Source organism: Bradyrhizobium sp. AUGA SZCCT0105, assembly GCF_018129565.1.
Classification (GTDB): Bacteria; Pseudomonadota; Alphaproteobacteria; order Rhizobiales; family Xanthobacteraceae; genus Bradyrhizobium.
In genome coordinates this window covers 1-53,018 of the sequence record NZ_JAFCMK010000002.1, presented here as the reverse complement: position 1 = coordinate 53,018, position 53,018 = coordinate 1, and the positions used below count along the sequence as shown (strand labels likewise).

The 53,018-nt window shown below is 64.5% G+C and carries 64 protein-coding genes and 1 pseudogene (1 of these 65 running past the window's edge); 47 read left to right on the top strand and 18 right to left on the bottom strand.

Going from position 1 to position 53,018, the window contains the following annotated elements; all coding sequences use genetic code 11:
- The 25 genes from rplB to JQ573_RS09105 all read left to right on the top strand — a co-directional run.
- Positions 1-586, top strand: partial view of a 50S ribosomal protein L2 gene (gene rplB, locus JQ573_RS09225; RefSeq protein WP_021081655.1) — the 3' portion only. It extends 248 nt beyond the left edge of the window; 586 of the gene's 834 nt are visible here — the last part of the coding sequence; its start codon lies beyond the left edge, outside the window; its stop codon occupies positions 584-586.
- Between the two features lie 12 nt (positions 587-598).
- A complete protein-coding gene (gene rpsS / locus JQ573_RS09220) occupies positions 599-877 on the top strand; it encodes a 30S ribosomal protein S19 (RefSeq protein ID WP_018272137.1) in 279 nt (92 codons plus the stop codon).
- Positions 878-887: 10 nt separating this feature from the next.
- On the top strand, positions 888-1,274 hold the full coding sequence (gene rplV / locus JQ573_RS09215; protein WP_018272136.1) for a 50S ribosomal protein L22: 387 nt from the start codon (positions 888-890) through the stop codon (positions 1,272-1,274).
- A 20-nt stretch (positions 1,275-1,294) separates the two neighbouring features.
- A complete protein-coding gene (gene rpsC, locus JQ573_RS09210; RefSeq protein ID WP_018272135.1) occupies positions 1,295-1,996 on the top strand; it encodes a 30S ribosomal protein S3 in 702 nt (233 codons plus the stop codon).
- Positions 1,997-2,026: 30 nt separating this feature from the next.
- Entirely contained in the window at positions 2,027-2,440 is a 414-nt protein-coding gene (gene rplP, locus JQ573_RS09205) for a 50S ribosomal protein L16 (protein WP_016843752.1), read from the top strand.
- Positions 2,441-2,445: 5 nt separating this feature from the next.
- Positions 2,446-2,652, top strand: coding sequence for a 50S ribosomal protein L29 (gene rpmC / locus JQ573_RS09200; RefSeq protein WP_212309665.1), 207 nt, complete (start codon positions 2,446-2,448; stop codon positions 2,650-2,652).
- A 10-nt stretch (positions 2,653-2,662) separates the two neighbouring features.
- On the top strand, positions 2,663-2,911 hold the full coding sequence (rpsQ, locus tag JQ573_RS09195; protein WP_092114991.1) for a 30S ribosomal protein S17: 249 nt from the start codon (positions 2,663-2,665) through the stop codon (positions 2,909-2,911).
- Between the two features lie 75 nt (positions 2,912-2,986).
- Positions 2,987-3,355: a 50S ribosomal protein L14 gene (rplN, locus tag JQ573_RS09190; RefSeq protein WP_011473865.1), complete on the top strand. Its 369-nt coding sequence runs from the start codon at positions 2,987-2,989 to the stop codon at positions 3,353-3,355.
- Entirely contained in the window at positions 3,355-3,669 is a 315-nt protein-coding gene (gene rplX, locus JQ573_RS09185) for a 50S ribosomal protein L24 (protein WP_050402253.1), read from the top strand. The genes rplN and rplX overlap by 1 nt, the downstream gene beginning before the upstream one ends.
- Positions 3,662-4,219 (top strand): 50S ribosomal protein L5, encoded by a 558-nt coding sequence (rplE, locus tag JQ573_RS09180; RefSeq protein WP_097675079.1) that lies wholly within the window; start codon positions 3,662-3,664, stop codon positions 4,217-4,219. Before rplX ends, rplE begins: the two co-directional genes overlap by 8 nt.
- Before the next feature lie 46 nt (positions 4,220-4,265).
- Positions 4,266-4,571 carry a 30S ribosomal protein S14 gene (rpsN, locus tag JQ573_RS09175; RefSeq protein WP_212309664.1) on the top strand — a complete coding sequence of 102 codons (306 nt, stop codon included), beginning with the start codon at positions 4,266-4,268 and terminating at the stop codon, positions 4,569-4,571.
- A 14-nt stretch (positions 4,572-4,585) separates the two neighbouring features.
- Positions 4,586-4,984 (top strand): 30S ribosomal protein S8, encoded by a 399-nt coding sequence (gene rpsH / locus JQ573_RS09170; RefSeq protein ID WP_212309663.1) that lies wholly within the window; start codon positions 4,586-4,588, stop codon positions 4,982-4,984.
- A gap of 14 nt (positions 4,985-4,998) precedes the next feature.
- Entirely contained in the window at positions 4,999-5,532 is a 534-nt protein-coding gene (gene rplF, locus JQ573_RS09165; protein ID WP_092114986.1) for a 50S ribosomal protein L6, read from the top strand.
- 11 nt (positions 5,533-5,543) lie between these two features.
- Positions 5,544-5,903 (top strand): 50S ribosomal protein L18, encoded by a 360-nt coding sequence (gene rplR / locus JQ573_RS09160; protein ID WP_029081760.1) that lies wholly within the window; start codon positions 5,544-5,546, stop codon positions 5,901-5,903.
- Between the two features lie 58 nt (positions 5,904-5,961).
- Complete coding sequence (gene rpsE, locus JQ573_RS09155) at positions 5,962-6,537, top strand: 30S ribosomal protein S5 (RefSeq protein ID WP_028349043.1); 576 nt, start codon at positions 5,962-5,964, stop codon at positions 6,535-6,537.
- 40 nt (positions 6,538-6,577) lie between these two features.
- Positions 6,578-6,769, top strand: a complete 192-nt coding sequence (gene rpmD, locus JQ573_RS09150; RefSeq protein WP_092114985.1) for a 50S ribosomal protein L30 — start codon at positions 6,578-6,580, stop codon at positions 6,767-6,769.
- Between the two features lie 21 nt (positions 6,770-6,790).
- Positions 6,791-7,276: a 50S ribosomal protein L15 gene (gene rplO, locus JQ573_RS09145; RefSeq protein ID WP_176530648.1), complete on the top strand. Its 486-nt coding sequence runs from the start codon at positions 6,791-6,793 to the stop codon at positions 7,274-7,276.
- Between the two features lie 158 nt (positions 7,277-7,434).
- On the top strand, positions 7,435-8,769 hold the full coding sequence (secY, locus tag JQ573_RS09140; RefSeq protein ID WP_021081647.1) for a preprotein translocase subunit SecY: 1,335 nt from the start codon (positions 7,435-7,437) through the stop codon (positions 8,767-8,769).
- Positions 8,770-8,840: 71 nt separating this feature from the next.
- The gene (locus tag JQ573_RS09135) at positions 8,841-9,740 is read left to right on the top strand and encodes an adenylate kinase (RefSeq protein ID WP_212309662.1); all 900 of its coding nucleotides are present in this window, start codon (positions 8,841-8,843) and stop codon (positions 9,738-9,740) included.
- A gap of 191 nt (positions 9,741-9,931) precedes the next feature.
- On the top strand, positions 9,932-10,300 hold the full coding sequence (gene rpsM, locus JQ573_RS09130; RefSeq protein WP_173637151.1) for a 30S ribosomal protein S13: 369 nt from the start codon (positions 9,932-9,934) through the stop codon (positions 10,298-10,300).
- 115 nt (positions 10,301-10,415) lie between these two features.
- A complete protein-coding gene (gene rpsK, locus JQ573_RS09125; RefSeq protein WP_006021048.1) occupies positions 10,416-10,805 on the top strand; it encodes a 30S ribosomal protein S11 in 390 nt (129 codons plus the stop codon).
- A 118-nt stretch (positions 10,806-10,923) separates the two neighbouring features.
- A complete protein-coding gene (locus JQ573_RS09120) occupies positions 10,924-11,955 on the top strand; it encodes a DNA-directed RNA polymerase subunit alpha (RefSeq protein ID WP_092114981.1) in 1,032 nt (343 codons plus the stop codon).
- Positions 11,956-12,077: 122 nt separating this feature from the next.
- Entirely contained in the window at positions 12,078-12,494 is a 417-nt protein-coding gene (gene rplQ, locus JQ573_RS09115) for a 50S ribosomal protein L17 (RefSeq protein WP_097675083.1), read from the top strand.
- A 290-nt stretch (positions 12,495-12,784) separates the two neighbouring features.
- Positions 12,785-13,579, top strand: a complete 795-nt coding sequence (locus tag JQ573_RS09110) for an SDR family NAD(P)-dependent oxidoreductase (protein WP_212309661.1) — start codon at positions 12,785-12,787, stop codon at positions 13,577-13,579.
- Positions 13,580-13,588: 9 nt separating this feature from the next.
- A complete protein-coding gene (locus JQ573_RS09105) occupies positions 13,589-13,885 on the top strand; it encodes a DUF1330 domain-containing protein (RefSeq protein ID WP_212309660.1) in 297 nt (98 codons plus the stop codon).
- On the opposite strand, the gene JQ573_RS09100 is transcribed toward JQ573_RS09105, so the two are convergent.
- The 3 genes from JQ573_RS09100 to JQ573_RS09090 form a co-directional block, all read right to left on the bottom strand.
- On the bottom strand, positions 13,882-15,009 hold the full coding sequence (locus JQ573_RS09100; protein ID WP_212309659.1) for a hypothetical protein: 1,128 nt from the start codon (positions 15,007-15,009) through the stop codon (positions 13,882-13,884). The two genes, JQ573_RS09105 and JQ573_RS09100, sit on opposite strands and share 4 nt — an antisense overlap.
- A gap of 62 nt (positions 15,010-15,071) precedes the next feature.
- Positions 15,072-16,151 carry a phosphotransferase gene (locus tag JQ573_RS09095; protein ID WP_212309658.1) on the bottom strand — a complete coding sequence of 360 codons (1,080 nt, stop codon included), beginning with the start codon at positions 16,149-16,151 and terminating at the stop codon, positions 15,072-15,074.
- Positions 16,152-16,413: 262 nt separating this feature from the next.
- Entirely contained in the window at positions 16,414-17,427 is a 1,014-nt protein-coding gene (locus tag JQ573_RS09090; RefSeq protein WP_212309657.1) for a zinc-binding alcohol dehydrogenase family protein, read from the bottom strand.
- Between the two features lie 118 nt (positions 17,428-17,545).
- Between JQ573_RS09090 and JQ573_RS09085 the strand changes: the two genes are divergently transcribed.
- Positions 17,546-17,926, top strand: coding sequence for a helix-turn-helix domain-containing protein (locus tag JQ573_RS09085; RefSeq protein WP_212309656.1), 381 nt, complete (start codon positions 17,546-17,548; stop codon positions 17,924-17,926).
- Between the two features lie 72 nt (positions 17,927-17,998).
- Here the strand turns inward: JQ573_RS09085 and JQ573_RS09080 are convergent, their stop codons facing one another.
- Complete coding sequence (locus JQ573_RS09080; RefSeq protein WP_212309655.1) at positions 17,999-19,597, bottom strand: OprO/OprP family phosphate-selective porin; 1,599 nt, start codon at positions 19,595-19,597, stop codon at positions 17,999-18,001.
- 344 nt (positions 19,598-19,941) lie between these two features.
- Here JQ573_RS09080 and JQ573_RS09075 point away from each other — a divergent pair, with 344 nt between their 5' ends.
- Positions 19,942-21,300 (top strand): DegQ family serine endoprotease, encoded by a 1,359-nt coding sequence (locus JQ573_RS09075; protein ID WP_212309654.1) that lies wholly within the window; start codon positions 19,942-19,944, stop codon positions 21,298-21,300.
- Complete coding sequence (locus JQ573_RS09070) at positions 21,297-22,631, top strand: replication-associated recombination protein A (RefSeq protein WP_212309653.1); 1,335 nt, start codon at positions 21,297-21,299, stop codon at positions 22,629-22,631. Before JQ573_RS09075 ends, JQ573_RS09070 begins: the two co-directional genes overlap by 4 nt.
- Before the next feature lie 115 nt (positions 22,632-22,746).
- Here the strand turns inward: JQ573_RS09070 and JQ573_RS09065 are convergent, their stop codons facing one another.
- Positions 22,747-23,355: a hypothetical protein gene (locus tag JQ573_RS09065; protein WP_212309652.1), complete on the bottom strand. Its 609-nt coding sequence runs from the start codon at positions 23,353-23,355 to the stop codon at positions 22,747-22,749.
- Between the two features lie 267 nt (positions 23,356-23,622).
- Between JQ573_RS09065 and JQ573_RS09060 the strand changes: the two genes are divergently transcribed.
- Complete coding sequence (locus JQ573_RS09060) at positions 23,623-23,961, top strand: hypothetical protein (RefSeq protein WP_212309651.1); 339 nt, start codon at positions 23,623-23,625, stop codon at positions 23,959-23,961.
- Between the two features lie 221 nt (positions 23,962-24,182).
- On the opposite strand, the gene JQ573_RS09055 is transcribed toward JQ573_RS09060, so the two are convergent.
- Positions 24,183-25,121, bottom strand: a complete 939-nt coding sequence (locus JQ573_RS09055; protein WP_212309650.1) for an alpha/beta hydrolase — start codon at positions 25,119-25,121, stop codon at positions 24,183-24,185.
- Between the two features lie 141 nt (positions 25,122-25,262).
- Between JQ573_RS09055 and JQ573_RS09050 the strand changes: the two genes are divergently transcribed.
- The 4 genes from JQ573_RS09050 to JQ573_RS09035 all read left to right on the top strand — a co-directional run bounded on the left by JQ573_RS09050 (position 25,263) and on the right by JQ573_RS09035 (position 29,795).
- Positions 25,263-26,459 carry an RluA family pseudouridine synthase gene (locus tag JQ573_RS09050; protein ID WP_212309649.1) on the top strand — a complete coding sequence of 399 codons (1,197 nt, stop codon included), beginning with the start codon at positions 25,263-25,265 and terminating at the stop codon, positions 26,457-26,459.
- A 123-nt stretch (positions 26,460-26,582) separates the two neighbouring features.
- Positions 26,583-27,797 carry an amidohydrolase family protein gene (locus JQ573_RS09045; RefSeq protein WP_212309648.1) on the top strand — a complete coding sequence of 405 codons (1,215 nt, stop codon included), beginning with the start codon at positions 26,583-26,585 and terminating at the stop codon, positions 27,795-27,797.
- 231 nt (positions 27,798-28,028) lie between these two features.
- Positions 28,029-28,418: a glutaminase gene (locus JQ573_RS09040; RefSeq protein ID WP_249131554.1), complete on the top strand. Its 390-nt coding sequence runs from the start codon at positions 28,029-28,031 to the stop codon at positions 28,416-28,418.
- A gap of 15 nt (positions 28,419-28,433) precedes the next feature.
- Positions 28,434-29,795 (top strand): amidohydrolase family protein, encoded by a 1,362-nt coding sequence (locus JQ573_RS09035; RefSeq protein ID WP_212309647.1) that lies wholly within the window; start codon positions 28,434-28,436, stop codon positions 29,793-29,795.
- Positions 29,796-29,869: 74 nt separating this feature from the next.
- Here the strand turns inward: JQ573_RS09035 and JQ573_RS09030 are convergent, their stop codons facing one another.
- From JQ573_RS09030 to JQ573_RS09010, 5 genes are all read right to left on the bottom strand, one after another.
- Positions 29,870-30,928, bottom strand: a complete 1,059-nt coding sequence (locus JQ573_RS09030) for an MBL fold metallo-hydrolase (protein ID WP_212309646.1) — start codon at positions 30,926-30,928, stop codon at positions 29,870-29,872.
- Positions 30,929-31,061: 133 nt separating this feature from the next.
- A complete protein-coding gene (locus tag JQ573_RS09025) occupies positions 31,062-31,520 on the bottom strand; it encodes a GNAT family N-acetyltransferase (RefSeq protein ID WP_212309645.1) in 459 nt (152 codons plus the stop codon).
- A 231-nt stretch (positions 31,521-31,751) separates the two neighbouring features.
- Positions 31,752-33,926, bottom strand: a complete 2,175-nt coding sequence (locus JQ573_RS09020) for an alkaline phosphatase family protein (RefSeq protein WP_212309644.1) — start codon at positions 33,924-33,926, stop codon at positions 31,752-31,754.
- The gene (locus tag JQ573_RS09015) at positions 33,926-35,662 is read right to left on the bottom strand and encodes a multicopper oxidase family protein (RefSeq protein WP_212309643.1); all 1,737 of its coding nucleotides are present in this window, start codon (positions 35,660-35,662) and stop codon (positions 33,926-33,928) included. Before JQ573_RS09015 ends, JQ573_RS09020 begins: the two co-directional genes overlap by 1 nt.
- A gap of 412 nt (positions 35,663-36,074) precedes the next feature.
- Positions 36,075-36,530, bottom strand: coding sequence for a hypothetical protein (locus tag JQ573_RS09010; protein ID WP_212309642.1), 456 nt, complete (start codon positions 36,528-36,530; stop codon positions 36,075-36,077).
- 70 nt (positions 36,531-36,600) lie between these two features.
- Here JQ573_RS09010 and JQ573_RS09005 point away from each other — a divergent pair, with 70 nt between their 5' ends.
- From JQ573_RS09005 to JQ573_RS08985, 5 genes are all read left to right on the top strand, one after another.
- Complete coding sequence (locus tag JQ573_RS09005; protein WP_212309641.1) at positions 36,601-37,386, top strand: ATP12 family chaperone protein; 786 nt, start codon at positions 36,601-36,603, stop codon at positions 37,384-37,386.
- 64 nt (positions 37,387-37,450) lie between these two features.
- Complete coding sequence (locus JQ573_RS09000; RefSeq protein ID WP_212309640.1) at positions 37,451-39,031, top strand: flagellar hook-length control protein FliK; 1,581 nt, start codon at positions 37,451-37,453, stop codon at positions 39,029-39,031.
- Entirely contained in the window at positions 39,028-39,291 is a 264-nt protein-coding gene (locus tag JQ573_RS08995; protein ID WP_212309639.1) for an EscU/YscU/HrcU family type III secretion system export apparatus switch protein, read from the top strand. Before JQ573_RS09000 ends, JQ573_RS08995 begins: the two co-directional genes overlap by 4 nt.
- 130 nt (positions 39,292-39,421) lie before the next feature.
- Positions 39,422-40,234, top strand: a complete 813-nt coding sequence (gene blaOXA, locus JQ573_RS08990; protein ID WP_212309638.1) for a class D beta-lactamase — start codon at positions 39,422-39,424, stop codon at positions 40,232-40,234.
- A gap of 84 nt (positions 40,235-40,318) precedes the next feature.
- A complete protein-coding gene (locus JQ573_RS08985) occupies positions 40,319-40,975 on the top strand; it encodes a carboxymuconolactone decarboxylase family protein (RefSeq protein ID WP_212309637.1) in 657 nt (218 codons plus the stop codon).
- Between the two features lie 26 nt (positions 40,976-41,001).
- Here JQ573_RS08985 and JQ573_RS08980 read toward each other — a convergent pair whose 3' ends face one another.
- Positions 41,002-42,357, bottom strand: coding sequence for a PLP-dependent aminotransferase family protein (locus tag JQ573_RS08980; protein ID WP_212310721.1), 1,356 nt, complete (start codon positions 42,355-42,357; stop codon positions 41,002-41,004).
- 187 nt (positions 42,358-42,544) lie between these two features.
- Between JQ573_RS08980 and JQ573_RS08975 the strand changes: the two genes are divergently transcribed.
- Both JQ573_RS08975 and JQ573_RS08970 read left to right on the top strand, forming a co-directional pair.
- Positions 42,545-43,471 carry a DMT family transporter gene (locus JQ573_RS08975; protein ID WP_249131545.1) on the top strand — a complete coding sequence of 309 codons (927 nt, stop codon included), beginning with the start codon at positions 42,545-42,547 and terminating at the stop codon, positions 43,469-43,471.
- A gap of 216 nt (positions 43,472-43,687) precedes the next feature.
- On the top strand, positions 43,688-44,491 hold the full coding sequence (locus JQ573_RS08970) for a PilZ domain-containing protein (protein WP_212309636.1): 804 nt from the start codon (positions 43,688-43,690) through the stop codon (positions 44,489-44,491).
- On the opposite strand, the gene JQ573_RS08965 is transcribed toward JQ573_RS08970, so the two are convergent.
- Positions 44,484-44,885, bottom strand: a complete 402-nt coding sequence (locus JQ573_RS08965) for a DUF4260 domain-containing protein (protein WP_212309635.1) — start codon at positions 44,883-44,885, stop codon at positions 44,484-44,486. The genes JQ573_RS08970 and JQ573_RS08965 overlap by 8 nt on opposite strands.
- 161 nt (positions 44,886-45,046) lie before the next feature.
- On the opposite strand from JQ573_RS08965, the gene JQ573_RS08960 reads away from it, so the two are divergent.
- The 3 genes from JQ573_RS08960 to JQ573_RS08950 all read left to right on the top strand — a co-directional run bounded on the left by JQ573_RS08960 (position 45,047) and on the right by JQ573_RS08950 (position 48,035).
- On the top strand, positions 45,047-46,579 hold the full coding sequence (locus tag JQ573_RS08960; protein WP_095735072.1) for an acyl-CoA carboxylase subunit beta: 1,533 nt from the start codon (positions 45,047-45,049) through the stop codon (positions 46,577-46,579).
- A gap of 545 nt (positions 46,580-47,124) precedes the next feature.
- On the top strand, positions 47,125-47,472 hold the full coding sequence (locus JQ573_RS08955) for a hypothetical protein (RefSeq protein WP_212309634.1): 348 nt from the start codon (positions 47,125-47,127) through the stop codon (positions 47,470-47,472).
- Complete coding sequence (locus JQ573_RS08950; RefSeq protein ID WP_212408702.1) at positions 47,472-48,035, top strand: GNAT family N-acetyltransferase; 564 nt, start codon at positions 47,472-47,474, stop codon at positions 48,033-48,035. Before JQ573_RS08955 ends, JQ573_RS08950 begins: the two co-directional genes overlap by 1 nt.
- Before the next feature lie 215 nt (positions 48,036-48,250).
- Here JQ573_RS08950 and JQ573_RS08945 read toward each other — a convergent pair whose 3' ends face one another.
- Positions 48,251-48,601, bottom strand: coding sequence for a cupin domain-containing protein (locus JQ573_RS08945; protein WP_212309632.1), 351 nt, complete (start codon positions 48,599-48,601; stop codon positions 48,251-48,253).
- Between the two features lie 288 nt (positions 48,602-48,889).
- On the opposite strand from JQ573_RS08945, the pseudogene JQ573_RS40755 reads away from it, so the two are divergent.
- Positions 48,890-49,042 (top strand): annotated as a pseudogene (locus tag JQ573_RS40755) (twin-arginine translocation signal domain-containing protein); the annotation flags it as partial.
- A 79-nt stretch (positions 49,043-49,121) separates the two neighbouring features.
- Here the strand turns inward: JQ573_RS40755 and JQ573_RS40110 are convergent.
- The 3 genes from JQ573_RS40110 to JQ573_RS08930 all read right to left on the bottom strand — a co-directional run bounded on the left by JQ573_RS40110 (position 49,122) and on the right by JQ573_RS08930 (position 50,650).
- Positions 49,122-49,391, bottom strand: coding sequence for a hypothetical protein (locus JQ573_RS40110; RefSeq protein WP_249131845.1), 270 nt, complete (start codon positions 49,389-49,391; stop codon positions 49,122-49,124).
- Positions 49,376-49,642, bottom strand: coding sequence for a GCG_CRPN prefix-to-repeats domain-containing protein (locus JQ573_RS08935; protein ID WP_212309631.1), 267 nt, complete (start codon positions 49,640-49,642; stop codon positions 49,376-49,378). The genes JQ573_RS40110 and JQ573_RS08935 overlap by 16 nt, the downstream gene beginning before the upstream one ends.
- A 312-nt stretch (positions 49,643-49,954) precedes the next feature.
- The gene (locus JQ573_RS08930; RefSeq protein ID WP_212309630.1) at positions 49,955-50,650 is read right to left on the bottom strand and encodes a helix-turn-helix transcriptional regulator; all 696 of its coding nucleotides are present in this window, start codon (positions 50,648-50,650) and stop codon (positions 49,955-49,957) included.
- Positions 50,651-50,741: 91 nt separating this feature from the next.
- Between JQ573_RS08930 and JQ573_RS08925 the strand changes: the two genes are divergently transcribed.
- The 3 genes from JQ573_RS08925 to JQ573_RS08915 are packed head-to-tail and all read left to right on the top strand — an operon-like array spanning position 50,742 to position 52,311.
- The gene (locus tag JQ573_RS08925; protein WP_212309629.1) at positions 50,742-51,050 is read left to right on the top strand and encodes an NIPSNAP family protein; all 309 of its coding nucleotides are present in this window, start codon (positions 50,742-50,744) and stop codon (positions 51,048-51,050) included.
- A gap of 32 nt (positions 51,051-51,082) precedes the next feature.
- The gene (locus JQ573_RS08920; RefSeq protein ID WP_212309628.1) at positions 51,083-51,436 is read left to right on the top strand and encodes an antibiotic biosynthesis monooxygenase; all 354 of its coding nucleotides are present in this window, start codon (positions 51,083-51,085) and stop codon (positions 51,434-51,436) included.
- Between the two features lie 56 nt (positions 51,437-51,492).
- The gene (locus tag JQ573_RS08915) at positions 51,493-52,311 is read left to right on the top strand and encodes an oxaloacetate decarboxylase (protein WP_212309627.1); all 819 of its coding nucleotides are present in this window, start codon (positions 51,493-51,495) and stop codon (positions 52,309-52,311) included.
- 68 nt (positions 52,312-52,379) lie between these two features.
- Here the strand turns inward: JQ573_RS08915 and JQ573_RS08910 are convergent, their stop codons facing one another.
- Positions 52,380-52,808 (bottom strand): hypothetical protein, encoded by a 429-nt coding sequence (locus JQ573_RS08910; protein WP_212309626.1) that lies wholly within the window; start codon positions 52,806-52,808, stop codon positions 52,380-52,382.
- Positions 52,809-53,018 lie beyond the last annotated feature (210 nt).

Below are 53,018 nucleotides of genomic sequence, written 5' to 3'. Positions count from 1 at the left end.
CGATCCGAACCGCACCGCGTTCATCGCGCTGATCAAGTATCAGGACGGTGAGCTGGCCTACATCCTGGCGCCGCAGCGTCTGGCGGCGGGCGACACCGTCGTCGCCGGCAACTACGTCGACGTGAAGCCGGGCAACGTCATGCCGCTCGGCAACATGCCGGTCGGCACGATCGTGCACAACATCGAGCTGAAGATCGGCAAGGGTGGCCAGCTGGCACGCTCCGCCGGTACCTATGCCCAGATCGTCGGCCGCGACCAGGACTACGTCATCGTCCGCCTGAACTCGGGCGAGCAGCGTCTCGTGCACGGCCGTTGCCGCGGCACGATCGGCGCGGTCTCGAACCCGGATCACATGAACATCTCGATCGGCAAGGCCGGTCGTACCCGCTGGCTCGGCTGGCGTCCGCACAACCGCGGCGTCGTCATGAACCCGATCGATCACCCGCACGGCGGTGGTGAAGGTCGTACCTCGGGCGGTCGCCACCCGGTTACTCCGTGGGGCAAGCCGACCAAGGGCAAGAAGACCCGCACCAACAAGTCGACCAACAAATTCATTCTCCTCAGCCGCCACAAGCGGAAGAAGTAAGGAACGCCGGACATGGTTCGTTCAGTCTGGAAAGGCCCGTTCGTCGAGGGTTCTCTGCTCAAGAAGGCAGATGCCGCGCGCGCGTCCGGCCGTCACGACGTCATCAAGATCTGGAGCCGTCGCTCCACCATCCTGCCGCAGTTCGTCGGCCTGACCTTCGGTGTCTACAACGGCCAGAAGCATGTGCCGGTGGCGATCAACGAGGAAATGGTGGGTCACAAGTTCGGCGAGTTCTCGCCGACCCGGACCTTCCACGGCCACTCGGGCGACAAGAAAGCCAAGAAGGCTTGAGGAATAGACGATGAGCAAACCAAAGCGCGAACGTAGCCTCGCGGACAATGAGGCCAAGGCCGTCGCCCGCATGCTGCGCGTCAGCCCGCAGAAGCTCAACCTGGTGGCGCAGCTGATCCGCGGCCGCAAGGCTTCGGCTGCGCTCGCCGACCTGCAGTTCTCGCGCAAGCGGATCGCGGTCGACGTCAAGAAGTGCCTGGAATCGGCGATCGCGAACGCCGAGAACAACCATGACCTCGATGTCGACGATCTCGTCGTTGCCGAGGCGCATGTCGGCAATGGCATCGTGATGAAGCGTTTTGCTCCGCGCGGCCGTGGCCGTTCGGGCCGTGTGTTCAAACCGTTCTCGCACCTGACCATCGTGGTTCGTCAGGTCGAGGCCGAGGCAAGCGCCTAAGAAGGGCGCAGGAGAAGACGATGGGTCAAAAGATCAATCCAATCGGGCTGCGTCTCGGCATCAACCGGACCTGGGACTCCCGTTGGTTCGCCGGCAAGCAGGAATACGGCAAGCTCCTGCACGAGGACGTCAAGATCCGCGAGATCCTGCACAAGGAGCTCAAGCAGGCGGCTGTCGCCCGCATCGTGATCGAGCGCCCGCACAAGAAGTGCCGCGTGACGATCCACTCGGCCCGTCCGGGCGTCGTGATCGGCAAGAAGGGCGCCGATATCGACAAGCTGCGCAAGAAGGTTGCCGACATCACCTCGTCGGACGTCGTGATCAACATCGTCGAAATCCGCAAGCCGGAGCTCGACGCGACCCTGGTCGCTGAATCGATCGCCCAGCAGCTCGAGCGCCGCGTTGCGTTCCGCCGCGCCATGAAGCGCGCCGTGCAGTCGGCGATGCGTCTCGGCGCCGAGGGCATCCGCATCAACTGCTCGGGCCGTCTCGGCGGCGCCGAAATCGCGCGCATGGAGTGGTATCGCGAAGGTCGCGTGCCGCTGCACACGCTGCGCGCCGACGTCGACTACGGCGTTGCCACCGCGTTCACGACCTTCGGCACCTGCGGCGTCAAGGTCTGGATCTTCAAGGGCGAGATCCTCGAGCACGATCCGATGGCCCAGGACAAGAAGATGGCCGAGGGCGACAACACGCCGCGTTCGCGCCGCGACGCCGCTTGAGGCAAAGCAGGAATTTGAGGGCTTAAAGCCATGATGCAACCTAAGAAGACGAAGTTCCGGAAGGCGCATAAGGGCCGTATCCACGGCGTTGCGACCTCTGGCGCGACGTTGGCGTTCGGCCAGTTCGGCCTGAAGGCGATGGAGCCTGAGCGCGTCACCGCCCGTCAGATCGAAGCCGCCCGCCGCGCGCTGACCCGTCACATGAAGCGCGCCGGCCGCGTCTGGATCCGGGTGTTCCCGGACGTGCCGGTGTCGAAGAAGCCCGCCGAAGTCCGCATGGGCTCCGGCAAGGGTGCGCCGGAATTGTGGGTGGTCCGGATCAAGCCGGGCCGCGTGATGTTCGAAATCGACGGCGTGCCGGTGCAGACCGCCAAGGAGGCGCTGTCGCTCGCCGCCGCCAAGCTGCCGATCAAGACGCGCTTCGTTGCGCGCATTGCGGAGTAATCGCCATGGCCGAGATGAAAGTTGAAGACATTCGCGCGATGAGCGACGACCAGCGGGACGACGCGGTCCTTAACCTGAAGAAGGAACGCTTCAACCTGCGTTTCCAGCGCGCCACCGGGCAGCTGGAGAACACGTCGCGGATGCGGGAAGCCCGCCGCGATATCGCTCGTATCAAGACCATCGCCGCGCAGCTGCGCGCGAAGAAGAAGTAAGGGGCCAGCTATGCCGAAACGTACTCTGCAGGGCGTGGTCGTGAGCGACAAGCAAGCCAAGACCGTGGTGGTGCGCGTCGATCGCCGCTTCACCCACCCGATCTACAAGAAGACGATCCGCCGTTCCAAGAACTACCACGCGCACGACGAGGACAATCAGTTCAAGCCGGGCGACATGGTCTGGATCGAGGAATCGAAGCCGATCTCCAAGCTGAAGCGCTGGACCGTGGTCCGGGGCGAACACAAGAAAACGGCCTGATTACTTCGGCCTGGCCGAAGACATTCAGGGAAATTTTGGGCGCGCTAAAGCGCAGAAAGAGGACGAGGTGCATCAATGATTCAGATGCAGACCAACCTCGACGTGGCCGATAATTCAGGCGCACGCCGTGTCATGTGCATCAAGGTTCTTGGAGGTTCCAAGCGCCGCTATGCCACCGTGGGCGACGTTATCGTTGTGTCGATCAAGGAAGCCATTCCGCGTGGCAAGGTGAAGAAGGGCGACGTGATGAAGGCCGTCGTGGTCCGGGTCCGCAAGGACATCCGCCGCGCCGACGGTTCGGTCATCCGTTTCGACCGCAACGCCGCCGTGCTGATCAACAATCAGTCCGAGCCGGTCGGCACCCGTATCTTCGGGCCGGTGCCGCGCGAGCTGCGCGCCAAGAACCACATGAAGATCATTTCGCTTGCGCCGGAGGTGCTGTGATGGCCGCCAAGATCCGCAAGGGCGACAAGGTGATGGTGCTCACCGGCCGCGACAAGGGTCGCACCGGCGAGGTGTTCGAGGTGCGTCCGGACGAGAACAAGGCTCTCGTTCGCGGCATCAACATGGTGAAGCGTCACCAGAAGCAGAGCCAGACCCAGGAAGGCGGCATCATCTCCAAGGAGATGCCGATCGACCTGTCCAACATTGCGTATGTCGGCAAGGACGGAAAGCCGACCCGCATTGGGTTCAAGATTCAGGCCGATGGCAAGAAGGTTCGTGTTGCCAAGAGCTCGGGAGCAGAGATCGATGGCTGAGACAGCTTACACGCCGCGTCTGCGCGCGGAGTATGACAAGAAGATCCGCGGCATGATGACCGAGAAGTTCGGTTATGCCAACGTGATGCAGGTGCCGCGCCTCGACAAGGTCGTGCTCAACATGGGCGTTGGCGATTCCGTCAACGACCGCAAGAAGGCCGAGACCGCCGCTGCCGAGCTGAGCCAGATCGCCGGCCAGAAGGCGATCGTGACCTATTCGCGGATCGCGATCGCGACCTTCAAGCTGCGCGAGAACCAGCCGATCGGCTGCAAGGTCACGCTGCGCAAGGCCCATATGTACGAGTTCATCGACCGCCTGGTAAACGTGGCGCTGCCCCGCGTCCGCGACTTCCGCGGCCTGAACCCGAAGAGCTTCGACGGCCGTGGCAACTATTCGCTCGGCATCAAGGAGCACATCATTTTCCCCGAGATCGACTTCGACAAGGTCTCGGAAGCGCGTGGCATGGACATCACGGTGTGCACCACCGCCAAGACCGACGACGAGGCGCGTGCCTTGTTGACCGCTTTCAATTTCCCGTTCCGGCAGTGAGTAGCTGAGGCAAAGCCACTCAAACGCGGATACCCAGGAGCCAAGCATGGCAAAGAAGAGTTCGATCGAGAAGAACAACCGGCGCAAGCGGATGGCGAAGAACGCCGCCCCGCAGCGCGAGAAGCTGAAGGCGATCATCGCCGACAAGACCAAGCCGATGGAAGAGCGCTTCGCGGCGACGCTGAAGCTCGCCGAGATGCCGCGCAACTCGTCGCCGACGCGCATCCGCAACCGTTGCGAGCTGACCGGGCGTCCGCGCTCGACCTATCGCAAGAACAAGCTCTCGCGCATCGCGCTGCGTGAACTCGGCTCCAAGGGCCTGGTTCCCGGCCTCGTGAAGTCGAGCTGGTAAGGAGGGTCGGAACAATGTCTACGCACGATCCGATCAGCGATCTCATCACCCGCATCCGCAACGCGCAGATGCGTTCGAAGTCCAAGGTCTCGAGCCCCGGCTCGAAGATGCGCGCCAATGTGCTCGAAGTGCTGAAGTCCGAGGGCTACATCCGCGGCTACGCCAGCGTCGAGCATGCCTCGGGCCGCAGCGAGCTCGAGATCGAGCTGAAGTATTTCGACGGCGAGCCCGTCATCCGCGAGATCGAGCGGGTGTCGAAGCCGGGCCGCCGCGTTTACGCCTCGGTGAGGAACCTGCCGCGCGTGAACAACGGTCTCGGCATTTCGGTGTTGTCGACGCCGAAGGGAATCATGGCTGACCACGAGGCGCGCGACGCCAACGTGGGCGGCGAAGTTCTCTTCACGGTGTTCTGAGGAAGGATTTTACGATGTCACGTATCGGCAAAAGGCCGGTGGCGATCCCGTCGGGTGTGACGGCAAGCGTCGAGGGCCAGACGGTGAAGGTGAAGGGGCCGAAGGGCCAGCTTCAGTTCGTCGTGCATGACGACGTCGAGGTGAAGTTCGAGAACGGCCAGGTCAAGGTCGCTCCGCGCGTCAAGACCAACCGTGCGCAGGCGATGTACGGAACCGCGCGCGCGCAGGTCGCCAACCTCGTCGAGGGCGTCACCAAGGGCTTCGAGAAGAAGCTCGAGATCACCGGCGTCGGTTACCGTGCCGCGATGCAGGGCAAGAACCTGCAGCTCGCGCTCGGCTACAGCCACGACGTGGTCTACGCGATCCCGGAAGGCATCACCATCGCGGTGCCGAAGCCGACCGAGATCACGATCACCGGCAACGATCCGCAGCGCGTCGGCCAGGTCGCCGCCGAGATCCGCGCCTACCGTCCGCCGGAGCCCTACAAGGGCAAGGGCGTGAAGTACGCCAACGAATTCATCTTCCGCAAGGAAGGCAAGAAGAAGTAACGGAGCCGGTCATGTCACTCAAGGTTACGAATGCCCGGCGCAAGCAGCGCGTCCGCCTTGCGCTTCGCCGCTCGGCAGGCGGCCGTCCGCGGCTGTCGGTGTTCCGCTCGTCCAAGCACATCTACGCCCAGGTCATCGACGACCAAAAGGGCGAGACGCTCGCGTCCGCCTCGTCGCTGGAGAAGAACCTGCGCGACGCCGGCAAGACCGGCGCCGACATCGATGCGGCGAAGGCCGTCGGCAAGCTGCTGGCGGAACGCGCGGCGCAGAAGGGTGTCAAGGAAGTCGTGTTCGATCGCGGCGCCTACATCTATCACGGGCGCGTCAAGGCGCTCGCGGATGCGGCGCGCGAAGGCGGATTGAGCTTCTAAACTTTACGAACGATTACCAGGATAGAGGCGTCAGGCCTCCTAGAGATTGGAAAACACCATGGCAGGTGAACGCGAACGCGGCGGACGCGAACGGAGCAGGGATCGCGAGGAGCGCGACAGCGAGTTCGTCGACAAGCTCGTCCACATCAATCGCGTGGCGAAGGTCGTCAAGGGCGGCAAGCGCTTCGGCTTTGCGGCGCTGGTCGTGATCGGCGATCAGAAGGGCCGGGTCGGTTTCGGCCACGGCAAGGCGCGCGAAGTTCCGGAAGCAATCCGCAAGGCGACCGAATCTGCGAAGCGGAACCTGACGCGGGTCGCGCTGCGCGAAGGCCGCACGCTGCATCACGACATCGCCGGCCGTCACGGCGCCGGCCGCGTCTATCTGCGTGCCGCTCCGGCCGGTACCGGCATCATCGCCGGCGGCCCGATGCGCGCGGTGTTCGAGACGCTCGGCATCCAGGACGTGGTGGCGAAGTCGATCGGCTCGTCGAATCCCTACAACATGGTTCGCGCAACGTTCGACGCGCTGAAGCATCAGGATTCGCCGCGCTCGGTGGCCGCGCGCCGCAACATCAAGGTCTCCACCCTGCAGTCGCGCCGCGTCGGCGGTGACGCCGAAGTGGTGGCGGAATAACCCCGCGCGATTAGCCAGCGCGCTATTTGGAGTTACTGTCATGGCCCAGGCCAGCAAGACCATCAAGGTCGAGCAGATCGGCAGCGCAATCCGCCGCCATCACTCGCAGCGTTCGACGCTGATCGGCCTCAAGCTCAACAAGATCGGCCGGGTTGCCGAGCTGCAGGACACCCCTGAAGTTCGCGGCATGATCAGCAAAGTCCAGCATCTCGTCCGCGTCGTCGGCGAGTAAGCAGAGATAAGGAGAAGGGCGATGAAGCTCAGCGATATCGCCGACAACGCCGGCTCGCGCAAGAAGCGCATGCGTGTCGGCCGTGGCATCGGTTCCGGCAAGGGCAAGACCTCGGGCCGCGGCGGCAAGGGCCAGACCGCGCGTTCGGGCGTCCGCATCAAGGGTTTCGAAGGCGGCCAGATGCCGATGCATCGCCGCCTGCCGAAGCGCGGCTTCAACAACATCTTCCGGCTCGACTTCGCCGAGATCAATCTCGACCGTCTGCAGGAAGCGATCGACAACAAGCTGGTCGATGCAAGCGCGACGGTGAACGTCGAGTCGCTGGTGAAGGCCGGCGTGCTGCGCCGCGCCAAGGACGGCCTGCGGCTGCTCGGCCGCGGCGAGATCAAGACCAAGCTGACCATCGAAGCGCACGGCGCCTCCAAGTCGGCGATTGCTGCGGTCGAGAAGGCCGGCGGCTCGGTCAAGATCCTGGCCCCCGCCAAGGACGAAGGCGAGGCGGCGTAACATCTGCGTCATTGCCCGCGGCCTGCGCGGGCAATCCGCAGATCGAATGATGGACTTATCGAGGCCGAGCACCAGATAATGTCCGGTGTCTGCCGACGGCCCGAGAGAACGAGTTTCTTGGGGGCGTCGGCGAAGCGGGCTCCGGGAGAAAGCCGAACATGGTCTCAGCAGCCGAACAACTTGCCGCAAACCTCAATTTCGGACAGCTGGCGAAAGCCGACGAGCTGAAGAAGCGCATCTGGTTCACCCTGGGTGCGCTGCTTGTTTATCGGCTGGGCACCTATATCCCGCTGCCGGGCATCGATCCCAACATCTGGGAGCAGGTGTTCCGCAGCCAGTCCGGCGGCATCCTCGGCATGTTCAACATGTTCGCCGGCGGTGGCATCCACCGCATGGCGATCTTTGCGCTGAACATCATGCCGTACATTTCGGCATCGATCATCGTCCAGCTGCTGACCACCGTGTCGCCGCAACTCGAGGCGCTCAAGAAGGAAGGCGAGGCGGGCCGCAAGACGCTGAACCAGTACACCCGCTATCTGACGGTGATCCTGGCGCTGTTCCAGTCCTACGGCATCGCGATCGGCCTCGAAGGCGCCGGCAATGTCGTCAGCGACCCCGGCATGTTCTTCCGGATCTCGACCGCGATCACGCTGACCGGCGGCACCATGTTCCTGATGTGGCTCGGCGAGCAGATCACCTCGCGCGGCATCGGCAACGGTATCTCGCTGATCATCCTGTCCGGCATCGTCGCCGAGCTGCCGTCGGCGCTCGCCAACATGCTGGAACTCGGCCGCCAGGGCGCGATGTCGACCGGCTTGATCCTGATCGTCATCGTGATGGCGGTCGCCGTGATCGCCTTCATCGTGTTCATGGAGCGTGCGCAGCGCCGGCTGCTGATCCAGTATCCGAAACGCCAGGTCGGCAACAAGATGTTCGAGGGCCAGTCCTCGCATCTGCCGCTCAAGCTCAACACCTCGGGCGTGATTCCGCCGATCTTCGCTTCGTCGCTGCTGCTGCTGCCGACCACGGTTGCGAACTTCAACGCCGGCAAGGGGCCGGAGTGGTTCCAGTGGCTCACCACCCAGCTCAGCCACGGCCGGCCGCTGTTCCTGCTGATGTATCTCGCGCTGATCGTGTTCTTCGCCTTCTTCTACACCGCGATCGTGTTCAACCCGACCGAGACCGCGGACAATCTGAAGAAGCATGGCGGCTTCATTCCGGGCATCCGGCCCGGTGAGCGCACCGCCGAATACATCGACTACGTGCTGTCGCGCATCACGGTGCTCGGTGCGATCTATCTCGCGATCGTCTGTCTTATTCCTGAAATTCTGATTTCCTACGCCTCGGTCCCGTTCTACTTTGGCGGCACTTCGCTCCTGATCGTCGTCAGCGTAACGATGGATACGGTGTCGCAGGTGCAGGGCTATCTGCTCGCTCATCAGTATGAAGGGTTGATCAGGAAGTCGAAGCTCAGGGGAGGCCGCCGCCGCTGATCGCGGCGCGGCTTCAAACTCAAAACACAGGTGTGCGGACGTCGCCCACCTAGCCGGGGGGCGAAACAGATATGAGATTGATCCTTTTGGGGCCGCCGGGCTCGGGCAAGGGAACCCAGGCGCAGCGGCTGGTGCACCGGCATGGCATCGTTCAGCTCTCGACCGGCGAGATGCTGCGCGCGGCCGCTGCCGCAGGCACTCCGGTCGGCTTGCAGGCCAAGGAGATCATGTCCAATGGCGGGCTGGTTCCCGACGAGGTCGTGGTGGGAATCATCGCCGACCGAATCGAGGAGCCCGACGCCAAGAAGGGCTTCATTCTCGACGGCTTCCCGCGCACCGTGCCGCAGGCGGAGGCCCTCGACGAGCTGCTCCGGAAAAAGCACCTCAAGCTCGACGCCGTCGTCGAGCTGCGCGTCAACGAGAGCGCGCTGCTCGCCCGCGTCGAGAAGCGTGCCGAGGAAACCCGCGCGCGCGGCGAGGAAGTGCGCCTCGACGATACGCCGGAAGTGCTGACCAAGCGCCTGGCGCAGTACCGCTCGCTGACGGAACCGCTGATTCACTATTACTCGGAGCGGCGGAAGCTTCTGACGGTCGACGGCATGATGACCATCGAGCACGTCACCCGCGAGATCAACCGGATCCTGACTGCGCTCGGCGCGCTGGAACCGAAGGAGCACGAGGAAGCCAGGAGCGCCTCGAAGGCGTCCAAGACGGCCAAGAAGACCGCGAAGCAGCCGACCAAGAAGGCAGCTAAATCGGCCAAAACGGCCGCCAAACCGGCCCGTAAGGCCGCCAAGGGGGCCTCAAAGCCGGCCTCCAAGGGCAAAGCTGCCAAGAAGGCGAAGCAGCCGGCCAGGAAGACCGTGAAGAAGGCCGCAAAGCAGGCCGCCCGTGCCGCGAATGCCCGGAAGGGGGCAAAAGCCGCCAAAAAGGCAGCAAAAAAGCTCACGAAAAAGCGAGCTAAACGCTAGGAGCGGTTGACGAAACCGACATGAATCCTTTAATAAGCCCCGCATCCAAGTTGGATAGTTTTATGACGATGCCGGGCCCCGAAGGACATGAGGGGAAGGGCGTCGTGTTCGCGTTTGTGGACACAAGCCCGCAGAGAGCAAGAACTTGAGAAGCCCGCATCCGTGATGGATCGGCGACAGGAGAGAAGTCCGTGGCCCGTATTGCCGGCGTCAACATTCCTACCAACAAGCGCGTGCTGATCGCGCTTCAGTACATCCATGGTATCGGCCAGAAGAACGCGGCCGACATCATCGAGAAGGTCAAGATCCCGGCGGACCGTCGTGTCAGCCAGTTGACCGACCAGGAGGTCCTGCAGATCCGCGAAGTCATCGACCGCGACTATCTGGTCGAGGGCGACCTCCGTCGTGAGGTCGGCATCAACATCAAGCGGCTGATGGACCTCGGCTGCTATCGCGGCCTGCGTCATCGCCGTGGTCTGCCGGTGCGCGGCCAGCGCACCCACACCAATGCGCGCACGCGCAAGGGGCCGGCCAAGGCGATCGCCGGCAAGAAGAAGTAAGTTTTACGAATTGCAGGTGGGGGGTAGCGAATCGAAAATTCGCTACTCGCCATTTGCGTTTTGAGGTGTAGCCGCTGGCACTACGGCGGCGTTGAGATCACAGGAAAGGTTTGAAATGGGCAAGGAAGCCACCCGCGTACGTCGCCGCGAACGCAAGAACATCGCCTCCGGCATCGCGCACGTGAATTCGTCGTTCAACAACACGACCATCACCATCACCGACGCGCAGGGCAACACCATCGCCTGGTCGTCGGCCGGCACGATGGGCTTCAAGGGCTCGCGCAAGTCGACCCCCTATGCCGCGCAGGTCGCGGCCGAAGACGTCTCCAAGAAGGCGCAGGAACACGGCATGCGCACGCTGGAGGTTGAAGTGGCCGGCCCGGGTTCGGGCCGTGAGTCGGCGCTCCGTGCGCTGCAGGCTGCGGGCTTCACCGTCACCTCGATCCGCGATGTGACCACGATCCCGCACAATGGCTGCCGTCCGCGCAAGCGTCGGCGCGTTTGATCTGTAAATCGCGGGCGGCATCTTGCCGCCCTGCGATCGTTTTCGGAATTGACCGCGCGGACTGTTCCGCGATCTCCAACGCCAGGTTCGGCCATTCGACGGGCCCAACGACTGGCCCATGGGTGAACAAGTGACGATCCAGAAAAATTGGCAAGAACTCATTCGACCGAACAAGCTGCAGGTGACGCCGGGCTCGGACGCGAGCCGGTTCGCCACCGTGGTCGCCGAGCCGCTCGAGCGCGGCTTCGGCCAGACGCTCGGCAACGCGCTGCGCCGCATCCTGCTGTCCTCGCTGCAGGGCGCGGCGGTGCAGTCGGTGCATATCGACGGCGTGCTGCACGAGTTCTCCTCGATTGCCGGTGTCCGTGAAGACGTCACCGACATCGTCCTCAACATCAAGGACATCTCGATCAAGATGCAGGGCGAAGGCCCCAAGCGCATGGTCGTGAAGAAGCAGGGCCCGGGCGCCGTCACCGCCGGCGACATCCAGACCGTCGGCGACGTCACCGTGCTCAATCCCGACCTGCAGCTCTGCACGCTGGACGACGGCGCCGAGATCCGCATGGAGTTCACGGTCGCGACCGGCAAGGGCTATGTCGCCGCCGAGCGCAACCGTCCCGAGGATGCGCCGATCGGCCTGATCCCGGTCGACAGCCTGTTCTCGCCGGTCCGCAAGGTCTCCTACAAGGTCGAGAACACCCGTGAGGGCCAGATCCTCGACTACGACAAGCTGACCATGACGATCGAGACCAACGGCGCGATCACGCCGGAGGACGCGGTGGCCTATGCTGCACGCATCCTGCAGGATCAGCTCAACGTGTTCGTCAACTTCGAAGAGCCGCGCAAGGAAGTCACGCAGGAGATCATCCCCGATCTCGCGTTCAACCCGGCATTCCTCAAGAAGGTCGACGAGCTCGAATTGTCGGTGCGTTCGGCAAACTGCCTGAAGAACGACAACATCGTCTACATCGGCGACCTCGTGCAGAAGTCGGAAGCGGAAATGCTCCGTACCCCGAACTTCGGCCGCAAGTCGCTGAACGAGATCAAAGAAGTGCTGGCCCAGATGGGTCTGCACCTCGGCATGGAAGTGCCGGGCTGGCCGCCGGAGAACATCGACGAGCTCGCCAAGCGCTTCGAGGATCACTACTGATCCGATTCAATCATCATGGCCGGGCTCTCCCGGCCATGATTCCAACGGGCGAACGCAGGCAGCCCACCTGAGCAACATGTCCGACGAACCGTCGCGGCAGATTACAAAGTAAGGAATAGTCAATGCGTCACGGCAAGGTTCATCGGAAGCTCAACCGCACCGCCGAGCATCGGCGTGCGATGTTCGCCAACATGGCGGCCGCGCTGATCAAGCACGAGCAGATCGTCACCACGCTGCCGAAGGCCAAGGAGTTGCGGCCGATCGTCGAGAAGCTCGTCACCCTCGGCAAGAAGGGTGGGCTGGCCCTGCGCCGCCAGGCGATCTCGGAGCTGCGCGATCTCGACCAGGTCAAGAAGCTGTTCGACACGCTGGCGACCCGCTACAAGGACCGCCAGGGCGGCTACACCCGCATCATCAAGGCCGGCTTCCGCTACGGCGACAACGCGGCGATGGCCGTGATCGAGTTCGTCGACCGCGACGTCGATGCCAAGGGCCAGGACTCCGGTCCGACCCAGGACAAGGAAGCCGAGGCGGCGTAAGCCGCTCTTGAGCCAAGGTTTTGAAAATGGCGCCCTCGGGCGCCGTTTTTGTTTGGCCACGGTCCATCCCAGTCGTCATCCTGGCGAAAGCCAGGACCCATTACCCCAAATCTCAATTGTTGCGCGACGCTGGGGCTCAAATCCTTCTCATAATCACCTGCGGTGGCAATGGGTCCTGGCTTTCGCCAGGATGACGAGGTGTGTTCTACCTCCTCACGCGTCGGTGAGATGCAATTGCGGTGCATCGTGCCGCGCCCGATATCTCGGTCAGCATCAATGGAGATGAAGCCATGAGAATCGACCTTTCCGGAAAGACTGCGCTGGTGACCGGCTCGACCGCGGGCATCGGCAACGCCATTGCGAGGGGGCTGGTCGACACCGGCGCCGAGGTCGTCATCAACGGCCGCAGTCAAGCCAAGGTCGATGCGGCGGTCGCCGCGATCGAGAAGGCGGTGCCGGGCGCCAAGGTCCGCGGCATTGCCGCCGACGTCTCGACATCGGCCGGCTGCCGGGCGTTGCTCGCGGCGCTGCCGGACGTCGACATCCTCGTCAACAATGCCGGCATCTTCGAGCCGAAGGGCTTCTTCGACATTCCCGACGAGGACTGGAGCCGCTTCTTCGAGGTCAACGTGATGTCGGGCGTGCGGCTGTCGCGCGGTTACATGCAGGGCATGCTGAAGCGCAACTGGGGCCGCATCGTCTTCATCTCCTCGGAATCCGGCCTCAACATCCCGACCGAGATGATCCATTACGGCACGAGCAAGACCGCGCAGCTGGCGATCGCACGCGGGCTCGCGCAGCTGACCCGCGGCACCGCCGTCACCGTCAACTCCGTGCTGCCCGGACCGACCATGTCCGAAGGTGTCGAGACCTTCGTCAAGGATCTTGCCAAGCAGAACGGCCAGTCGGTCGAGGAGGCGGCCTCCAACTTCGTCAAGCAGCACCGGCCGACCTCGCTGTTGCAGCGCTTTGCCAGCACCGAGGAGATCGCCAACCTTGTCGTCTATGTCTGCTCGAAGCAGGCCTCCGCGACCAACGGCGCGGCGCTGCGCGCCGAGGGCGGCATCGTCAACACCATCGCCTGAGGCGCGGCCATGTCAGCCTATGTGATTTCCGAGGTCGACGTGAGGGACGCCGCAGGCTTCGAGGCTTATCGCACGATCGCGGCCAAGGCGATCGCGCAGTATGGCGGGCGCTATCTCGTGCGCGGCGGTGCCGCCGAAGCGGTCGAAGGCGGACCGCCGCCAAAGAACATCATCGTCGTCGAATTCCCGTCGATGGCGCGGCTGCGCGAGTGGTACGCGTCACCGGAATACGCCGAGGCGCTCAAGCATCGGCGGACCGCGTTGGACCGCCGGCTGATCTTCGTCGAAGGCGTTGTGCCGAGCTAGGCTTTGGCCCCGTCGAGGAACTCGCTGAAGCCCGAGGGCCGATAGGGGCCGAAGCATATCTGCTCCAGCACGCCAATTCCTTTCCGGTCGCCCTGGCGGGCGCGCACCACCTGTTGCACGTGCACGTTCTCGCGAGCCAGCGGATCGAGCGTTGCAGGATCGAACGACTCGCCGCCGATCTCGAGCTCACCCTTCCACATGCCCTGGCCCCATTGCGGATGACCGTAGCCGAGGCCCTTCATCTGGAATTTCAGGATCGGGTCGAGTGCGATGGTCGAGGTGTGACCGTCGATGTCGACCAGGTCGATCTCGGCTGACTGCGCAAGGCGCGTGTTCGGGACGTATTTGACGCGGTGCCGCGCGGTTGCCATGCGGCGGTCGCGCCCATCGACGACGCTGGGGATCTCGGCCTCGCTTCGGTAGAGCGGCGCGGTGATGCCCTCGCGGACCAGCGCCTCGCCCTGCGTCCCGTCGAAGAAGATGGCGTGCGAGATGTGGTCGTCCCAGACCAACGGCGCCCAAAGGAAGAACACGCTCGGCGGCGGCATCGGCGCGCCGCCGACGTCGCGTTCGCCGACATTGCGAACTCCCCAGGAGCGATCCTTGGTCCCGTAGCAGGTGTGATTGTCGACCTTGATCTCGCCGTCGGGGTGGCGCACGACGCCGCTCCAGCGGCCGAACTGGTCGAACCGGGTCGAATCCATCGCGCGGCGGTCGCCGGACCAAAGCGTCTGGCGCGCTTCCTGGATCGCGGCCGTGCGCGCGGAGAAGGTCAGGTCGCAGGCGAGGCCCGTCGCATTGTCGTCGAGCACGACCCGCGTCCGCCGCATCGGTTCGATGACCTCAAGCCTGAACGGGCCGACCTGCATCTCGGTGCGTTCAAGCGGCGCCCGCCGCGAACCGTAGAAGCAATGTTGACGTCCGCCGCGCTCCACAACGCTGAAGGCGCAATCGAGGATCTTGCGGTGCGGGTAGATCGCGATGCCGATGCCGAAATAATACGCGCCGTCCGCGGTGTAGCCGTTGAACCAGGTTCGGTCATAGACATTGCGGTCACTGGTCGAGGGAACCGCGATCGGCTCCGGCGTCTGGTGGATGGGGAAGTCGTCCAGTTTGTTGAGCACGCCGATCCCTTTCGCTGTCTTGACGCGTTGTCTTCACGCGGACGATTTCGCTCGATAGCGCTTCAGTCCTGCCAGTATGAAAAACTGTCGTGGTCCAGCGCTTGCGCGCAGGCGCCACGGGTCATTTTCAGGAACAGTGCGTCGCCCCGCTCGGAGCGCTGGACGCTGAGCGCCGAGACGACGCCCATCATGATGCCATGCAGCGTGTAGCGCCGGTAATCCCGCCAGCAATCATCCCAGCCATAGTCCCGCACGCCGCGCCGGATCAGCTCGGAATGATAGAACCGCACCAGGTCGGCTTCATGGAGCCGCCGTTCGGACGGATCGATACCGGCCGACAGGAAATAAGCCACGTCGACGATGCCTGGCCCCACCGTCAGCGTCTGCCAGTCCAGCGTGGCCATCGGACGGGTGTTGCCGCGCACCTCGAACAGCATGTTGTCGAGCCGGAAGTCCGCATGCTGCAGCGTTCGCGGCACCGATCGATCGGACTGGTAGCGCGGTATCGCGTCCGGAAGCCGGTCGATCAGATCCAGGAATTCCGGCTCGATCACGCCGTGATATCGCTCCTCGTAGTGACCGATGATGCCGGGCAGCACCGCGCGAAGATCCCTGCGCCGGCTTGCGGCGACCACGAAGCATTGCACCGCGTCGAGCGTCGGGTCGTTCCATCGCGGCGCATGCAGCGCGGCGGCCTCACGCATCGCCGTCAGGCAGTCCGCGATCGCGCATCCGGCGAGCTGGTCGCCCGGGCGTGCGGGCGCCAGATCTTCCAGGATCAGTGTGAAGTCGTCGGTCGCCGGATCGATTTCGGCGAGGATCGGCCGCGGCGTGTGAATGTCGACGGTGGCCGCCAGCTCGCGATAGAACGCGACCTCGCGGACATAAAGCGTGTGCGCGGAACCGGATCGGCGGCTGTCGGGATCTGCGGCCGGGAATTTGCCGACGACGCTTGCGGGCGCGTTCGGCTCGTCGCCGTCATAGCTCAGATGAAATCGATAGCTGTCGCCGACGAGGCCATTGCCGACCGGCTTGCAGGCGAGATCGACGACCCTGACCTGGTCGATCACACCGGCTGCGCGCAGCGCCCGCGTCATCCACTCCGGATCGATCCGCGACGGATCGGCCGTGAGCAAACTCATCGGTTTCCTCCCATCGCCATGTATCCCTTGGGGCGTCACCACCGTTCCGGCCGCGTCTCGCGCGGCCGGATTGAGGACGGGGTGATCGTTGCGCAAATCATACAGGCGATGTCATGGCTTTGGCAAAGCCACGCGCCGGCCTGTGGGGATATCTCGCGAATTGGTCGGTGCGTAGGGCGGGTTAGCGTTAGCGTAACCCGCCGTTCGCAGAGCAAAAAAGGTGGTGGGTTACGCTGCGCTAACCCACCCTACGCATTTGTGCTTACCAGCCCTCCAGCACGATCTTGCCGCGCGACTTGCCGCTCTCCAGCAGCGCATGGGCGCGCTTGAGGTTGGCGGCGTTGATGGTGCCAAAAGTCTGGTCGAGCGTGGTGCGCAGCACGCCCTTGTCGATCAGGTCGGCAACGTCGTTCAGCAGATGATGCTGCGCGATCATGTCAGGCGTCTGGAACGACGAGCGCGTGAACATCGATTCCCAGTGCACCGACACCGCCTTGCCCTTGAATGCGGCGACGTTGAATTCGGCGGGATCGTCGATCAAGCCGAACTTGCCCTGCGGCGCGATGAAGTCGGCGATCGACTTGTAGTGCTGGTCGGTGAAGGTGAGGCTGGCGACGAGGCCGACCGGCGGCAGCTTGAGCTTCTCGATCTGCTCCTTCATCGGCTGCGAGTGGTCGATCACCGCATGCGCACCGAGATCGCGGCACCACTTCTGAGACTCCGGCCGCGTCGCGGTCGCAACCACGGTCAGCCCGGTGAGGCGGCGCGCAAGCTGGATCAGGATCGAGCCGACGCCGCCGGCGCCACCGGTGATCAGCAGCGTGCGCGGATCGAGGCTCTTGCCCGGCACTGCGCCGAGCCGGTCGAACAGCAGCTCCCACGCGGTGATCGAGGTCAGGGGCAGGGCGGCGGCCTGCGCGAACGACAGCGATGCCGGCTTGTTGCCGACGATGCGCTCGTCCACCAGATGAAATTCCGAATTGGTGCCCTGGCGCTGGATCGAGCCCGCGTAGAACACTTCATCGCCGGGCTTGAAGAGCGAGACGTCGGGCCCGACGGCGTCGACCACGCCGGCCGCGTCAAAGCCGAGGATCTTGTAGCTGCCGTCGGTCGGCGCCGCGCGCTTGCGCACCTTGTAGTCGACCGGGTTGGCCGAGATGGCCTTCACCGCGACGCGGATGTCGCGCCCCTTCGGTTCGGGCTTGGCGATCTCGAAATCGACGAGCGAATCCGCCGCCTCGATCGGCAGCGATTTTTGATATCCGACGGCCTTCATGCCTGGTCTCCGTGGTGGGCGATTGCCTGCCGCCTTAACTGTCGTGCTGGCGTCCTTTTGGCAAGTACTGTAAAATCAGGGAACTAGTCCCTGTTTATATACTATTGGGAAATTACCGATGAAACGGAAGAATTTCGCTCGCCGGCCGGGCTGCGCGGTCGAGGCGGCGCTCGACCTGATCGACGGCAAATGGAAGGGCGTGATCCTGTATCACCTGCAGGCCGGCACCCAGCGCTTCGGCGAGTTGCGGCGGCGGATGCCCGGCATCACCCAGCGCATGCTGACCAAGCAGCTTCGTGCGCTCGAGGACGATGGCCTCGTGAACCGCAAGGTCTACGCCGAGGTGCCGCCGCGGGTCGAATACACGCTCTCCGAACTCGGCGAGAGCCTGCGTCCGGTGATCGATATTTTGAAAGCCTGGGGCGAGGGCCATCAGGAACGGCTGTCCTGCGCGCCGGCGCCGGAAGTCGTCGTGAAGAAGTCGAAGCGCGCGGCCTGACAATTTGTAATGAAGAAGGCCGGGAGCGGCGTGTCGCTCCCGGCCATTGTTATCGGCGCTGATCAGATCGTGTCAGAACGCAACCTGCGTGCGCAGCGCGACCGCGTCGAACTTCGAGCCGGCATCCACGGGCGAGGTCGCCGAAGCCTGCTTGGCGATGTCGCCGTGCAGGTAATTCAGCATGAAGCGGACGTTGTTGTTGACGTACCAGTTCAGCGCGGCGGTGTAGACGGTCTGCCGTCCGCCGGCGATGCCGACGGCCTGGCCGACCTGATCGTTGAGGTTCATCATGCTGACCCGGCCGGCGATTTCCCACGCGCCGATGCCGCCGCCGGCAAGCGAGAACGGATCGTGCGGTTTGATACCGCCGTAGGAAGCCGTGGCCGGATTATAGGCGTGGTTCTCGCCGGTCAGCACGTAGCCGACCTGCGCGTAACCGCCGTCGAATTTCAGGCTCGGCGCGCCGAACGGCGGCAGCCCGGTATTCGCGGAGCGGTCGACATTGAACCAATAGTACTCGCCTTGCGCGATGAACGGGCCGTAGGTCGCTGCCGCCTCGACGCCGTAGACCTGCGCGCCCGAGACGTTGGCGATCGCACCGGTCGAGATCAGCGTCGTCGGGTCGATGCGCAGCTCGGGCCGGTCGTTCAGCGTGAGCGTCTGCGCCTGCGTCAGCTGATTGCGCGGCGGCTGCACCAGCCATTCCGCATCGGCGCCGATATGCACCGAATAGTCCTTGCCGCTGATCGGATTGCCGGCGACGCGGACCACCGCGCCATACTGCTCCGATGATCCGGCCGGGGTGACGCTGGAGGCCGAGTGAATCTGGCCGGTGGTCGGTCCGGTGGCATAGCCGCCGAGCCAGAGCTGGTCGTTCCACCAGCGGGTGCCGATGGCGGAACGGAAGTCGCCGGCCGCGACGTTCTGCGCGATGATGCCGGCCGAGGCGCGCTCCATGAACAGGATGTCGTTGGAACTGGTCGACTCGTCCATGGTCCAGAGCAGGTCCATGATGCCGCCTTCGATCGCCATCTTGCCGCCGAACGGCTTCAAGCCGGTGTAGCTCAGATACGCATTTTCGACGCCGGAGGTGCCGCCGCCGGGCAGCGATCCCGGTGCCGCACCGCCGAAGCCGTCGGACGAGCCGCCGAAGTCGTAGATCAGCGCGTAATTCCAGTCGCCGAAGAACTTGCCGACGATGCCGATGCGGGCGCGGCGGAGGTTCTCGCCGCTGTCGAGCTTCTGCGGCGAGGTACTCGCGGTGTTCGGACGATAGTCGTAACCGCCGACATCCCAGTGCACGCGGCTCGTGATCGCAACGCAGTTCTGTTCATCCGCAGTACAGATCGTCGGCCGGTTGTTCGGCAACGTCACCACGACGCCCGACGGCGCGACCGGGCCCTTGACCGGGATCGCGGCGTTGGCGCTGGCGACCCGCGCGGCCTTGGCGTCCGCCGCCTTCGCGTTGGCGTTGGCGCTGGCTGCGGTCGCGGTATTGGCATTGGTCTGCTTCTGCAGCTTGTCGAGCTTCTGCTCGAGCATCTTCAGCTGCTGCTTCAGCAGCGCGATCTCCGCGTCGCTGCCGCCTCCGGCCGATTGCGAATAGGCCGGCGAGGCGGCGAGCGCCCCTGCGAGCCCGATGGCGATTGCACCAACTTTTGTCGCACCCATTGTGCACCCCTGTTGTGTTTGAATTCCCCACTCACTCACTGAAACGTCCTAGGAGTTGATCGTGACTGACGCACGACAGCGCCGCCTGGCATCGCAGTTCCGCTTGTTGTCCGCAGGCAACAAGCGGAGCGGCGCAGTGAGATGACAGTCATCATAGAAGTTTGGCGGCGCGCTTCAACGCGGCTGCCGCCGGTTTTGCACCGGTCCCGCGGGGGACAGTTATCCGGCCGGGCGCCCTTCAATTGCCCGGCGAACACGCCTATATTCCGGCGTTTCCACGAGAGGTGAGAATGCTCCGACCTGTCCGCTTCGCTGCCATATCCGCTCTGTGCACATTGGCTTTCATGGGGAATCTGTCCCCGTCCGCGGCCCAGGACCGCCGCGTGCCGTCCTCGCAGGCCGAGCTCCAATTGTCCTATGCGCCGATCGTGCAGCGGGTGCAGCCGGCGGTGGTCAATGTCTACGCTGCCAAGACCGTGCAGAACCGCAATCCGTTTCTGGACGATCCGATCTTCCGCCGCTTCTTCGGCGTCCCGGGGCAGCAGCCCGAGCAGATGCAGCGCTCGCTCGGCTCCGGCGTGATGGTCGATGGCTCCGGCCTCGTGGTCACAAACAATCACGTGATCGAGGGCGCCGACCAGGTGAAGGTCTCGCTCGCCGACAAGCGCGAATACGAGGCCGAGATCGTGCTGAAGGACAGCCGCACCGACCTTGCGGTGCTGCGGCTGAAGGGCACCAACAAGGAGAAGTTCGCGACGCTCGACTTCGCCAATTCGGACCAGCTGCAGGTCGGTGACGTCGTGCTGGCGATCGGCAATCCGTTCGGCGTCGGCCAGACCGTGACGCACGGCATCATCTCGGCGCTGGCGCGCACTCAAGTCGGGATCACGGATTATCAATTCTTCATTCAGACCGACGCGGCGATCAATCCCGGCAATTCGGGCGGCGCGCTGGTCGACATGACCGGCCGGCTCGCCGGCATCAATACCGCGATCTTCTCGCGCTCCGGTGGCTCCCAAGGCATCGGCTTCGCGATCCCCGCCAACATGGTGCGGGTGGTGGTGGCCTCCGCCAAGAGCGGCGGCAAGGCGGTGAAGCGGCCATGGCTTGGCGCGCGGCTGCAGGCCGTCACACCGGAGATCGCAGAGACACTCGGGCTGAAGCTGCCGACCGGCGCGCTGGTCGCCAATGTCGCGCCGAACAGCCCGGCGGCGAAGGCCGGGCTCAAACTGTCCGATCTGATCGTCGGGATCGACGGCACGCCGATCGACGATCCCAACGCGTTCGACTACCGCTTCGCCACCCGTCCGCTCGGCGGCAACGCGGAGATCGAGGTGCAGCGCGCCGGCAAGCCGGTGAAGCTCACCGTGCCGCTGGAGACCGCGCCCGACACCAACCGCGACGAGATCGTGCTGACCGCGCGTTCGCCGTTCCAGGGCGCCAAGGTCGCCAACATCTCGCCGGCGCTGGCCGATGAGTTGCATCTCGACGCCGGCGCCGAGGGTGTCGTCGTCACCGAGCTCGCCGATGACGGCACGGCTGCCAATGTCGGCTTCCAGAAGGGCGACATCATTCTTGCCGTCAACAATGAGAAGATCGTGCGCACCAGCGACCTCGATAAAGTATCGAAGGCGGGGTCGCGGATCTGGCGCATCACGCTGGTGCGCGGCGGCCAGCAGATCAACGTGACGCTCGGCGGATGAGCCCAAAGAAACCGCAGGAAGCCAGCAATCTCTTTGCCGCGGCGGGGATGGAGCAGGACGCGCCACACCCGCTGCCGGACCGGCTGCGCCCGCGCACGCTGGCCGACGTCGTCGGCCAGGATCACATCCTCGGTCCCGATGGCGCGCTGACCCGCATGCTGGAGACGCGCACGCTGGGTTCGCTGGTGTTCTGGGGACCGCCCGGCACCGGCAAGACCACCGTGGCGCGGCTGCTGGCCGACGCGACCGAGCTGCATTTCGAGCAGATCTCCGCGGTGTTCTCCGGCGTCGCCGACCTGAAGAAGGCGTTCGACGCCGCGCGTGCCCGGCGCGAGACCGGCAAGGGCACGCTGCTGTTCGTCGACGAGGTACACAGGTTCAACCGCGCGCAGCAGGATTCCTTCCTTCCGGTGATGGAGGACGGCACCGTGGTGCTGGTCGGCGCCACCACGGAGAACCCGTCCTTCGAGCTCAACGCGGCGCTGCTGTCGCGTGCCCGCGTGCTGGTGTTTCATTCGCTCGACACGGCCGCGATCGAACGGTTGTTTGCCAATGCCGAGAAGATCGAGGGCAAGACCCTGCCGCTCGATGCGGAAGCGCGCGCCGTGCTGGTGCGGATGGCCGATGGTGACGGCCGCGCCTCGCTGACATTAGCCGAAGAGGTCTGGCGCGCCGCGCGCAAGGGCGAAGTGTTCAACGCCGAGCAGTTGCAGGCCATCCTGCAGCGCCGCGCGCCGATCTACGACAAGTCGGCCGATGGCCATTACAATCTGATCTCGGCGCTGCACAAGTCGGTGCGCGGCTCCGATCCGGACGCGGCCCTGTACTATCTCGCGCGCATGCTCGATGCCGGCGAGGACCCGCTGTTCCTGGCGCGGCGCGTGGTGCGCATGGCCGTCGAAGATATTGGCCTGGCCGATCCGCAGGCATTGGCGGTCTGCAACGCTGCCAAGGATGCCTATGACTTCCTAGGCTCGCCGGAGGGCGAGCTCGCGATCGCGCAGGCCGTGGTCTATCTCGCCACCGCGCCGAAATCGAACGCGGTGTACACGGCGTTCGGCGCTGCGATGCAGACCGCAAAGCAGGGCGGCTCGCTGCTGCCGCCAAAGCACATCCTGAATTCGCCGACCAAGCTGATGAAGTCGGAGGGCTATGGCTCGGGCTATCAATACGATCACGACGCGCCCGACGCGTTCTCCGGCCAGGACTACTTCCCGGAAGCACTGGGCCGCCAGACCTTCTACGACCCGCCCGACCGCGGCTTCGAGCGCGAGATCCGCAAGCGGCTGGATTACTGGAACAGGCTGCGCAAGGAGCGCGGCGGGAGCTAGGCCGCGTACTTATGAACTAACCGCGTGAATCGAAGTCCGCTTGTCCCCAAGAGCGGCGCGAAAGCGGACGTTGCCGGACTTCCGATAAGGGCCAAAAGCGGAAATCGAGCGTTCATTATTCACGCTCGAAAATCCGAACGCGTTTGTTTCCAACCCATTTGCCAACGAATTCAACATCCCCCTTATCAGTGCTCGCAAACTGACCCGCGATGTAGAAGTGCCGTTTCCCTGCGACCAGTAGTGAATTCCGGGAAACTAAGCCGCCACACATCCAGCCGCCGAGATTGACGACAAAGGTCTGCCCTTCGGAGACACCCTGTACAGCTTCGAGGACCCGTACTTTCACAAGTGGTGTCGTTCCCCAAGCATCGCCTTCCGCCCATCGTGGGGGCAGGAGATCGATGGGCTCGACAACTGCGACCACGGACTGTTTTAGTGCAGTCGAAGGCAATCGATCCAGAAGTGTATGAGGATATTCTATAGCAGATGAGCACGCATCAGCTGGCTGAACCATTGCCAACGTTATCAGCAGGTAGAATAGAAGGTGTTGCCTCATAATGTTGCGATGGTACTCGCGCGCTGTCGCCATTGCCAGCCGTACGAACCGGTAGCGCGAGGCGGTGCCCAATGTCCGCTGTGGGTCATGAACGACAAAACTCAAGGTAAGCACAATAGGTCCGCTTTCGGGTGCACAGCGACCAGTTGAGCCTGACAGCCGAGCCATTGACAGGCTCGGCGCCAATTACCTTGCAATTGTTCAACTCGCGTCAATCCGGTGTGGCTGCGCCTTAATGAGTCCGCGTGCTAGCTAGGCCGCATACTCATAAATCAACCGCGTGAATCGATGTCCGCTTGTCCCCCAAGAGCGGCGCGAAAGCGGACGTTGCCGGACTTCCGAGAAGAGCCATGAACCGACATTGATGGTGAATGCATAAATCTATGTTAGCTTCGCCATCGCTTCGAGCGCGTTGATATTCAAGGAATTGATGGAATGAAGTTCGCGTTCTGCGTTTTCCTCGCTGCGATTACGTATGCCACGTCCGCGGTCGCGGATGTCGCAAACGATAAGCTCTGTATTCTCACCAGTTTAAACTTACTTACGGAGCCGCCAGGAGGAGCGGTGTTCGCGGACGGAGCGGCGATCCACAGCGTACGCGCGCTGCCACCGCCACCCAAGTACGAAACGGCGGCCCCCGTTCTGTCGAAGGTGGTAGAAATCATAGTTGAAACAGACGGCCTCGATTGGAAGTACTGGTACATTTGTACGACGCAGCCTAGCCAACAACCCGTGGTCAAGCTGATTTTCTGGGCTACTCCCCAAGCAAATTGAATTGATCCGCCGCGCGGCGGCAAACCGCCTGAATAGCGTGCATCAACCTTGGGCGAGGGACACTCGCATGTTTCGGAATATTAGAAATATATCCCTGAGTTGCCCGACGTGTCAAGTTGCCCGGTCGAACGCCGGCCGCCACCGCTACTGTGCATGGGGTTGTTTTCGATATTTTGGCAGCGCCCGCTGCGACGGCAGGTACTTCATCTTGCTCTGGCGCGTCACTTGACGCTCTTCACAAACGCCAAAATCTCGTCGGTCAGCCGCGTGTCCGGGGTGTTGATCGCATAGACCTCGGACATATGGCTATGCTGCGGCAGCATGAAGCTGCGGGCACAGCCGCTCGGCCGCTTGCAGCTGGCCTGCTTCAACAGCTCGAACTGCTCGACGAAGCGCGGCGGATCGAGCTCGGCCGCGGTGATCAGAAACGGGATCGGGCTTGTGAGGAGGCCTTGCAGCGAGGAGCGTTCGGCGTAACGCGACGGATCGGGGCCGTAATAGGCGAGCTCGGCATTGCCGGCGGGCGAGGCGGTCAGATCGTAGATGCCCGACACCATGATCGCGCCGGCAAGCCCGCCGCCCTTCACCTTGTGGAATTCGCTGTGCGAGACGTAGCTCGCGACATGGATCGCGCCGACCGACTGGCCCATCAGGAAGATGCGGCTGGGGTCGCCGCCGCGGGAGCCGATGTTCTCCGCGACCCACTGCACGATGGCGCCCATGTCTTCGGCGCCCGCCGGCCAGGGAAAGGCCGGCGCCAGGCGGTAGGTGGCATTGACGCCGACAAAGCCGCTCTTGGCGGCCCACAGCATGACGTTGTCGTAGAACGGACTGCCGGGGTTGCGCTTGCTGCCGGCAATGAAGCCGCCGCCGTGGATGTAGATCAGCACCGACCGCGGCAGCGACGTCGGGTCTGGCGTGAAGACGTCGAGCAGATGGCGGTCGGCGGGGCCATACTTGACGTCGCGCTCAACCTTGACGCCCTGATAGGGCTCCTTCTGCTGCAGCGGCGCGTAGAGTGCGGCCGTCTTGGGCTGGTCGACGACGCGGCCGAGTTCCAGGAGCTTCCAGGCCAGATCTTCCGGCATCGGGCCTTGCTGGGCCAGCGCCGGGCCGGAGAGCATCAGGGCCGCCGCCAAAGCCGATACCGCCAGTCTCATTCCAAGCCCCTTCCATGGCTCCCCACGATTGCCCGCAAGCGGCCGAACATGGCCGATGTTGCGCCGGATTTGTACCGATTTCGCCGTGACGATTCGCGGCATTTGCGCTACCCACGGGCTTAACTTCGGAGTTGCAACCCCATGAGCCGCCGCGTCAAGAGACCTCTCCGCCCAGCCGCCGACCGCGCCAAAGGCGCGCGTCCCCATCGCGGCACGGCCGCCGAGCGGGGGCCGGCGCATCGTGCGGGCGGCAAGTCGGCAGCGGTGCGCCTTGGCGACAAGCAGCGTACGCCGAAGCCATTCGTCCCCGAGCCGGAGAAGAGCGTCGCCGAGCCGCCGCCGCTGCCGACCAAGGTGCAGACCGTGGTGGTGACGGCGGACGAGGACAACATGCGCGTCGACCGCTTTCTCGAGGCGCGTTTCCCCGGCCTGTCGTTTTCCCACATCCAGCGCATCGTTCGGAAGGGCGAGTTGCGCGTCAACGGCAAGCGTGCGGACAGCAAGGACCGGCTGGAAGAAGGGCAGAGCGTCCGCATTCCGCCGCTGCGGCTCGATACGCCGAAGGCGGCCGCCAGCCTGTCTGAAGCGGCGAAGAAGACCCTCCAGGACCTCAAGGACATGACCCTGTTCGAGGACGCCGACGTGATGGTGCTGAACAAGCCCGCAGGTCTGGCGGTTCAGGGCGGCTCCGGCATCACGCGCAATGTCGACGACATGTTGGAGGTGATGCGCGACGCCAAGGGACAGAAGCCGCGGCTGGTGCATCGGCTCGACCGCGAGACCTCGGGCTGCCTCCTGATCGCCAAGACGCGTTTCGCTGCAACCGCCCTGACCGGCTCGTTCCGCCATCGCTCCGCGCGCAAGATCTACTGGGCGCTGGTGGCCGGCGTGCCGAAGCCGAAGCAGGGCCGGATCTCGACCTATCTCGCCAAGGAGGAGAGCGAGGAGGACAGCATCATGCGGATCGCGGCGCATGGCGACGAGGGCGCCAGCCACGCCGTGACCTATTACGCCGTGGTCGAGACCTCGGCGACGAAGCTCGCCTGGGTGTCGCTCAAGCCGGTGACCGGCCGCACCCATCAGTTGCGCGCCCACATGGCGCACATCGATCACGCGATCGTCGGCGACCCCAAATACTTCAACAAGGAAAACTGGCAGCTGCCGGGCGGCCTGCAGAACCGGCTGCATCTGCTCGCCCGCCGCATCGTGATTCCGCACCCGCGCGGCGGCGTGATCGATGCCACGGCGCCGCTGCCGCCGCATATGCTGCAATCCTGGAATCTGCTCGGGCTCGAGGCCGATCGGTTCGACCCGATCGAGAACGCGCCCGAGGAGTGACGGCGGACGCCGCCTCCCGATATCCGTCGCGGACAGCAAGAACGATCAAAGCGGCTCATCGCGCCGCGGCTATGTTGCCGCGCGCCGGGCACCGCCGGCATGCACCCATCAAAGAGGCTGTCCATGACCGGGACCTGGTTACGCATCGCGCTTTTTCTCATTGGCTCGGCTGTCGCCTCTGCGGCGGCACATGCCGAGACCGTCGTGCTCCGCGGCGGCACGCTCTACGCATCGGCCGATGCGGCTGCGCTGCCGGATGCGGCGATCGTGATTACTGACGGCGTGATCAGCGCGGTCGGCAAGTCCGGCGACGTCAAGCTGCCCTCGGATGCGCGCCTGATCGATTGCAGCGGCAAGACTGTCGTTGCCGGGTTCTGGAACAGCCACGTGCATTTCACGGAACATGTCTGGCACAACGCCGGCGAGGCGCCGGCCGCACCGCTGACGCAGCACATGCAGGAGATGCTGACCCGATGGGGCTTTACCACGGTCTGGGACCTCGGCTCCGATCCACGGAACACGCTGCCGCTGCGCAAGCGCATCGCAGCGGGTGAAGTCGCCGGTCCCAACATCCTGCTCGCCGGCAACGTGTTTCCAAAGGGCGGGCATCCCGTGTACCTGCCGCCCGAAATCCAGCTTCCCGAAGCTGCGACGCCGGAGGAGGCCACGAAGTGGGCGCGCGACTGGCTCGCGATGGGCGAGGACGGCATCAAGCTGTTCACCGGCGCGTTCATGGGCGATAAACCTGTCATCAACATGGATCCGGCGATCGCCAAGGCGGCCGTCGACGTCGCGCATGCGCAGGGCAGGCCGGTGTTCGCGCATCCGCAGAACAAGATCGGCGTCGATACGGTGATCGCAGCAGACGTCGACGTGCTCGCGCACACCACGCCCAGCGAGCGGAGCTACACCGACGACCAGCTGGCGCGGTTCAAGGCGCAGGGGACGGCGCTGATTCCGACGCTGTCGCTGTTCACGACGGTGGTTCTCGACCCCAACGTTACCAACCGTCTGGTGGCCGCGACCGTCAACCAGCTCAAGCAGTTCTCCGAGAATGGCGGCACCGTGCTGTTCGGCACCGATGTCGGCTTCACCACGCTGTACGACACCACGCAGGAATTCCAGCTGATGCACGGCGCGCTGTCGGAACGCCAGGTGCTGGCCTCGCTGACGACCAACCCGGCGCGGTTCTTCAAGGCCGCTAAGAAGGGCAGGGTAGCGCAGGGCTTTGACGCCGATCTCGTGGTGCTCGACGGCGATCCGCTCAGCGACGTCGCCAATCTTGCGAAAGTGAGCACCACCATCCGCGCGGGTCAGGTGATCTATCAGAAGCCGTGATAGCCGGCTGGAGAACTCGTAGATCGAACGCAGTGTTGACCCGCGAAGAACCGGTTCAAAGCGGTCAAACGTGCAAATCCGCTTGGCTATCCCAACGGATCACTTTGATTTCGTCGCATGAAAAAACGCCATGAGAGCGGATCGTTGACTCCGTGATTTTTTGAGCGCCTACTTCTGGTTGCCGACTAGACAACTTGAAACAGTAAGGTCGAAATCGGGAAGGAGGAGCCGATGTGGCCACCTTCGATCGCGGAACAAGCGGAGCGGCCTTTCATCTCGACCGGGCGCCTGCCCGAACCCGAGATGGTGCAGGAGCTCGTTTCTCAAGCTCATCTGCGCTTCAAGTCGAACAGCGATGGAAACAATTCGCAGGTTTACCCGGCACTAGCTAGGGTGCCGAGCGAACTGTTCGGCATCTGCGTGGCCGGCACTAGCGGACGCATCTACGGCGCCGGCGATATTGAGTACGAATTCTCGATCATGAGTGTATCGAAGCCATTCGTGTTCGCGCTCGTGTGCGAGGCGATCGACCCCGACGAGGCACGCGTTCTGGAACAAGGGCTGGGGCGGATTCGTGTGGCAGCTTCTGCTCGGGGTGCTCTACCTCGAACGATGCCCTAACGACGGAGAGTGGACATGCCAGGATTGAGCAAAAGCGTCAGCGTTTCGGCACTGGTCGCGTTGATTGGGACGGGCCTCGTTGGCTCGCCACCGGCGCGAGCGCAGCAGGATGCCGGCGTGCTGTTCCAGAACGTCCGAATTTTTGATGGCAAGAATGGCGCTCTCTCCGGGCCGTCCAATGTGCTGATCCGGAACAACAAGATCGAGAAGATTTCGACTGCGGCGATCACGGCCGATGCCCAGGTGATCGCGGGCGACGGACGAGTGCTGATGCCCGGGCTGATCGACGCGCATTGGCATGCGATGCTGGTGCGTCCGACGCCGGCGGCCGCGATAGCTGGCGACGTCGGCTACACCAACCTTCTTGCGGCCGCGGAAGCAACGGCCACGCTCATGCGAGGCTTTACCACCATTCGCGACATGGGCGGACCGGCCTTTTCCCTCAAGCGGGCGATCGACGAGGGCCTCGTTGCCGGTCCTCGCATCTATCCATCCGGTGCCATGATCACCATCACCGGCGGCCATGGCGACTTTCGGCAGCTGTCCGATCTGCCCAGAACGATCGGCGGCATGCTCAGCCGCATGGAGCGGATAGGCGGCGCCATGGTCGCGGACAGCCCGGATGAAGTCCGCGTGCGCGCGCGCGAGCAGCTCATGCAGGGGGCTTCGCAGGTCAAGCTCACGGCGGGCGGCGGCGTGGCGTCGCCGTTCAGTCCGCTCGATGTGTCCACTTTCACTGAACCGGAGCTGCGTGCCGCGGTCGAAGCCGCCGAGAACTGGGGCACCTATGTCGCCGTACACGCCTATACGCCGGTCGCGATCGAGCGATCGATCGCAGCGGGCGTCAAGTGTATCGAGCACGGTCACCTGATGGACGACGCGTCGGCCCGCCTGATGGCCGAGAAGGGAATTTGGCTAAGCACTCAGCCCTTCCTCGATCTGTCGGGCGCCAGTGCCCTTGGACCTGCGGAGCAGGACAAGATGCGGCAGGTCGTTGCCGGCACCGACAGGGTCTACGGTTTTGCGAAGAAGTACAAGCTGAAGACGGCATTCGGCACCGACGTCTTGTTCTCGAAGGCGCTTGCTGACCGGCAAGGTGCCATGCTGACGACCCTCACGCGATGGTATACGCCGGCCGAAGCGCTCGCGATGGCGACATCGACGAATGCCGAGTTGCTCAGTCTGTCCGGGCCTCGAAATCCATATCCGGGCAGGCTAGGCGTGGTGGAGGAAGGCGCGCTGGCCGACCTTCTGCTGGTCGATGGCAATCCGATCGACAACATCAAGCTGATCGAAGATCCGGCAAAGAACTTCCTGGTCATCATGAAAGATGGAAAGGTCTACAAGAATCTTCTTGGTGGTGACCGCAGCAGGTAGACGAACGTGATGACAAGGCGAGCCCGGCCGCTCGGTCGACAATGCGCCGCTGCTCATTGTCGCGCGGCGCCGGTCTATTTGGCGGGAAGGCGCAAGGTGGCGAGATCCGAGCCGACGATCGTCGTGCCGGTAAATCCGCCTGCCTCGGCGGCGGCGCGATAGTCCGCTTCGGTGAGCGCGCCACCGGGGACCTTGTAGGGGCCGTGATGCGTTGCCCCGACCTGCGGCGCGAGGTGGGTCAGCATCAGATATTTGGCGCCCACGCGTTGTGCCATGGCGCCAAGGTCGGGCGCCAGGCTTTGGCGGTAGAACACGCGCGGCGGCATGCCGCTGTCGCGCTCCGGACCCATGATGGGATGCATGGTCGAGTGCACGATCACGTCGGCGCCTCGTGCCAGCTTCTCGACTTGCGCCGACGTCGAAGTCGGGCGCGGCGGAGCGGCGCTGTCATTGCTGGCATCGCCTCCGATCACGACGCTGCCGACCGGCGTGTCGACGCGATAGGAGGCATGGCCCGCGATGTGGGTCGAGCGGATCGCGCTCACCCGGACCTCGCCCTTCGACCAGATCACCTGCGGTTCGTCCGTTGGCTCGAATGTGATGAGATGCACAAGCTCAGCCGGTCCGCCCGGCAATCGTTTGCTGTTCTCTGAAACCCGCTGCGCGATTTCGCCGGACTGAATGAAGGCGTCGCCGATATGCGCGACAAACTTGCCGCAGCTCAGGGTGAAGCCGAGCGGCGAGGGCGCATCGCTGCTGCAGACGACATCGAGCTTGTCCCCGCCCGAATTCCAGTTCCAGCGCGCGAGCAGGAGGTCGACGAGGCCCTCGGTGTGATCCGAGTGCATATGCGTGAGGAAGACGGCGTCGATCTGGCCGGGTTCGATGTCCAGTTGCGACAGCCGCAGTTCGGTGCCGCGGCCTGCGTCGAACTGCAGCTTCAGCGTTCCGCAATCGGCACTGTCGTCTCCGTAGCGCACGAGTGTGCCGGCGCCCGCGACGCCATTGCGCAGGGCGGGGCCGCTCATCGTGCCGGTCAAGGTGACGAGCAGGCAGGGCGCCGATTGGGCCGGAAGCGGCAGCAGCAGCCAGATGACGGCTAGCAGGGGTATCGGAAGAATGAAGTGCCACATGCGGTCGGCTCCCGCGTCGTTCCGGTCTTCACCGAGACTGCCAAAGTCCACGCCGCATCTCAACGCTCGGCGGCGCCGCATCGAGGTGTTGTGATCGCGCGGCCGGTCGGCCTCGCCGCACGCTGCGGCAAGCTCAAAGCATCAGCTTGTAGCCGACATGGCTGCCGACGAATCCCAACCGCTCGTAGAAGCGGTGCGCGTCGGGGCGCGCCTTGTCGGTGGTCAACTGCACGAGATCGCAAGCTCTCGCTTTGCATTGGTCGATCGCCCATTCGAACATCCGTTGCCCGACGCCCGAGCTGCGGTGCGTCTCGGCAATTCGGACCGCCTCGATCTGCCCCCGCCAGGCGCCCAGGCGTGCCATTCCGGGAATGAAGCTGAGTTGAAGGGTCCCGATCACCTGGTCGTCGAGGGTTGCCACGACCAGCAACTGGTTGCGATCGGCGAGGATGGCATCGAAAGCGTCGACATATCGTGGGTTCGGCGGCGAGCTTGCATCCTCGCGCTGCTGCCCCAGCACGTCGTTGGCGAGGAGGGCGATGATCGCCGGAAGGTCGGCGGGCTGAGCCTGGCGGAAAGCGACTGACGTCATTGAGCAGGATTTCCATGGAGATGAGATCGGTGTCGACAGACATGTTACAGGCCCGATCGGTCGATGGATATCCAGCAGGGCGTAGCCCGGATGAGCGAAGCGATATCCGGGGCCACCAGTTCCCGCATATCGCTGGCGCTCATGCGGGCTACAAGGGCGGTTGACCTGGTCGGCAAACGAAATCCGCCGGCCTTTCGGGCCGGCGGATTGTTGTGTCGCGAGGTGCGGTCGTCAGTGGTCCCAGCCGCCGTCATGATCCCAGCCGCCGCCATGGTGATGGCCGCCGTCGTCGAAGTCGAAGAAGTCGAACAGATCGCTGAGTGCCGGGCTGTTGACCGGAACATAGGGATTGCCGGGCGCCGCGACCGGGTTCGGGAAGTTGTCGCGGCTGCGGTTCGTGATCGGCTCCAGGCGCCAATTCCGCTCGATGAACTTGATGATCGAGACGTGATCGGCATATTCATGCGAGATGTGGCCGTGCCGCGTGAACGGCGATACCACGATCAGCGGAATACGTGTGCCGTCGCCGAAATAGTCGAGCGGCTGCACATAGCCGGAGTCGAAGTAGCCGCCGCCTTCGTCGAAGGTGATGAAGATCGCGGTGTCCTTCGCATAGTCCGAGGCCTGGACCTGGTCGACGATCTTCTTCGCGAAGCCTTCGAACAGATTGAGCTTGGAGGACGACGGGTGACCGTCGGTAAAGCCGCTCGGCTTGACGATGGAGACCGCCGGCAGCGAATGCTTGGAGAGGTCGGAGTAGAGATCAACCGAGTCCTTGATATGGGCTGCGACCTGGTCCGGGTGCGACATGATCGAGGTGTCGTACTGGAACGGATTGCAGATGTTGCAGTACTCGTCCGCGTTCGGACCAGCGACACCCCAATTGAGCTGGTAGGGATCGTTGACGTAGTTGTTCCATTGGTCGCCGTAGTACTTCCAGGAGATGTTCCGCTCGTTCAGGCTGTCGCCGATGCTCTTGCGGGTCGACGGCGGGATCGTGAACGGGGTGTTGGACGGGTTGGTGTCGGTGTAGGCGTTCTTGCCGTTGCCGAAGTAACCCGGATTGTAGTTGTTCAGGAGATAATAGTGGCCCAGCTCGCAATTCGCGTTGATGTGGATCCCCTTCAGATAGTCCAGGATCGGCTTGACGCCGGGCTGGCTCGGATCCGAGCAGTCGCTGTAGGAGCCGCCGCCGGACACCGGGCTGGTCTGGAAGGGCGGTGCGAAGCCGCCATTGCCGCCGGCGCCGTAGCCGTCCTCGGTGTACCAGTTGTTGGTGCCGGAAGCCGGGTTCGGATTCTCGATTTCATGCACGATGCCGGCGTCGGGCGTGCCGCCGAACACCTGCGTGCCGTTCGGCGGCACCGCGGCGTTGCCGTAGGTGTCGCTGAAGTAGAGCATGTCGGCATGGCCGAACATGATGTGGTTGGCACCGGTGCCGCCATTGACGGACTGGTGGAAGTTGTCGCTCATCGCATATTTCTGCGCGAGCGAGGTGAAGTAGGGCACGTCACCCTTCTGCACGTTGTAGAAGCCGAGCGCCGTCGAACCTTCGCCCGTGGTCGATGCCGTCGGCGAGTATTCCGTGGAGAAGTTGGAAGGCTGCGCCGCGCCGTTGGCGCCGGCGCCGACGGTGACTTCGACCCAGGCGAACAGATTGCCGCCGCAGCCCGACGGATTGTCGCGGCTGGCCGCCGAGTGGTTGCAGTTGAGCTGCTGCCACATCTGGTAGAAGCGATGCACCGGGCTTGCCGAATAGGAATCGTAGGGCATCGCATCGGTGTTGGTGAGCTGGAACGGACCGGCCGGCAGCGCGCTGACATTGGTGATGCGCTGGTCGGGGGTCTGCGAGGACTGGCCGGTGCCGCCGGACAGCAGGAACTGGTAGTACTCGGACGGCAGGCCGGATTCCGACTGCTGCGCAAGCGCGAGCGACGCCTCGCAGGTGGTGATCGGCGAGCTGCCGCATTTGTTCGGGATGTAGGAGACCTTGGGGCCGCCGACCAGCGGAGCCGGCAGTTGATCCTTGGGGAAGTTCTGCTTCGGCGGGCTCAGCAGGAACGCATCGTTCAGGCCGGTATCCGTCGCCGCCTGCTGATGCGCCTTCTCGAAGTTCGGCCCGGGGATCGCATTCTTGTTGTGATCGAGCTTGACGATGCCCTGCGAGAGCAGGTTGAACACGCTCTCCTCGCGCCGTTCAGGCACGTAGGTCGCGAACACGTGGTCGAAGCTGCGGTTCTCGCCGATGATGACGATCACGTGCTTGATCGGCGACCGCGTCTCGTGTCCACCGTGGTGATTCCAGTCCTCCGCAAGCACCGGGCCGGCGGTGAACTGACCCAGCGCAAGCGCGCTGAGGGTAAGGCGGCAACATTGCAGCCAACGTGACCTGTGCTTGTCGCGCATTAAAGCTCTCCTTTTTGCTGATTGAACGGCTTGGTCGAACTTGCGGTGTCTCGCGGCACGACCCTGATCCGTCCCATCATGCCGCCGTCCTCATGCTCAAGGACGTGGCAGTGGTAGACGAAGGTGCCGACGATGTTGGGATCGCGAAAATCCATGCGCAGGCGCACGCTCGGATATTTCAGCATCCGGCCGTTGTAGTAGGGGACGTTGACGGTATCGCGCAGGAACGGCTCGTTGACTGCGACGCCGGACCAGTCGAGCAGCTGGAAGTGCAGCTGATGGATGTGGAAATCGTGCAGCTCCATCGAGCGGTTCTCGATGATCCAGTCCTCGACGTCGCCTTGCCTCACGGTGATGTCGGGAATGTCCGATTGCGGATCGAACGGTTTTGGCGTCTCGCCGTCGACGGTCATGAAGAACTTGGTCGGGCTGTTCGGATCGTTCGGATTCTCCGGTTGCTCTGAGAAGAACAGCTTCCTGACGCGCACCGGCGCGACGTTCCCGACCCACGGCCGCTCCGGGCGCGGCAACGGCTCGGCGTGAGTGGGCAGCGCGGCCTGCGGCTCGCCGGCATCGACTGAAGCCGTGATCGCCACTAGCGCACGGTTGGGATCGTTCTCGCCGGCAGGCCCGGTATCGACCGCGCGCGTCACCAGCAGGGCCGAGCTGCCAGCCGGCGGTCCCTCGACGATGAATTCGGCACGCGAACCCGGCGGCAGGCCGATATGGTTGACCCATTGCACCGACGGCGAGGGGCTGCCCTGGAACTGCAACGGCACCCCATCGAGCCCGACGATGCCGATCTGCTGCGGCGCACGGCCGACCAGCAGAGCGAGGTTGAGATAGGTGATCGCGGACGCGTTCAGCACCCGCCAGAGCTGCCGCTCGCCTGGCTTCATCGTCAGCCGGGCCGGCGGATAGTTCGGATAGGGCACCGGCACGAAGTTGACGGAGAGATCCTTCGACGGCTTGCCGAAGCCGGTGCCGGAGTTGGCGACGTCGCCGTCATTGTCGAGCTGGCTCTTGGTCATGACCGGCTCGGATTTCGACGGCGGCGCGTCGGGATTGACGAGATCCTGGTCGCGGATCACGAGCACGCGCTCGGGGAGGCCTGCGAGCGACGGATCGGCGCGCTCGATGCCTTCGATGATGATGGCGCCTGAGGCGCCGCCGAGCACCTGCGTCTTGCTGAAGCCGTGCAGATGCGGGTGATACCAATAGAGGCCGGGCGGCGCGTCGTCCGGAATGCGCAGGCGGTATTCGAACGGCGCGTCGTCGGGCTGGATCGAGGTCTTCAGCACATCATCCTGATGGCAGACCGGCGGCACCGTCAGCCCGTGGAAGTGCAGATTGGTCGAGATCGGCGTCATCGCGCCGCTCTCGCAAACATCGGCTTGCTTTCGCGTCGTGCAGATCGGCGCGCCGGCGAGCGGGCGGTCGATCGCAGGCGTTGCCGTATCGAGGTCGACGAGGTCGTTCTTGAAATGGATGACCAGCTGGTCGCCCGGCTTCAGCCGCAAGGTCGGCGACGGCTTGCCGTCCGGCGTCAGATAGCAATAGCGGCTCGTGCCATCCGGCAGCTTCTGATCATGGATACTGAGATCGGTTTCGAGCACGCCATCGCGGCTGCGCAATTCGGCAGATTCCTCGATCGCACTTCCGGGCTCCGGCCGCGCGCAAACATCCTGCTGCGTGCGCGGCGCATTCTGAAGGCCAGTTGCGCCGAGCCACGCCATTGCGCCGCTCACAGCAAGCCCGAGGCAAGCCGCAACGATGCCACAACAAACGGTCGAAAGTCGTCGTGCCACGCCGCCCCGCCAATACGTCGCCACTGGCGCGCAAGCGCGCACGGACGCCACGCGTGACGTCAGTTCACGTCTTGCGACCGCAATGGTCGACCAATGCTTCTGTTTGGTGTCGCGACGCTAGCCGCGCGTTGTTGCCGAAATCTGGCAAGTTCTTAACACGCAGATGACAGCATCTTGCGGCACTTCGACGCAGAAATGCGCGCGCCGTTCAAACCCGCTGTGCGATCAATCGGATGCACCATTCGCGGACTGAATTGCGGAGAAAGCAGGACGCGCAGGTAGCCGACAGATTTTTTTTCGTCACTGATCACATCGCGCGCTGTCGTGTTGACGATCGGGATTAGCGCCTGAACTGCGCCAGAAACATCCGCAATGAATCGTGCGGGCTCTCGACGTCCGCAATCACCCAGCCGTCGGGACCGTTGACGACGATGAAGTTGAGCGTGACCGCGCGGCCCTCATTGTCGAATGTCACCGTCACGTCGGTCCTGTCGAACTGCCGCCGCGGAATTGCGATCGAGATCGGGCCGAGCCGCCAGGTCGGGCTCTGCACCAGGAAATCGTAGGGGGCGTCGTGCAAGGCGGTCCAGGCGCCGCGCAGGGGGGAATCGAAGAATTGGCGGGCCGTTTCGTCGTCGCGCGGCAGGCCATTCGAAAACGCGGCGCTGCCTTTGCCATAATGGGCGTAGACGTTGCGGATCAGCGATTCCGGTGTGCGGAACCCGGCATCGGTGGCGGCGGCTCCGAAAACCGTCGCCACCAGCGAAAAACCCGCGAGGAATTTGCCGCGTCCCATCAGCTTTATTTGCCGTTGCCGCTGGCATATCTTGCAGGGAAATCCTCCCAAGCGAAAGCCGGCCGGCGCAATGCGCGAACTCTTCGACGACGTCCCAGACCAATCCCCGCTCGACCCGCAGGAGGCGGTGCGCCGCCACATCCGCAGGCCCCAGCGCAAGCGGTTCTACACCAGCGTCGGCGTGGCTGAGGCCGATGGCGGATTTGCGATCACGCTCGACGGCAAGCAGATCCGCTCGCCGTCCGGCAAGCCGATCGTGGTGCCGAGCCGCGCCATTGGGGATGCGGTCGCAGCCGAATGGAATGCGCAGGGCGAGACCATCGATCCCATGACCATGCCGCTGACGCGCCTGGCCAACAGCGTCATCGAGGGGGTGATCGATCGCGTCGACGAGGTCGCCGACGATGCGGCAAAATTCCTCGGCAGCGACCTGCTGTTCTATCGCGCTGGCTATCCCGACACGCTGGTGGCGCGCGAGGCCCGGCATTGGGACCCGATCCTGTTCTGGGCCGCCGATGCGCTCGGCGCCCATTTCGTGATGGCCGAGGGGGTCATGCATGTCGGCCAGCCCGAGCCCGCCATCAAGGCGGCGCGTGCGGCGTTCCCGACCGATCCATGGTCGGTCGCGGCGCTCCATGTGGTGACGACGCTGACCGGCTCGGCGCTGCTGGCGCTGGCGTTGGCGCATGGCGTCCGCGACGAGGACCAGGTCTGGGCCGCCGCCCATGTCGACGAGGACTGGAACATCGAGAAATGGGGCGTCGACGAGGAGGTCGCCGCGCGCCGCGCCGCCCGCCAGGTCGATTTCAAGGCCGCCGCCGGCGTCCTGAGGGAGTTCAGGTCGGCTGCCGGTTAACGAGGGGTTTACGGCGCCGGGCTAGCCTGCGGTTTGACCCTGCCGCCTGGCCGAGACCTCCGACATGGCTATCGCCGTCAATCCCGTGCTGCCGGTGCTCGCTTCGAAAGAGGCGGACAGCGTTGCGCCCGACCTCACGCTGGAGGCCGGCAGCGTCGTCAATGCGCAGGTGCTGAAGGTGTTGTCCGCCGACCTGGTGCGGATCGCGATCGCGAGCCTGTCGATCGACGTCCAGACCGAGGTGCCGCTGCAACAGGGCCAGAACCTGCAGCTTGCGGTATCGCAGACCAGCGACGGCATCCGCCTGCAACTGGTCGGGCCGGGGGCTGACACGGGCGATGCCGTGCAATTGTCGCCGGCAGCGGCCAACGTCACCGCTGCTCCGCAACCCGTCGCCACGGCGCCGAAGGCCGTGTTGACGCCGCTCGAGCGCATCACCATCACCGCGACGGCGCAGCATGCGGCCGCCGTCCAGGGCAGCCAGGCGCCGCTGTTTGCCAACCTTGCGGCGGTCGCTGCGGCCAATCTGCCGCCGAAGCTGCAGGCTGCGATCGCGCAGGTGCTGGCGCAGCAGACCGGCCTCAACGAGAATTTGAGCGGCGATGCCGTCAAGGCGGGATTCCAGAAATCCGGCGTGCTGCTGGAGGCGACGCTCGCCGCGGCCGTAGCACCCGCGGGCGGCGGCGCGCCCGACTTGAAGGCCGCGCTGATCGTGCTGCGCCAGGCGCTGACTTCGCTCGGCGCCGGCGATGCCACAAGGCCCGCGTCCACGCCGCTGCAGCAGCCGTCGCTCGCCAGTGCCGGCACGGCGCCGAGCATCGTGCCGCCGTCAATGCCCGAGCTCGAGGTTCAGGAGATCCTGCTGCCGCAGGCGCGCGTGCCGATTGCCGAGGATCTCACCCGCGGCGCCACCCGCCTCGCAGGCGCGCTCGCGGATGCGCTCGATGCCGGACCGTCATCCGGCGGCGCGCTCAATCTCATTCAGGAAGCGTTGCATGAGCTCGGCAACCCGGCACGGCAGGGCGCCGCGCCGCGGGAGATGCTGCCCGGCGACGTGCCCGCACGCGGCAGCACGCCGCCACCGCCGTTTCCCGGCGCGCTGCCGTCGGCCCAGGCCGTTGCCGAGCCGTCGATCGCACCCGGCACGCCGCTTGCGACCGCTGCGCATCGCCTGCTGGAAAACACCGACGCGGCGCTGGCGCGGCAGACGCTGCTGCAGATCGCCTCGCTGCCGGACCGTGGCGACGGCATGCGCCCGCAGCTCGACGCCATGGTGCCGCGCTGGAATTTCGAGATTCCGTTCCTGACCCAGCAGGGCACGGCGATGGCGCAGTTCGAGATTTCCCGCGACGGCGGCGGCAACGAGGTCGAAGCCGCCAAGGGGGTGTGGCGGGCGCGCTTCACGCTCGACGTCGAGCCGGCCGGGCCCGTGCACGCGCTGGTCTCGCTGAACGGCGAGCGCACCTCGGTGCGGATGTGGGCCGAGCGTCCTTCGACCGCCGCGCAATTGCGCGCCGGCGCTTCCGAACTGAGCCTGGCGCTGACCAGGGCAGAGCTGACGCCCGGCGACATCGAAATCCGCGACGGCAGCCCGCCGCAACCTGCGCCGGCGCGCGCCGGCCATTTCCTGGATCGCGCATCATGAGCGAGACGCCGAACCAGCTCGCGGTCGCATTGCATTACGACCACGCCGGCGCGCCGCGCGTGGTGGCAAAAGGCAAGGGCGCGATCGGCGCCAAGATCATCGAGGTCGCCAAGGCTAACGACATCCCGATCGAGGAGAACGAGGTTTTGGCCGGCGCGCTCTCCAATGTCGAGCTCGGCGACGAGATCCCGGCCGAGCTCTACAAGGCCGTCGCCGAGGTGCTGGTGTTCGTGTTGCGGATGTCGGGCAGGGCGCGGTAGCGATAGCGCTTCAAGCGAAGTGGGCACCGGTTCGCGTGAAGAAAACGCGTCAAACAAGTGAGGCTCATTGCCATCCTTTCACCACGATGACATCAGCATCGTCGTCAACCCGAATTGACCAGGTCTCGTCGTGATCAATCGCCGCCATGCGCTCGGTCTGTTTGCTGCCGCCACCATCCTGCCGTCGCGCAGCTTCGCCAATGTGTCGTACCAGCGCAGCGAGTTTCGCGAGGATCTGCAAAAGCGGTTCTTCGATCTCGGCACCGAGGGCACCTTCGTCGGCTACAAGATCGAGGACTATCTGATCATCGCGAGCGACAAGGTTCGCTCGGGCGAGGGCAGGCTGCCGGCTTCGACCTTCAAGATCCCGAACGCGCTGATCGCGCTCGAGACCGGCGTGGTGCAGGATCCCGACAAGGACGTCTTCAAGTGGGACGGCACAACGCGCAGCATCGAGGCCTGGAACAAGGATCACACGCTGCGCTCGGCGCTCGCGGTGTCGGCCTTCCCGGTGTTCCAGGAAATCGCCCGCCGGATCGGCGAGGAGCGGATGCAGAAGTATCTCGACGTCATCGACTACGGCAACCGCGACATTGGCGGCGGCATCGACCAGTTCTGGGTGACGGGAAACCTTCGGATCGATCCGGTGCAGCAGATCGATTTCCTCGACCGGCTGCGCCGCGGCGTGCTGCCGGTCGGCAAGCGCAGCCAAGAGCTGGTGTGCGACATTCTCCCGGTGACGAAAGTCGGCGACGCCGTCATTCGGGCCAAGACCGGCCTCACCGACAAGGAGCACGGCGCGCTGGGCTGGCTGGTCGGCTGGGCCGAGAAGGGCAGCGAGGTCACCGTGTTCGCGATGAACATGGACTGCAAGACCCAGGCGCAGATCGATGCGCGGATGAGCGTGACGCAGCAATGCCTCACCGACATCGTCGCGCTGTGACGGGCTGACCTGCGTACGCTGCGACTGGTAGGCGCGCCGCCGCTCGATTAGCATCCTCCGATAAAAGCAAAACCGGAGGAAATCATGCAATCGGCTTCGATCTGGCTGTCGTCACTTACGCTGGCCGCGGCCGGCGGCTGGCTCGCGGCCACAATGTTCTCGGCGCCGGCCACCAGCAAGGAGCCGCGCTTCCCGCAGCTCACGATGGATCAGCTCAACGACCAGCAGCGGCCGCTCGGCGAGGCGATCATGAAGGTGTCGAGCGTCGGCATCGGCGGTCCCTACAATCCGATGATCAGGAGCCCGGTGCTCGGCCAGCGGCTCTACGATCTGTTCTATTACCTGCGCTGGCAGACCTCGGTGCCGACCAAGCTGAACGAGTTCGCGATCCTGATCATCGGCCGGCAGTGGCGCTCGCAGGTCGAGTGGTTCGCGCATGCGCCGCTCGCGGCCAAGGCCGGCTTGTCGGCCGATGTCATCGCCGAGCTGAAGGCCGGCAACCGTCCCTCGAAGATGGCCGACGACGAGGCCGTGGTGTACGATTTCGTCACCGAGCTGACCACGACCAAGAAGGTCTCCGACGAGACCTATGCGCGGGCCAAGGCAATCTTCAACGACCAGCAGATCGTCGATCTCACCGCGCTCGCCGGCAATTACGTGATGGTCGCAATGCTGCTGGCGATGGCGGAAGAGACGGTGCCGCCGGGCAAGGAAGAGCCGTTCAAGGTGGGTGAGAAATAACGAGCGTCGCGTCGATCAGGCGCAAGCTAGCGCCCGATCGCGCGCTGTAAGGCCGGCATCAGTTTCGGGTCGCGGCATTGCGCGACGTTGAAGCGCATGAAGCCGGTGGCCGATTGTGTGGTGCTGAACACGTTGCCCGGCGCCAGCACGATGTTGTCGGCGAGTGCTGCGCGCGCCACGTCGGCGGAGTCGCAGCCGTCGGGCAGGCGGCACCAGAGCTGGAAGCCGCCGCGCGGCATCAGCCACGGCTCGATGCCGATGCGCTGCAGCTTCTCGCCGACGTCGCGGCGGGCGCGCGCCAGCCGCCGGCGCAGCTCCTCGACATGCTTGCGGTAGAAGCCGGTCGCCAAAACGCTCGCGATGATTTCGGTCGCGACCGCGCAGGGGCCGCCGAACCCGGTCGCGACCTGCAGATCGACCAGCTGCTCGATCCAGTCGGCGCGCGCCGCGATGAAGCCGCAGCGCAACGATGCCGACAGCGTCTTGGAGAAGCTGCCGATCCGGATCACGCGGTTCAGTCCGTCGAGCGCCGCGAGCCGCGCCGACGGCTCCGGCTCGAAATCGGTAAAGATGTCGTCCTCGACGATGGTGAGGTCGAAGGCTGCAGCCGCGTTCAACACGCGGTGCGCGGTCTGCGGCGACATCGTCGCGCCCGTTGGATTGTGCAGACCGGACACGGTGATGTAGAGCCGCGGCCGCTCGGCGTCGAGCACCGCCTCGAAGCTTGTGATATCGGGCCCCGATGGCGTGTAGGGCACGCTGATGAGCTTGACCTGATGGGCGCGCAGCAACGCCCGGAAATTGAAATAACAGGGATCGTCGACCAGCACCGTGTCGCCGGGCCGCAGCAGGAAGCGGCAGATCAGGTCGATCGCCTGGGTGCCGGACATCGTGAGCAGCACCTGCTCGGGCGACACTTCGAGACCTTCGTCGGCGAACCGCGCCATCAGCATGCGGCGCAGCGCCAGCGAGCCGCGCGTCGCACCGTAATCGGCGAGCACGGCGTCGTCGGCCCGCGCCAGGCCGCGGAACGCGCGCCGCAGCGCCTCGGTCGGCATCCAGTCGGCGGGCAGCCAGCCGCAGCCCGGTTTCAGCGCGCCGCTCGCGGCGTCGAGCGATTGCCGCGACACCCAGAACGGATCGACGGCGCGATCGTGCTGCGGCTGGTCCCTTGTGAGCGCCAGCGGCGGCAGCGCCGCGGACGAGACATAGAAGCCCGAGCCTGGCCGCGCCCGGATCAGGCCCTCGGCGGCGAGCCGGTCATAGGCCTCGACCACGGTCGAGGGCGCGACGCCCATGGTCGCGGCAAAGCTGCGGATCGAGGGCAGGCGGTCGTCGGCGGCGAGCGCGCGGCTCGCGATTCTGGCGCGGATCGCGTTCATCACGTCGGTGGTCCGGGTCGCCTTCGGCGCCAAAACGGCGCGATGATTGGATGGCTGCCGCAAGTGTTTGCCTACCTTAAAGTGTATGCCTACCTTTACCCATACAGTTTGGCGATATTGTACTGATCCGTAACTGCCTTGGCCAGCCCGCCGCCGCTATCCTCGCCTGCGAAAGACGAGGTGCGCGATGAGCGATTCGAAGACATTGTCGGGGAAGTCTCTGTCGGGGAAGTCCTGGGCGGGCGAGGGGCGCAGCAGCGCTTCGCTGGAGGGCTGGGGCAGCGGTTTGCTCGGCGTGATCATCTTCAGCGGCTCGCTGCCGGCCACCCGCGTCGCGGTTGCCGGGTTCTCGCCGCTGTTCCTGACCTCGGCACGCGCGGCGATCGCGGCGCTGCTCGGCGCGGCACTGCTGGCGGTGCTGCGGCAGCCCTGGCCGCAGCGCAAGGACCTGGTGTCGCTGACCATCGTAGCCCTCGGCGTCGTGATCGGCTTTCCGCTGCTGACCGCGCTGGCGCTCCAGCACATCACCTCGGCGCATTCGATCGTGTTCATCGGGCTGCTGCCGCTGTCGACCGCGGTGTTCGGCGTGCTGCGCGGCGGCGAGCGGCCGAAGCCGCTGTTCTGGCTGTTCTCCTGCATCGGCAGCGCGACGGTCGGCGCCTTCGCTCTGTCAGGTGATGGATCGGCGTCGCTGACCGGCGACTTGTTGATGGTCGCCGCCATCATCGTCTGCGGCCTCGGCTATGCCGAGGGTGCTGCGCTGTCGCGCCGGCTCGGTGGCTGGCAGGTGATTTCCTGGGCGCTGGTGCTCTCAGTGCCGGTGGTGCTCGTGATGACCATCATGACGCTGCCGCCGAGCTGGCAGGGCATCGGCGCGCCGGCCTGGCTCGGGCTCGCTTACGTCTCGATCTTCAGTATGCTGGTCGGCTTCGTGTTCTGGTATCGCGGCCTTGCGCTCGGCGGCATCGCCAGCGTCGGCCAGTTGCAGCTGTTGCAGCCGTTCTTCGGCCTCGCGCTGGCCGGGCTGCTGCTGCATGAGCCGGTCGCCTGGTCGATGATCGCAGCGACCATGCTCGTCGTCGCCTGCGTCGTGTTCGCGCGCCGGTACGCTTGAGGCTAGAGCGGGATGACTTTCGTCGAATCATCATCCCGCTCTGTCCCTTTGTTTGATTTCTCCCTGTGACTTGGCCGAATTGTAAAGCGCGCGCTAACCATGCCAAGCGGTAATTCATGCCGCCGGGCGCACCGGCCCGCACTGTTACGGATCAGGTTTCAGCGATCCTTAAATTCAGCTGCTCACCATGCGCGTCGACGCGACACGAGGGGGCCGATGCCATTCAGGTTGATTGCGCCCGACGCGGTCAGGTCGGAAAGCCAGCGCGCACTGCTGACCTATTGGGATCAGCTGTCGGCCGGCCGGCCATTTCCCGCTTTCGCCGAACTGAAACCGGATCCCGCGATGCACGATCCCCGGCAACTCGTCGCATGGGCGGTCGAGGGCGAGGGACGTCTGCGCAAATTCCGCGCGATGTATCAGGGCGAGCATGTCGCCGAGGCGTTCAATTCCGCCTGGGCAGGCAAGACCATGGAGCAGGTGGTCTCGATGTCGCTCCGGCGCATTACGCTGACGCCGGCGAAGCAATGCGCGACGAGCGGCTGCGCGGTGTACATGGTCTTCTCGACCATCGATGCCAACGATCGGCAAGTCGATTGCGAGCGGCTGCTGCTGCCGTTCGGCAGCGACGGCAAGACGGTCGAGCATCTGCTCGCATCCCTGCAATTGACCGTGGTCGGAAGCAGACCCCGCATCCTCAAGCATTTCGACATGCAGGCGGACGTGCGGTTGCAGGGCAAGATCCGCTCCGGCTTCTCGACCGGCGCGACCAGCGAGGCCGCCGGCGACCAGCGCAGGGCTCTCAGGCGCAACGTTGCGCGGGCAGCGCGCATCAGCTTTGCCCGGCGCAGCATGACCTGCATCGTGCGCAACCTCTCCGCGACCGGCGCTGCGGTCGAGGCGACAAATCCCGCTGTCATCCCCGACAGCTTCCGCCTCGTGCTGGAAATGGAGACGACGGAGCGGCATTGCCGCGTGATCTGGCGCAGGAAAGGCCGGATCGGCGTTCGGTTCAGCTGAGCTTTCCGATCCGCCCGAGATGGGTGTAGCCAAACCCTCTTGAGTATTTCAGCCCGTAGCCGAGCGCGCGGTCGATCCCGATATGTGCAAGCCAGATCATCGCGATCGAGAGCACCAGCGGTCCTTCGCCGGCAAAACCCAGCGTCATCAGCGCCACCGGCGCCAGATAGGTGTGGGCGGCGTTGTAGGCGATGGCGCCGGCCCGCGGGCTGATCAGGTAAGCGGCAAAGCTGATGTCCGGCACCAGGAACAGCAGGACGTAGACCAGCCAGGAACCCTCCCACTTGTAGTAGAGCACGGTCATCCCGACGAACAGCACCAGCCCCTCCAGCCGGAGCAGGGTGCGGACCCCGCCCGTGGCGGCGCCGGTCTCGGCCGTGGTCGTATCAGTCATCGCTGTCTCCCCAGATGTCGGAAAATCCTACCGTTTTTGCGCCCGAACCCGGTCACAAGCGCCTTTCCGGTTCCGAAATGGCCGTGCTAAAGCCATTCCGAACCAAGCGGGACACCGGTTCGCACCGGGACGCGGACTGTAGCTAACACGGGCGGAAACAAATGAAAGACATCCTCGACACCCTCGAAGAGCGGCGCGCCGGCGCCAAGCTGGGCGGCGGCGAAAAGCGCATCGAGGCGCAGCACGCCCGCGGCAAGCTGACCGCCCGCGAGCGGATCGAACTGCTGCTGGACAAGGGCTCGTTCGAGGAATTCGACATGTTCGTCGAGCACCGCTCGATCGAGTTCGGCATGGAGAAGACCAAGATCCCCGGCGACGGCGTCGTCACCGGCTGGGGCACGGTCAACGGCCGCAAGACCTTCGTGTTCGCCAAGGACTTCACCGTGTTCGGCGGCTCGCTGTCGGAAACCCATGCGCTGAAGATCACCAAGCTGCAAGACATGGCGATGAAGGCGAGGGCGCCGATCATCGGCCTCTATGACGCCGGCGGCGCGCGCATCCAGGAAGGCGTCGCCGCGCTCGCGGGTTATTCCTACGTGTTCCGCCGCAACGTGCAGGCCTCGGGTGTGATCCCGCAGATCTCGGTCATCATGGGCCCCTGCGCCGGCGGCGACGTCTATTCGCCCGCCATGACCGATTTCATCTTCATGGTGAAAAACACCAGCTACATGTTCGTCACCGGCCCCGACGTGGTGAAGACCGTCACCAACGAGGTGGTGACGGCAGAGGAACTCGGCGGCGCCTCGGTGCACGCGACGCGCTCCTCGATCGCCGACGGCGCCTTCGAGAACGACGTCGATGCGCTGTTGCAGATGCGCCGCCTGATCGACTTCCTGCCGTCGAATAACACCGACGGCGTGCCGGAATGGCCGAGCTTCGACGATATCGGCCGGGTCGACATGTCCCTGGACACGCTGATCCCCGACAATCCGAACAAGCCCTACGACATGAAGGAGCTGATCCTGAAGGTGGTCGACGAGGGCGACTTCTTCGAGATCTCGGAGACCTTCGCCAGGAACATCGTCACCGGCTTCGGCCGCATCGCCGGCCGCACGGTCGGCTTCGTCGCCAACCAGCCGATGGTGCTGGCGGGCGTGCTCGACAGCGATGCCTCGCGCAAGGCCGCGCGCTTCGTGCGGTTCTGCGATGCCTTCAACATCCCGATCGTCACCTTCGTCGACGTGCCGGGCTTCCTGCCGGGCACCGCGCAGGAATATGGCGGCCTGATCAAGCACGGCGCCAAGCTGCTGTTCGCCTATTCGCAGTGCACGGTACCGCTCGTCACCATCATCACCCGCAAGGCCTATGGCGGCGCCTTCGACGTGATGGCGTCCAAGGAAATCGGCGCCGACATGAACTACGCCTGGCCGACCGCGCAGATCGCCGTGATGGGCGCCAAGGGCGCGGTCGAGATCATCTTCCGCTCTGACATCGGCGACCCCGACAAGATCGCCGCCCGCACCAAGGAATACGAAGACCGCTTCCTGTCCCCCTTCATCGCCGCCGAGCGCGGCTACATCGACGACGTCATCATGCCGCATTCGACGCGGCGGCGGATTGCCCGGGCGCTGGCGATGCTCAGGGATAAGAAGGTCGAGATCCCGGCGAAGAAGCACGACAATCTTCCGCTATGAGGGCGGCGTAGGGTGGGTTAGCGCAAGCGTAACCCACCACCTTCGTTGGGCAGCTTCAGTAGCTTATGACGAGTGGTTCTCGAGTGAGCAACGATGGGGATTGACGAGGAACGAAAGAAGGTCTGCGACGCCTGGCGGCAGGCGTTCTTTCTTTTAGTATCGAGGCTCCTTACCTCCTGAAATCCCCAGATAGTCGAGACGTCTGGTGTGCGGCCTATTTGCCACATTTCGGCGGTCCGAAGGGCATGGTCCTTGGCTTACTCGATGGCCCTAGTCATGGGGTCGATGAGCGACTGAGTTCTGCCGCCGACGCGCACGGACTGTACCAGAGCTTCATTAACCCCAAGATCTACGAGAGCTATGATGAGAAAGTGTTCAGGGAAGCCTTGACTGACTGGGGATTCTTCGGAGACGAGGAGCGCCGTCCCATCTGGTTACGATAATAGTAGCGAGTACGCGGGGAACGAAGTTGGCTTCGATGTCTCGGTTGATGTGCTCCGCGGCGGGGAATGCTCACACTGACCCGCCCTACAGGTGCGAATCCGATGACCGAAGACGATCCGACCGACGAGATTTCCGAGATCGAAGCGCAGATCGAGCAGCTTGCCGAAAGCGCCGAGCGGTCGCGGCGAATCATCCTCGGGTCGAAGGTGGCAATCGCCGGCGGCTTCGCGTTGTTGTTCGCCGCGCTGCTTGGGCTGTTCAGTTCTGGTGAGACCGCGGCGCTCGGATCGATTGCGCTGGTGCTCGGCGGCATCGTGTCGCTCGGATCGAATGTCAGCACGTTGCGGCAGACCGAGGCCGCGATCGCGACCGCCGAGGCACGCCGTGCGCGACTGATCGGCAACATCGATCTTCGGCTGGTTCACGACGTGCCGCTGAAGCTGATGTGATGGCAGAAGCGGGCGAGGGTACGCGCATGATCGAAACGCCGCGCCTTCGACTTTACCATTGGGACGATCGCCATCGCGACGCATTCGCGGCGATGCATGCCGATGCTGACGTCATGGCGGACTACGGCGGACCGCTCGGCCGGGCGGACAGCGACCGGAAGCTCGAGCGGTACGTTGCCGCGCAGCGCGACCACGGCATATCCCGATGGGCCGTCGAGGACGTCGACGGCGCGTTGCTGGGCTATGCGGGCGTGATGCCGCGATTGTCGGGAGATCATCCGCTCGGCGCGCATTTCGAAATCGGCTGGCGCTTCACGCGCAGGGCCTGGGGGCATGGCTACGCGACCGAGAGCGCCAGCGCGGCGCTGCGGCACGCAATTCATGACGCCGGGCTGCGCGAGATCGTGTCCTTCACCGGCCCGGACAATGCGCGCTCGCAGGCGGTGATGGCGCGGCTCAAACTGCTGCGCGCTCCCGCGCGTGACTTCACGACGCTGACGCCGCGCGGCGAGCCGTGGCGCGGGCTGGTCTGGACCGTGCCATCGGGGGGGCCGCGCGATTGATTTGCCTTGTCACAAAGCTCGGACGATGCCGCGAGAACGCGGATTTATGACTTACAGATCTCGCCACATATTCAGTGTCGTCCCGGCGAAGGCCGGGACCCATAACCACAAATGCCGCTTATCGCGCGACACCGGAACGACGAGTCCCCACACAACTCCTGCTGCGGCGTATGGGTCCCGGCCTCCGCCGGGACGACAGCGGGAGGAGCGTGCCCCTACTTCGCCGCCAGCGGCACATAATCATATTCGCCGACGCCCTGCAGGATCAGGAACGTCAGCGACGTCGTGCCGGCGTTGGTGACGAGATGAGGGCGGGTGGGCCTCACGGAGTAGACCTCGCCTGGCTTGAGGTGCACTTCCTCCTTCGGTTCCTGCAGGAACAGCCGCATCCGGCCTTCCAGCACGTAGAACGTGTCGGAGATGTTGCTATGGGTGTGCCACGGCACTTTCTGGGTCGGCGAGAGCTGCAACTCCATGATGCGGAAGCCGGGGCGGGCGGCGTGCTGGGCGCGGCGCTCGACTTCGTAGAGGTGGCTGGCATCCTTGATCGGTTGTCCTGACTTCATGGCGGCCTCCCGGAGATGTTCTTGTGATGCGTGATGCTAGTTCCGATCGACGGTTCACGAAACCGGTGGAATGGGCATGACGGGCAAGACGCAGCAGCGGGCGTGATGCGTAGGGCGGGTTAGCGTCAGCGTAACCCGCCGTCCTTGTTCCGCGCCGACGGTCAGCGGGTTACGGCTTCGCCTAATCCGCCCTACAGAACGTTGGAGGAGGAGGCATTGTCGTGATGGTTGTGTGACGTCACGCGAACGCGAATGCGGCCGCGCGGCATTGAACTCCATGAAACGTGAATGCGCGGTTCAGCGAGCGTTCAGGTCGCGGCGAAAAGACTGGCTGACGCAGTTGATCCCGCTCAGCAACAAAGGGAAACGCTCATGGAACGCCGGAATCTTCTAAAGATGGCCTTTGCCGTCGCTACCTGTGCGGCCGCCTTCGCAGCAACCGTGCAGGCAGCGCCGCTCGCACCGCTTCCCCTCAGTCGCGAGGCACATTCGCCCGTCGATCGCGATGCGCAACCGGCTGTCACCACGGGCGACGAGGTTGGTCGCTTGAAGCCCGAACAGGTGCACTGGCATCACCGCCACTGGGGCTGGCATCATCGGCACTGGCACCACCGCCATTGGGGTCGGCACCACCGGCATTGGCACCACAGGCATTGGGGCTGGCGCCATCATCATTGGCATCATCATCACTGGCGCCGCTGGTGATGTCGACGTCACGACGAAAAAGAAAAACCCCGCGCGAAGCGGGGTTTTGTTGTTCGGAATGCGCCGCGGTCAGATCGGGCGGCAACGGCCGTAGCGCCACATGAATCCGTAGGGGCAGGTGCGGACGCGCGGCGCCACCACGACGGGGCGCTCGACCACGACCGGCGGGCGAACGACAACGGCGCCCGGAGCGACGACGACGGGGCCGCGGTTCCTGACGCAGCCTCCATACGGACCGCGGTGCCAGCCGGGGCCGCAGCCACCGGCAGCGTCAGCGGCGCTGATGCCGGCGAAAGCGGTCGTCACCAAAACTGCTGCTGCAAAAAGATACTTCATGACTTCTCCTTCTTAATGGGCCGCGCGCTGCGGCGCCGCAACAAACTTGAGATTACCGATTCGCCCGGCCGGATCATTGCAGAAGCCGTGCCCGATGTCGTCGACCATAATGTTGCGGACTGAATGCGACATGAATGTTGCGCATCACGCCTGCGTCAGTGCGTCGCAATCACGCTCAGCATCGTTTCAAAATATTTCGCGAGGCGCGCATCGGACGAAGCGCACAGCGGCGAGGACACCAAATATATCGGAGAGCGAGACAAGCGAGACCGGAGCCGAATGACGCGCCAGCGCTGACCTGAACGCGCGATGTTATTCGCTCGCGCCGAACAGCGCGGCGAACCGCTTCTCGCCGTTGCGCGAGAAATTGACCACGCGGCTGCCCGGTGCAGCATCGCGCGCCGCCCATTTCAATTCGGTGAAGCGGTCCATCATGGCAGCGCCGAGCGTGCCGGCGAGATGGTGCCGCCGCTCGCTCCAGTCGAGGCAGGCCTTGCACACCGGGCGGCGCGGATGTGTCAGCGCATCGGCGTCGATCTGCAGCTCCTCGGCCATGAAGCGTTTGCCTTCGCCGGTGAGCTCGATCGCCTGCTTGCTCTGGCGCACCAGCTTCTGCCGCTTCATGCTGTCGAGCATCTGCACGCCGAGATCGCCGGCGAGATGGTCGTAGCAGATGCGGGCACGGCGCAGCGCCGGATCCTTCGGCCCGGTGCGCACGCGCATATGGCCGGCGCGGGCGGCGATGCCCTGCAGGGCTTCGAGCACGTCGGCGACGTCGGGGTCGGAGAGCCGATAGTAGCGATGGCGGCCCTGCTTCTCGGGCTCGATCAGGCCGCCGGCCTCGAGCTTGGCGAGATGCGAGCTCGCCGTTTGCGGCGTGATGCCGGCCTCCTGCGCCAGCTCGCTCGCGGTCAGCGCGCGGCCGGTCATCAGCGCGGTCAGCATGTTGCAGCGTGCGGGATCGCCGACCAGAGCGGCGATCCGGGAGATGTCGGGTCCTGCTTTCATAGTTCGATGATAGCCGAAGCATCAAGGTCGAGCAAGGAGGTAGTGTCCATCGTGCCCGTCGCCCGCAATGACGAAATACCAGGAGACCCGAATGACCGTCACCGTGTTCATCCGCTACCAGCTCGATCCGTTCAAGCGCGTGATGTTCGAGGAGTATTCGCGGAACTGGCTCTCGATCATCCCGCGCTGCGGCGGCGATCTGCTCGGCTACTGGATGCCGCATGAGGGCACCAACAACATCGCTTTCGCGCTGATCTCGTTCGAGAGCCTTGCCGCCTACGAGGCCTATCGCGCGCGGCTGCGTCAGGACGGCGAGGGCGTGGCGAACTTCAACTTCGCGGAACAAAACCGCTTCATCCTCGCCGAGGAACGGACATTCCTGCGCAAGGTCGAGCTATAGTCGCACCACAACAACAATGCGCGGAGGCGCCCATGATTGCCGTGATCTTCGAAGTCTGGCCGAAGGCTGAGCACCGGGAGCTCTATTTCGACCTTGCCGCCGAGCTGAAGCCGATCCTGCAGGAGATCGACGGCTTCATCTCGGTCGAGCGGTACGAGAGCCTCACCGAGAAGGGCAAGTTCGTGTCGCTGTCATTCTTCCGCGACGAGGCCGCGGTGGAAGCCTGGCGCAACACGGTCGAGCACCGCCGCACCCAGGCCAAGGGCCGCGCGCGGATCTTCGAGAATTACCGGCTGCGGGTCGCGAGCGTGATGCGTGACTACGGCCTGAACGAACGCGATCAGGCGCCGAAGGACAGCCGCGCGGTGCACGAGCCGAAGCTCTAGCGCGCGCAGATGCGCGTGCCTATCTCTGCGCGGCCAACGACTCTAGGGAGCGACCAATGCCACTGCCAACTGCTGACAAACGAGCCGCCTTCAAGAAGCTGCATGAGAGCGGGTGCTTCATCATTCCGAACCCGTTCGACGTCGGTAGCGCCCGCGCCCTGCAACATCTCGGTTTCAAGGCGCTGGCCTCGACCAGCGCGGGCTTTGCCTGGACCATCGCCAAGGCCGACAACCGCGTCACGATCGACGATGTCTGCGACCACCTCACTGCGATCTGCGCGGCGGTCGATATTCCCGTCAACGCCGATTTCGAGGGCGGCTTCGCGGTCGAGCCGGACAAGGTCGCGGTCAATGTCGCGCGCGGCGTCAAGACCGGCGTCGCCGGGCTCTCGATCGAGGACTCGACCGGTGATGCCGCCAATCCGCTGTTCGAGCACAAGCTCGCGGTGGAGCGCATCAGGGCGGCACGCAAGGCCATCGATGCCGACCACAGCGGCGTGCTGCTCACCGGCCGCTGCGAGGCGTTCCTGTGGGGCAAGAAGGACCTCAATCTGGTGATCGAGCGGCTGCAGGCCTATTCGGAAGCCGGGGCCGATGTGTTGTATTCGCCGGGCATCTCGACCAAAGAGGAAATCTCCGCGGTCGTGAAGGCGGTGGCGCCGAAGCCGGTCAATCTTTTGATCGGCGGCGCGTCCGACCTGACACTGCAAGCGGTCGCCGACCTCGGCGTGCGCCGGATCAGCGTCGGCGGGGCGCTGGCGCGGATGGCCTGGACCGGCGTCATGAAGGCCGCCAAGGAAATGGCGGAGAAGGGCACCTTCACCGAATTCGCCAACGGCTATCCCGGCGGCGAGCTCAACAAGATGTTCAAGTAGACTTCGCGCGCAAAAGAGCGGCGGGCCGCTTGGGCCCGCCGCTCGCGCCTGGTCAGTGTCGTTACGCGTTACTTGGCATTCTCGGCCGGCGGGGCGGCCGGCTTGTCCATGTCCGACTTGTTCATGTCAGACGGCGGGTTCGCCGGGCTGGCTGGCGCCGCGCCCGTGGTCACGCCGGGCTGGCTATTCGGCTTCGGCGTCACGTCGCGCATGCCCGGGGGCGGCGCGGCCGGGTTGATCGGCTGCGTTTGCGCGGTCTGCGTCGGCGGCGTCGTGCCGGCCTCGTGGACCGACGTGTTGTTCAAGCCGTAGAACAGCGCGCCGAGCACCACGGCCACCGCAACTGCGAACATCGCGACCTTGGTGCTGCTGGTCGGTCCCTCCTGGAGTTCCGGATCCGGCTGCAGCTCGTTGTCCAGGCTGTTGAAGCGCGCCTGACGGCGGATTTCGTCATCGGTCAGGTTGGCGCGATACGGATCGTCAGGGTTGTAAGCCATTTCAAAGTTCCTCCGTTAGCCCCCCAAGGCTAAGCGCGTAGGCTAAACGCAGGAGACAATGGCTGGCGCGTGAGGATGTTCCGCGCCAATGTTGCAACCTGTTCATGCTGGAACCGCCGATCCCTAGAGCGTTTTCGAGCGAAGTGGATACCGGTTCGCGTGAAGAAAACGCGTCAAAACAAGAATCTAGAGCCCCGTTCCGATTCAATC

Coding starts and splice junctions, on each gene's coding strand:
- rpsS (WP_018272137.1), top strand. CDS start 599: ATGGTTCGTTCAGTCTGGAAAGGCCCGTTCGTCGAGGGTTCTCTGCTC.
- rplV (WP_018272136.1), top strand. CDS start 888: ATGAGCAAACCAAAGCGCGAACGTAGCCTCGCGGACAATGAGGCCAAG.
- rpsC (WP_018272135.1), top strand. CDS start 1,295: ATGGGTCAAAAGATCAATCCAATCGGGCTGCGTCTCGGCATCAACCGG.
- rplP (WP_016843752.1), top strand. CDS start 2,027: ATGATGCAACCTAAGAAGACGAAGTTCCGGAAGGCGCATAAGGGCCGT.
- rpmC (WP_212309665.1), top strand. CDS start 2,446: ATGGCCGAGATGAAAGTTGAAGACATTCGCGCGATGAGCGACGACCAG.
- rpsQ (WP_092114991.1), top strand. CDS start 2,663: ATGCCGAAACGTACTCTGCAGGGCGTGGTCGTGAGCGACAAGCAAGCC.
- rplN (WP_011473865.1), top strand. CDS start 2,987: ATGATTCAGATGCAGACCAACCTCGACGTGGCCGATAATTCAGGCGCA.
- rplX (WP_050402253.1), top strand. CDS start 3,355: ATGGCCGCCAAGATCCGCAAGGGCGACAAGGTGATGGTGCTCACCGGC.
- rplE (WP_097675079.1), top strand. CDS start 3,662: ATGGCTGAGACAGCTTACACGCCGCGTCTGCGCGCGGAGTATGACAAG.
- rpsN (WP_212309664.1), top strand. CDS start 4,266: ATGGCAAAGAAGAGTTCGATCGAGAAGAACAACCGGCGCAAGCGGATG.
- rpsH (WP_212309663.1), top strand. CDS start 4,586: ATGTCTACGCACGATCCGATCAGCGATCTCATCACCCGCATCCGCAAC.
- rplF (WP_092114986.1), top strand. CDS start 4,999: ATGTCACGTATCGGCAAAAGGCCGGTGGCGATCCCGTCGGGTGTGACG.
- rplR (WP_029081760.1), top strand. CDS start 5,544: ATGTCACTCAAGGTTACGAATGCCCGGCGCAAGCAGCGCGTCCGCCTT.
- rpsE (WP_028349043.1), top strand. CDS start 5,962: ATGGCAGGTGAACGCGAACGCGGCGGACGCGAACGGAGCAGGGATCGC.
- rpmD (WP_092114985.1), top strand. CDS start 6,578: ATGGCCCAGGCCAGCAAGACCATCAAGGTCGAGCAGATCGGCAGCGCA.
- rplO (WP_176530648.1), top strand. CDS start 6,791: ATGAAGCTCAGCGATATCGCCGACAACGCCGGCTCGCGCAAGAAGCGC.
- secY (WP_021081647.1), top strand. CDS start 7,435: ATGGTCTCAGCAGCCGAACAACTTGCCGCAAACCTCAATTTCGGACAG.
- JQ573_RS09135 (WP_212309662.1), top strand. CDS start 8,841: ATGAGATTGATCCTTTTGGGGCCGCCGGGCTCGGGCAAGGGAACCCAG.
- rpsK (WP_006021048.1), top strand. CDS start 10,416: ATGGGCAAGGAAGCCACCCGCGTACGTCGCCGCGAACGCAAGAACATC.
- JQ573_RS09120 (WP_092114981.1), top strand. CDS start 10,924: ATGGGTGAACAAGTGACGATCCAGAAAAATTGGCAAGAACTCATTCGA.
- rplQ (WP_097675083.1), top strand. CDS start 12,078: ATGCGTCACGGCAAGGTTCATCGGAAGCTCAACCGCACCGCCGAGCAT.
- JQ573_RS09110 (WP_212309661.1), top strand. CDS start 12,785: ATGAGAATCGACCTTTCCGGAAAGACTGCGCTGGTGACCGGCTCGACC.
- JQ573_RS09105 (WP_212309660.1), top strand. CDS start 13,589: ATGTCAGCCTATGTGATTTCCGAGGTCGACGTGAGGGACGCCGCAGGC.
- JQ573_RS09095 (WP_212309658.1), bottom strand. CDS start 16,151: ATGAGTTTGCTCACGGCCGATCCGTCGCGGATCGATCCGGAGTGGATG.
- JQ573_RS09090 (WP_212309657.1), bottom strand. CDS start 17,427: ATGAAGGCCGTCGGATATCAAAAATCGCTGCCGATCGAGGCGGCGGAT.
- JQ573_RS09085 (WP_212309656.1), top strand. CDS start 17,546: ATGAAACGGAAGAATTTCGCTCGCCGGCCGGGCTGCGCGGTCGAGGCG.
- JQ573_RS09080 (WP_212309655.1), bottom strand. CDS start 19,597: ATGGGTGCGACAAAAGTTGGTGCAATCGCCATCGGGCTCGCAGGGGCG.
- JQ573_RS09075 (WP_212309654.1), top strand. CDS start 19,942: ATGGGGAATCTGTCCCCGTCCGCGGCCCAGGACCGCCGCGTGCCGTCC.
- JQ573_RS09070 (WP_212309653.1), top strand. CDS start 21,297: ATGAGCCCAAAGAAACCGCAGGAAGCCAGCAATCTCTTTGCCGCGGCG.
- JQ573_RS09065 (WP_212309652.1), bottom strand. CDS start 23,355: ATGGCTCGGCTGTCAGGCTCAACTGGTCGCTGTGCACCCGAAAGCGGA.
- JQ573_RS09060 (WP_212309651.1), top strand. CDS start 23,623: ATGAAGTTCGCGTTCTGCGTTTTCCTCGCTGCGATTACGTATGCCACG.
- JQ573_RS09055 (WP_212309650.1), bottom strand. CDS start 25,121: ATGAGACTGGCGGTATCGGCTTTGGCGGCGGCCCTGATGCTCTCCGGC.
- JQ573_RS09050 (WP_212309649.1), top strand. CDS start 25,263: ATGAGCCGCCGCGTCAAGAGACCTCTCCGCCCAGCCGCCGACCGCGCC.
- JQ573_RS09045 (WP_212309648.1), top strand. CDS start 26,583: ATGACCGGGACCTGGTTACGCATCGCGCTTTTTCTCATTGGCTCGGCT.
- JQ573_RS09040 (WP_249131554.1), top strand. CDS start 28,029: ATGTGGCCACCTTCGATCGCGGAACAAGCGGAGCGGCCTTTCATCTCG.
- JQ573_RS09035 (WP_212309647.1), top strand. CDS start 28,434: ATGCCAGGATTGAGCAAAAGCGTCAGCGTTTCGGCACTGGTCGCGTTG.
- JQ573_RS09030 (WP_212309646.1), bottom strand. CDS start 30,928: ATGTGGCACTTCATTCTTCCGATACCCCTGCTAGCCGTCATCTGGCTG.
- JQ573_RS09025 (WP_212309645.1), bottom strand. CDS start 31,520: ATGACGTCAGTCGCTTTCCGCCAGGCTCAGCCCGCCGACCTTCCGGCG.
- JQ573_RS09020 (WP_212309644.1), bottom strand. CDS start 33,926: ATGCGCGACAAGCACAGGTCACGTTGGCTGCAATGTTGCCGCCTTACC.
- JQ573_RS09015 (WP_212309643.1), bottom strand. CDS start 35,662: ATGGCGTGGCTCGGCGCAACTGGCCTTCAGAATGCGCCGCGCACGCAG.
- JQ573_RS09010 (WP_212309642.1), bottom strand. CDS start 36,530: ATGGGACGCGGCAAATTCCTCGCGGGTTTTTCGCTGGTGGCGACGGTT.
- JQ573_RS09005 (WP_212309641.1), top strand. CDS start 36,601: ATGCGCGAACTCTTCGACGACGTCCCAGACCAATCCCCGCTCGACCCG.
- JQ573_RS09000 (WP_212309640.1), top strand. CDS start 37,451: ATGGCTATCGCCGTCAATCCCGTGCTGCCGGTGCTCGCTTCGAAAGAG.
- JQ573_RS08995 (WP_212309639.1), top strand. CDS start 39,028: ATGAGCGAGACGCCGAACCAGCTCGCGGTCGCATTGCATTACGACCAC.
- JQ573_RS08985 (WP_212309637.1), top strand. CDS start 40,319: ATGCAATCGGCTTCGATCTGGCTGTCGTCACTTACGCTGGCCGCGGCC.
- JQ573_RS08980 (WP_212310721.1), bottom strand. CDS start 42,357: ATGAACGCGATCCGCGCCAGAATCGCGAGCCGCGCGCTCGCCGCCGAC.
- JQ573_RS08975 (WP_249131545.1), top strand. CDS start 42,545: ATGAGCGATTCGAAGACATTGTCGGGGAAGTCTCTGTCGGGGAAGTCC.
- JQ573_RS08970 (WP_212309636.1), top strand. CDS start 43,688: ATGCCATTCAGGTTGATTGCGCCCGACGCGGTCAGGTCGGAAAGCCAG.
- JQ573_RS08965 (WP_212309635.1), bottom strand. CDS start 44,885: ATGACTGATACGACCACGGCCGAGACCGGCGCCGCCACGGGCGGGGTC.
- JQ573_RS08960 (WP_095735072.1), top strand. CDS start 45,047: ATGAAAGACATCCTCGACACCCTCGAAGAGCGGCGCGCCGGCGCCAAG.
- JQ573_RS08955 (WP_212309634.1), top strand. CDS start 47,125: ATGACCGAAGACGATCCGACCGACGAGATTTCCGAGATCGAAGCGCAG.
- JQ573_RS08950 (WP_212408702.1), top strand. CDS start 47,472: ATGGCAGAAGCGGGCGAGGGTACGCGCATGATCGAAACGCCGCGCCTT.
- JQ573_RS08945 (WP_212309632.1), bottom strand. CDS start 48,601: ATGAAGTCAGGACAACCGATCAAGGATGCCAGCCACCTCTACGAAGTC.
- JQ573_RS08935 (WP_212309631.1), bottom strand. CDS start 49,642: ATGAAGTATCTTTTTGCAGCAGCAGTTTTGGTGACGACCGCTTTCGCC.
- JQ573_RS08930 (WP_212309630.1), bottom strand. CDS start 50,650: ATGAAAGCAGGACCCGACATCTCCCGGATCGCCGCTCTGGTCGGCGAT.
- JQ573_RS08925 (WP_212309629.1), top strand. CDS start 50,742: ATGACCGTCACCGTGTTCATCCGCTACCAGCTCGATCCGTTCAAGCGC.
- JQ573_RS08920 (WP_212309628.1), top strand. CDS start 51,083: ATGATTGCCGTGATCTTCGAAGTCTGGCCGAAGGCTGAGCACCGGGAG.
- JQ573_RS08915 (WP_212309627.1), top strand. CDS start 51,493: ATGCCACTGCCAACTGCTGACAAACGAGCCGCCTTCAAGAAGCTGCAT.
- JQ573_RS08910 (WP_212309626.1), bottom strand. CDS start 52,808: ATGGCTTACAACCCTGACGATCCGTATCGCGCCAACCTGACCGATGAC.